The organism is uncultured Oscillibacter sp. (assembly GCF_910584465.1).
In the GTDB taxonomy this organism is placed as follows: Bacteria; Bacillota; Clostridia; order Oscillospirales; family Oscillospiraceae; genus Oscillibacter.
In genome coordinates this window covers 1-55,385 of the sequence record NZ_CAJUBK010000005.1, presented here as the reverse complement: position 1 = coordinate 55,385, position 55,385 = coordinate 1, and the positions used below count along the sequence as shown (strand labels likewise).

The window sequence follows — 55,385 nt, the reverse complement described above, 5'->3', positions numbered from 1 at the left end:
TTTTTCGGATATATCCTGCCCTGCTTCTGCGCGTTCTGGGCCTGCGTGGGCTTCACGCTGATGTTCAACATCCACGGCCTGGGGAAGCTGATCGCGGGCCTGGGCGGCGCGCTGGGCTGGCTGGTGTACCTGCTGGCGGGGAGCACGATCTTCGCCGCCTTCCTGGCGGCGGCGGCCATCGGCGTCTTCGCCGAGGTCATGAGCCGGGTCCGGCACTGTCCGGTGACGGGCTATGTGCTGGTGGCCCTGCTGCCGCTGGTCCCCGGGGGCGGCATCTACTACGCGATGCGGCACTGCGTGGCGGGGGAGACGGAGGCGTTTTTGAACACGCTGCTCCATACCCTGGGCATGGCGGCGGCGCTGGCGGTGGGGGCGATGCTGGCCTCGTCGGTGTTCCGGGCGGTCTTCCCCCGGCTGAAGGCCCTGCCGCCGAAAAAGTGAACGAGAGGATCCAAGATCGATATGGAGGATTTGAAACAACGCTTGTACGACAACGGCTATTCCCGCCAGGAAGAGCTGGGGTTCTGGGACTGCGACCGGGGACAGCGGGTCCGGGTCGCCGCCCTTTTGAGCAAGATGGCGACCTTCGCCGGGTATGACTACGACGCCAGGGGGCTGACCCATGAGGTGCTTTGGGCCGGCCGGGAGGTCTTCCTCCTCTCCAGGGCGGCGGTCAAGATCCACGACTGCCCCAGGGCCCAGGACCTGCTGGACATCACCACCTGGGAGAACGGCGCCAAGGCGGCCCATATGCGGCGGTATTACGAGATGAAGGACCGGGCGGGCCGCGTCCGGGTCTCCGCCAAGACGGACTGGATCTTGGTGGACCCCGTCACCTGGAAGATCCTGCGCCCCGCCTCCTTCACGGCCAAGCCGCTGATGACCTCGGACCGGCCCCTGGACTGCCCGGATCCGCGGAAGATCCTCGTCCCCAAGGAGGGACGGGAGGACCTGGGGACCCGGACGATCCGCTGGTCCGACCTGGACGGCAACGGACACCTCTACAGCGGCAACTACGGCGACATCATCTGGGACGCCCTGCCGGAGGACCTGCAGCCCCAGGCCCCCAGGGAGTTCTACATCAACTACAGCCGGGAGGCCGTCCTGGGGGACGTCCTGCGGCTGGAGGGCCGCCGGAGCGGCGGGGACTACTTCGTGGAGGGCGAGGGGCCCCATGGCCCGTGCTTCACGGCGCTGTGCGTTTTCGAAAAGGGGCCCCGGGAGGACGGCCCTTGACGCGGGGGCTCCGCGGGTATAGAATGAGAGCAGATAGGACGGCGGGACGCCGCCGGATGAGAGGAGACTTTTTATGAAACGCTTCTTGACGATCCTGCTTGCCTCCCTGGCCGTGGCCGGGCTGCTGTGCGTCGGCGTGTCCGCCTCCAGCTTCGACGGCGCGGCGGCGGAGCTGGCCTCCATCGGTGTGCTGAAGGGCTCCGCCGAGGGCTTCCAGCTGGACCAGGTCCCCACTCGGGCCCAGGCCGCCATCATGCTGGTCCGGCTCTTCGGCGCGGAGGACGAGGCCAAAGCCGCCTACGCCGCCGGGGAACTGGAGTGCCCCTTCACCGACGTGGGAGAGGCCGCGGCCCCCAGCGTCGCGTGGCTGGCGGCGAAGGGCCTGGCCGGCGGCACCTCCGCCGACACCTTCGGCGCGTCCAGCCCCTGCACCGCCAAGGCGTATACCATCTTTTTGCTGCGCGCCCTGGGCTATCGGGACGATGCGGATCTCACCGCCGCCGGCGCCCAGGAGTTCGCCATGGGCATCGGCCTGCTGGACACCTCCCTGCTCACCGGGGAGTTCCTCCGGGACGATCTGGTGTCCATGACGTATCAGGCCCTGGGCACGGACTTGAAGGATGGCAGCGCCTACCTCTTGGAGAGCCTGATCGAGAGCGGGGCCGTCGACGCCTCCGCCGCCAAGCCCATCACCGATAAGATCGAGGCGTACCGCGCCCTCCAGGCGTCCGGCGCGGCCATGGCGTCCGGCGTCGACGCGGACATCGACGCCGCGATGGAGATGAGCGTCTCCGTCAGCGAAACGATCGGCGGCAGGGGGATGGACCTGAGCGAGGCCCGGGATGCTTCCGTCCGCGGCAGCATCCGCTCCGTCGTGGACGAGGACATCCGGATGGCGGTCGATCTGACCGTCACGATGGATGGGGAGAGCCGGAGGATGGAGATGTGGATGAAGGACGGCGTGTCCTACGTCCGCTCCGGCGGGGAGGCGTATCGGACGCCGGTGGAGGGCATGGAGTCCCTCCAGGCCCTGCTGGACCAGCCGTCCGGGAAGACCGGCGCGGCCATGCTCCCCTTCATCGCCGGCATCAGCGCCAAGCCCTCCGGGAGCGATACCGTCTATACCCTGACGCTGAACGACGCCTTCGCCGGGCTGCTGGAGGGCGTCCTCCGGACGGCCCTCCAGGAGGCCCCCATCGGGATGGCGGACATGGACCTGGAGACCACGCTGGACGGCACCGCCATCACCTACACCGTGGACAAGGGCGGGGAACTGAAAAGCGCCTCCGTCGACATGGCCTTCAAGGCCGGCATGGAGGCCGGCGCCGGGACCGAGGGGAGCATGACGCTCCGCTACGCCGTGGACATGGAGATGGACATGGATATCAAGGCGTCCGGCAAGGATGTGAAGATCGCCTTCCCCGACTTCTCCGATTTCAAGGAGATCCTCGGAGGCGCGGACGGCCCCACCGGCATCTACGGGACGCTCATTGCCTGAGGGGACGAGACCGTCTGGCGGACTTCCGCCAGACGGTCTCAAAGCGCCGAAAATGCAGCGGGGACCCCATCGGCGGGAAGGAAGAGTGTGCGCGGGAGACCCGGGAAGGGCCCCCTGCGCCATTTGGATTGGCAAGTTTCCAGGACTGTGAAAAGTCCTGGAAACTTGCTCAGGCCGGCGGAACGATCGTTCCGCCGGCCTTTTCATACCTCCGCCTCCTCCGCGGCCAGCTCGTCCCTGGCCTGCTGGAGGACCTTTTTTTCCGCCTTGGTGGTGAGCCGGCCCTCGTCGAACCTGGCGAAGAGGTCCGGGCGGCGGCGCATGGTCCGCTTATAGCTCTCCTTCCGCCGCCAGTCCGCCACCTTCCCGTGGTCCCCGGACAGCAGGACCTCCGGCACGGCCCGGTCATGCCACACGGCGGGGCGGGAATACTGGGGATACTCCAGGAGCCCGTCCCAGTGGGACTCCTCCTGGAAGCACGTCTCGTCCGGCAGGACGCCGGGGACCATACGGCACACCGCGTCCGCCAAGGCCATGGCGGGGATCTCCCCTCCGGTGAGGACGAAGTCCCCCATGGAGATCTCCTCGTCCACGCACTCGTCCAGGAAGCGCTGGTCCACGCCCTCGTAGTGTCCGCAGACCAAGATCAGGTGGTCGTAGCGTGCCTTCAGCTCCTTGGCGACCTCCTGGGTGAAGGTCCGCCCGCAGGGGGAGAGGAAGATGGTCCGCCCAGGCCCGTGGACCTCCGTCACGTGGGCCCAGCAGCGGTACAGCGGGTCCGCCTGCATGACGGCCCCCCGGCCCCCGCCGTAAGGGTAGTCGTCCACCTGCATCTGCTTGTTGGTGGTGTATTCCCGGATCTGGTGGGAACGGATGGCGATATGGCCCCGCTCCTGGGCCCGGCCCAGGATGCTGACGTTCAGCATGGCGTCCACGGAGGCGGGGAACAGGGTCAGGATGTCGATGTTCACTCCGTCAACCCCTCCCAGACCCGGATGTCCATCCGGCCGTTCTCCAGGTCCACGCCCAGGATGAAGGCGTCCTTCACCGCGGGGACCAGGAACTCCTTCACCCCCCGGACGGTGTAGACCTTGCTGGCGGGATAGCGCTCCACCTTGGACAGCACGCCGACGCATTCCCCGGTCTCGCCGTCATAGACGTCCAGGCCGATGAGCTCGTCGTCGAAGTACTCCCCGTCGGGGAGGCGGGCGTCGGAGCGGCGGATGGAGAGCTCTTTGCCCCGGAGGGCCTCGGCGGCGGTGCGGTCGTCCACGCCGTCCAGCTTGAGCAGGGCCATGCCCTTGTGGGGGCGGCAGGCGGCGGGGACGACGGGCCGGCCGTCCAGGTAAAAGGTCTTGAAGCCGGCGAGGAAGTCCGGGCCGCCGTCCAGGGGGAGGGCCCGGAGCTCGCCCCGGATGCCATGGACGCCGACGATGCGGGCCACACGGACAAAATCTAATTTCATGAGGGATGCTCCTTTGCACGTTCCTTGTTAGAAAGGAGTATAGCACGTCCGATACCCGGGGGCAAGCGGGAAAATGTCCGGGAGAGCGGGGGACCGGGCCGAACGGACGGCCCGGGGCGGGGGACCGGCCGGGGCTCCGGCCCGTCCGGCCGGATGGTCAGGGGCCGCCGCCCGCTCCCGGCGGCTCCTCCCGCAAGATCTCCAGGAATTTCTCGGAGGCTTTGGAAAACACCTGATACCGTTTCCAGACCACGCTCATGCGGGCCTTGATCGGGGGCCTGATGGGCCGGAAGCAGAGGGGGCTGTCTCCGGTCACGTTCAAGATCTTGTCCAGGCAGAGCATGTACCCCAATCCGTCCGCCACCATCAGGGAACCGTTGTAGATCAGGCTGTAGGTCGCCACCACGTTCTTGGATATGACCTGGCCGGACAGCGTGCCGGGTTCGGCGGCGCTCCGGCTGGCGATCAGGGGCCGGCCCTCCATGTCCGCCGCCGTCACGTATCCCTTTTCGGCCAAGGGGTCGTCCCGGCGCATCATGATCCCCCAGGTATCATCGGCGGGCAGAGGGATCCGGCCGTATTTCTTGTCATCGATGGGGCCGAACATCAGGCCGAAATCGATCAGGCCCTTGTCCAGCTGCTCCGCCACATCCACGGCGTCGCCGCTGGCGATATGGAAATGGATGAGCGGATACCGCTCCTGGAGCCGCCGGGCGGCCCGCGTCAGGAAATGGACGCCCTCCGTCTCTCCCGCGCCGATGTAGACGTCCCCCATGACCGTGTCTTCCGCGGCGGTCAGTTCACCCACCGTCTTGTCGAACAGGTCCAGGATCTCCCCGGCCCGCCTGCGGAGCAGGACGCCGTGCTCCGTCAGGACGATCCTCCGGCGTCCCCGGATGAAAAGCGTTTTCCCGAGCTCCGCCTCCAGGTCCATCAGCTGGCGGGAGAGCGTGGGCTGGGAGAGGTGCAGGCGTTCCGCCGCACCGGAGATGCTCCCCTCCTTGGCTACGGCAAGGAAGTAGCGCAGGACCCGTATATCCATAGAAAGACCTCCTGTCGGACCTGATAAGAGGATACCAGATCGGACTGCGCCTGTCAACGGCGGCGTCCGGATGGATATCGGTGTCCGCTGTTTCGGGACGTTAGATCGGCAGTCCGCACAGCCGGGGAGGACCCAAAGGGTCCTCCCCGGCTGTGCGGCGTTTTTCGCCCGGGCGGACCGCCGGTCCGCCCGGGCGAAAGGGAGCGGATGCTCTTTTGGACTGCGCCGGCGGTGCGGCCGGGGCGCGGAGGGGGCGGGCCGTGACGGCTCCCGATCTTGGCGGGCGGCATGGCCCGCTCCGCTCACAGCTCCCGCATCAGGTGGAAGCTCTGCATCAGCTGCACCGCGCCATAGCCCCACTGATCGTTGGGATACGTCATGTCGGAGCGGCGCAGGCAGCCCCGGATGAGGTAGGCCCGGATCTGATAGGTCCCCATGGCGGGGTCGTTCCCCTCCCGGATGCCCCACTGGAGCAGCAGGGCGCAGATGCCCGCCAGTACCGCCGCCGCCGCGCTGGTGCCGCTCATCAGGCCGGGGCCGTAAGGATAGATGCCCCGGATCCCCACGCCGGGAGACGCCAGGTCCGGCAGGATCCGCCCGTCCCAGGCGGGGCCCCGGGAGCTTTTGGCGTAGAGGCTTTTCCCCGCGCTGTCATAAGCCCCGCAGCAGATGACCCCCACGGCGGAGGCGGGGCTGGTCACCGTATAGTCCGGCGTGGCGGACAGGAACTCCACCGTGGGCGAGACGAAGCCCGTGATGGGGAGCCACGCCTGGTACTGCCCGTTCAGCAGCACGTCCCCATGGAGCTGGATGACCCACACCCCCGGCGTGGCGCCCAGGATGCGGATGACCGACAGCTGGCCCCCGCTGCCCTCCACGGGGAAATGGTACTCGACCTGCACCCGGGCCGTCTCCATGACCAGCTTCACGTCCGCCGCCAGGACCGACCCGGGCCGGGCGGGCACCCGGCCCACCAGCTCCCCGGTGGGCGAGCGTACCGAGACGGACAGCCGGTCCGCCACCGTGTTCCAGATGGCCAGGTATACGTCCCCGGCGTTGTCCCCCACCTTCAGGTCGATCTGCCCCGGCTTCTCCCCCGGCTCCAGGACGCCTCCGGCGTGGTGCCGGGCCTCCGCCTCGTTCCCGGCCGCGGCGCAGAGGCAGACGCCCTTCTGGATGGACACGTTCCCCAGGTATTCTTCGAAAACGCTGACGCCGTCATGGCTCCCGGCGCTGGTACCCAGTCCGATGCAGATGGCCACGGGGCGGTCCAGCTCCCGGGCCTTGCGGAGGATGTATTCCACGCCCAGCATCACGGCGCTGGACTCATAGGCTTCCTCCTGTTCCTCCGGGACGCAGTACCTCTCCCGGTAGAAGGGCCGGGCCTTCTTCAGCTTCACGGCGATGATCTCCGCGTCGGGGGCCGCGCCGGAGAAGTCCTCCGTCTCCCGCCCGGCGGCCACGGAGGCCAGGAAGGTCCCGTGGCCGTTCTCGTCCCGCTCCGGCACCAGGGCATAGGGGTCCTCGGAGGCCAGGGCCGCGTCGATGTCCGCCTTGCTGTACTCCCGGCCCAGGAGGAAGCCGGAGGGCGGGGTCCCCTCGGCGGTCTGGTCGTAGATGTATTGGATCTTGCTGGTGCCGTCCCCATAGCGGAACACGTCCTGGGTGTAGTCGATGCCGGTGTCCAAAAAGCCCAGCAGCACGCCGCGGCCCTTCAGGTTCAGATAGGGCTGGCGGTGGACCTGGGAGACCCCCGCCGCCTCCAGGGCGGGGCGGTCCATCAGGCCCAGCACCACGGAGACGGAGCTGACGAAGGCCGCCCCCAGGGCCTCCTCCAGCTTGTGGAAATCCTCCGCCTTGACATAGCCCAGGACATAGCGGCCGGAGAGCATCTGCCCCACCACGATGTCGTTGGAGCCGTGGGCGTAGTCGAAAAAGGCGTCGGTGGCCCGGGTGACGAAGTCCACCGTGTCCGGCGCGTGGATGAACTCCAGGGTCTCAGGAGTCAGGTTCATGTTCAAAGCCCCCTTTCCAGCTGGCTCACCAGAGTGTCCATAGAGGCACAGAGGTTCAGCCGCCCATAGCCCCACTGGGCGTTCGGATAGGTCAGGTAGGGGCTGCGCATAGCCCCCTTGCAGAGGATCGCCTTCACCCGCTGGCTGTAGAGGAACGGGTCGTTCCCCTGCACCACGCCCCACTCCATCATCAGCGCCGCCGAGCCGGAGACGAAGGGCGCGGCCATGCTGGTGCCGCTGAAGGTGTCGTACCCCCCTCCGGCTTTGGCGGAGCGGATCCCTTCCGCCGGAGCGGTCAGATCCAGCATCGTCTTCCCCGCGCAGCCTGAGATCCCCCGGCCGGAGAAGGGGCTGGCGGTCCCCGTCTCCGGCCGGAAGCCCCCCACGGAGATGGGGTACAGGGCCGTGGCCGGGAGGGTGATGGTCAGGTCCGGCGCGGGCTGGAGGAAGGCCGTGCGGTCCGTCACCTCCTCCACCGTGGGGAGCCACGCGTTGAACTGCCCGTCGGCGACCTCCTTCGCCTGGCAGTGCAGCCGCCAAAGGCCGTCCAGATCCCCCGGCGGCGCGTCCAGCAGGAACAATACCTCCTGGAAAACGCTGTAATGGGTGGGCACGCCGTAGAACACCGACACCCGGACCGGGCCGAAGCGCAGCCGCCGCCCCCCCTCCGTCAGCGGCCCGGTGGACTGCCCGTTGGGCAGCGTCAGGTCGAAGACCATCTCGTCGGCGAAGTTCTTCCAGAGGGAGAGGTACACCTGCTGGCGCAGGGTGGATATGGTGAATTCCACGTCCAGGGCGCCGTCCTCCTCCATCCGCCCAAAAAAATGATGGGCCCCGGAGCCCTCGTTCCCCGCGGCGCAGACGATCGCGCTCCGCCCCCGCTGGGCCGACTGGTCGATGTAGGACTCGAACAGCGTCTGCCCCCAGTGGGAGCCCCAGTTCGTCCCGTAGCTGAGGTTGATGACGCAGGGCATCCCCAGCGCCTCCGCCTGGTCCAGCAGGAACTTGATGGCCCGCATCACGTCGGTGGTCCGGGCGCTGGCCAGCTTCACCATGGCGATGGACGCCCCGGGGGCCGTGCCGCTGCGCCCGGCGGCGATGGCGGCCACGGCGGTCCCGTGGCCCTTCAGGTCCCCCCTGGGGACCTGCCCGGCGGAGATCTGCTCCCCGGTGTAAAGGGCCCCCTGGCGGAACCCCTCCGGCGGCGCGCCCTGGGCCGCCATATCCCACAGGGCCGTCACCCGGCTGTTCCCGTCCTCCCCCAGGAATTCCGGGTGGTCCGGGTCCAGCCCGGAGTCCACGAAGCCGATCAGCACCCCCTTCCCCGTCAGGCCGTACTCCCGGTGGACCTGAGGGATGCAGGCCGCCTCCATGCTCTGGTAGTCGATGGGGCTGGCCTGGACCGTCCGGGCCTCCAGGCCGCTGAGGGAACGGGCGGGCTCGAAGCAGGTGATCTGCCGGTAGTCCAGCAGGCCCATCGGGTCCTGCTCCCCCAGGTCCATGATGGCGAACTGGGCGTCCAGCAGATCTGTGGGGAAGCCCAGCGCGGGAAGGACACCCGTGTACTTGATGATGTATTCCATACCGTCCTCCTATCCGCTCCGCCGGTGTGCGCACGCTTTCGCGGAGCGGCCATAGACTAATATACGGAAAGGAGGAGCGTCCTTATGAATCCAATCTATCTGGATAAAGGCAGCTTGCAGATCTTTGTCACGGCGGGGGAGACGCCCCGTCCCGTCCCCGGCGCCCGGGTCCGCATCACGGACCCGGCGGGGGGAGCGGTCCTGGAGGAGCTGTACACCGATCCTTCGGGCCAGACGCCCTTCGTCGAGCTGCCCGCGCCGCCCATGGAGCTGTCCGTGGTGGAGGGGACGGCGGACCGGCGTCCCTATGCCGTCTATAACGTCACCGTCTCCGCCGAGGGATATCAGACGCTCCACATCGGCGGCGTGGAGCTGATGCCCGCAGGCCGTGCCATCCAGCGCGCGGCCCTGCCGGGGGCCACCGCCGGGGGCTTCAACGTGCGAAACATCCTGCTGCCTCCCCACGCCCTCTGGGGAGAGCCCTCCTCCAGGCCGCAGGAGGAGGCGGTCAAGCCTCTGCCGGAGCCGGCAGGGCTGGTGGTGCTGCCGGAACCGGTGATCCCGGAGTTCGTGGTGGTCCACGCCGGCCGGCCCGACGACGCCTCCGCGCAGGACTACTGGGTGCCGTTCAAAGATTACATCAAGAACGTGGCGTGCAGCGAGATCTATTCCACCTGGCGGACGGAGGCCATCAAGGCCAATGTGCTGGCGATCATCTCCTTCACCCTGAACCGGGTCTACACGGAATGGTATCGGGGGAAGGGCTATGACTTCACCGTCACCAACTCCACCGCCTTCGACCAGTCCTATTCCCACGGGCGGACCATCTTCGAGGAGATCGGCGTGGTGGTGGACGACCTGTTCACCACCTACATCACCAAGGAGGGCATCTCCCAGCCGCTGTTCACCCAATACTGCGACGGGCGGCGGACGCAGTGCGGCGGCCTGAGCCAATGGGGCTCCCAGGCCCTTGCCGAACAGGGGTGGGAGACCATGGACATCCTGCGCAAGTATTACGGCGGCAGCATCTACCTCAAGAGCGCGGAAAAGGTGGAGGGCGTGCCCCTGTCCTACGGAGGCCAGGTCCTCAGCCCGGGCAGCGAGGGCGAGGACGTGCGGACCATCCAGGAGCAGCTGAACCGCATCGCGGGGAACTTCCCCGCCATCCCGAAGACGCCGGCGGATGGGATCTACGGCCCCTCCACCCAGGCGGCGGTGACGGAGTTCCAGAAGATTTTCCACCTGCCCCAGACCGGCAGCGTGGACTTCGCCGTCTGGTACGAGATATCCAATGTGTTCGTGGCGGTGTCCCAGATGTCCTGAAGGCTTCCGGCCGCAGCGGCCCGGGAGGCCCCGCCCGGGGCCCCTGCGCCCGCCCTCCCCGCCTGCGGGAGCTTAGCGTTTTGACGAAAAAGGGCCCCGCCGCAGCCGGTGCGGTGGGGGCCCTTTGGGGAGAGTGCGTCACGGCTCCTTCTCGAAGCCGTCCTTGAGCAGCGTTTTGTGGATGGTCACCGTCGTCCCCTCGCTGAGGTTCACCACCTCGTAGGGGCCCATGTCCGCCGGGACCACGATGATGTCCAGGTGATGTTGGATGTAGCGGCGGCTGGGATCCTTCAGGGAGCGGACCATGACCCGGTGGCCGTCCACCAGGGAGAGCACATGGAAGCGGCCCTGGGTGTCATCCTCATAGCCCTTGGTGAAGCGGACGTTGCGCAGGGAGAAGTAGAGCAGGTCGTGTTCGCCCACGATGTACTCCTCCCAGCCCTCGCCGGAGCGGAGGGCCCGGGGGCTCTGGACCAGGTTTTCCCGGATCCAGGAGGCGGTGCGTCCCGGCTGGAGCACCCGCTCGCCGTGGTAAGTATGCAGGGGCCGGGGGCTGCCGTCCAGATCCAGGCGCAGATAGTCGTACATCTTGTAGGTGTACGAGCCCACCGTGAGGCTGCCGATCTCCAAGACCACCTGGTTGCGGCCGGAGGCGTGGATGGTGCCCGCCGGGATCATCACCTGCATGCCGGGCTTGGACCCTACGGCGTTGACATACTTTTCGTAGTCCACCGGGACCTTCGTCCGTTCGGACGCCTTCACGGCCTCCACGAAATCCGGGATCTCCACCCCGTCCCGGAAGCCCAGATAGGTCTTGGCCTCCTGGCCGGTGACGACCACGTAATAGCTCTCGTCCTGGCGGTCGAACTCCCCGTTTTCCGCCCGGATGTAGTCCCGGACGGGATGGCACTGGATGGACATGTTGCCGCTGGAATGGAACGTGTCGTCGTAGTTGAAGCGGATGGGGAAGTAATTCCCGAAGTGCTCCACGCTCAGCCGGCCCATGAGGCGCTCCCCCTCCGCCTGCACCAGGGCATAGAAGGGGAACTCGAACTCCGTGCCGTCGATGACGAAGGCGGTGGACACCTCCATGGGGATCATGTCGAAGACCCAGGCGCAGTTCTTCATGCTCTCGGGGAGGCGGCGCAGCTCCTTGACGTAGTAGCCGCCCCACACGCCCTCCAGGTACACCGGGCGGCAGCGGAAGGGGTATTCCAGCCCCCGGCGGAAGATCTGCCGCACCAGCTCCACCGGCAGGAAGCGCATGTCGTCCACGCGGCTGGCCGCGATATAGGAATCGAAGCTGTAGTGGGCGAAGATGCGCATACGGCTGCGCATGGCCAGCTCGAAATCGATGAAGTAGCACCGGCGGGCGGCCTGCTTGAAGACCCACTCGGTCCCCTCCACCCAGCCGAGGTTCTCGTAAAGGCCCGCCTTGACGTTCAAGATGGCCTGCCGGGGGATGACGTCCATCCAGCAGCGGTGCTGGTAGCGCTCCAGGAGCGTGGCGCACAGGGCGCCGTGGCCGCAGACCACCAGCACACCCTCCCCGCTGCGGGGGAACGCGTCCAGTGTTTCCGACAGCTCGGCCAGGGCCGCTTTTTCAAAGAGGTCCTCGTATTCGCCCTCATAGAGCTTCCCGTAAAGCAGGACCGGGTCCTTCTCCCGGTCGCTGGGGAGGTTGTCTGCCAGGAACCCCGCCGTCAGCTCGTCGGCAGGGCGCATGAGGCTCCGCGTGTCCACGAAGCGGACGGACAGGCCCCGGCCGGCGGCGGCGGCCTCCAGCTCCCGGCGGAGGACGTCGAAGGAGGCGGTGGTATAGCCGTCGATGCCGATGGTCCTGGCGCCGGAATCCAGCAGCCGTCCCGCGGCCTCCCGGCTGCCGAAGGCCGCAAGGCCGATGTCGATCCCCTGGGGGTCCAGGACATTGACGGCATGGGGGTCTGCGTAATCGGTCGGGTTGAACATAAAAGACATAGCACAGCACTCCTTATCCTTCACACGTTGCACGTATCTCAGCGGCCGTCGGTCCATGAGCGGCCTCTGCGCCTTGAAAGGGGCCGTCTTCCAGCTGCTGGCAATAAAGAAAGTATAGCAACCTTCCCAGCCGCTGTCAACAAGATTTTGAAAATATTTTCAGATAATTATTTCTAAAACTAAAATAATTGCAGAACGGAGCTTGACGATCCCCGCGGATCGGGCTATGATAGAGTCATGAAAAAAGGGAGGATGTGATCCGTTATGGAGGGTTGTCTGGCAAAGATGCGGGAGCTGCTCCCGTCTCTGCCCATCACTGAGCGGAAGATCGCCCTGGTGGTGCTGGATTCCCCCACCCAGGCCATAAAGATGCAGATCGATGAGCTGGCGTCCCTCAGCGGGGTCAGCGCGGCCTCGGTGGTGCGGCTGTCCAAGCGCCTGGGCTATTCCGGGTTCAAGGAGCTTTGCCGCAGCATCTCCGTGGATCTGGCCCTCCAGCGCTCGGACATCTCCTATGCGGACGTGTACCCCAACTCGGACCTGGAGACGATCGTCCGCACCGCCTGCCACACCGATATGAAGGCCATCGAGAACACCCTGGCCATGACGGACTACGACCAGTTCGCCAAGGCCGTGGACGCCATCGTGGCGGCGCCCCGGGTGGATTTTTACGGCATGGGCAGCTCCGGCATCGTGGCCCAGGACGGCTGCATGAAATTCATGCGCCTGAACAAGCTCTCGACCGCCATCAGCGATCCCCATAACCAGTGCATCAGCGCCTCCACCCTCCGGCCGGGGGACGTGGCCGTGCTGATCTCCTACTCCGGCACCACCTACGACACCCTGGACGCCATGAAGCTGGCCAAGAGGGCCGGGGCCACCACCGTCAGCCTGACGAAATTCGGCCCCAACCTCCTCTCGGACATGGCGGACATCCCGCTGTGGGTGGACAACAGCGAGAGCGTGTTCCGCGTGGGGGCCATGGGGTCCCGGATCGGGCACCTGGTGCTGATCGACATGCTCTTCGCCGCGGTGTACAGCCGCCTCTTCGACGAGGTGCAAAAGCACCTGGATGACAGCCAGCACATCCTCAACCGCAAGCGCCTGCGCATCGAGTGAAGACCGGACCTCCGCCGGCCCGGTCATACGGACGTTCCGCTCAGCCCCTTGGATGGGGCGGAGCGTCTCTTTGACAGCTGATATAAAAATATTTTCATAAATAAAAAAAGTTTGCGAAAATATTTTGAGTTTTTTGTTGACATCTGCCATGAGCCTGTGCTACGATCGAGGAAGGAATTGGGAAATGTGGCGGCTGAGCCCCGCCCGTCCAAAGGGCGGAGGGAGGCCGGCCCGGCGCCTTGCCGCATGGGGCCGGCGCGCGGCCGGCGGGATGTTTCGGATCTTCCGGCCGCCTTTGTGGGATGATGTGATACGATGCCGGTCATCCGCCCCTGCCGGTAGGGGGGGATGGCGGCCTTGCAGGGCCTGCCGGGGCGTGCCCCGGTTTTTGGGAGCTCGTTTTGTACGGATGGATGCAGCGATCCATGGGCCTTCCCGGGGGCCTCCCGTATCGTGCAGGCGGGACCGGGTGGGGGGCCGTGTGTCGGACTGCGAGGGATCGGAGGAGGTCAGAGTATGGAAAAGAGGACCGTCACGCTTGAGAGCGGGGCCCTGCGGGCCACGCTGCGGCTCCCCGGCAGCTATGGCCGCTCCCGCTACGACCATTCCCTGATGGTGGAGCAGGTCTGCCTGGGCAAGGATACCTTCCTCTCCGCGGAGCGGATCGGGGAGGGGGACGGCCTGGGGGGCGTGGGGCTGGCCTTTTGCTTTGAATGGGCGGATACCGCCCGGTATGACGGGACCGCCGTCGCCGACTGCTTCCCTCAGATCGGCGTGGGACTGCTGAAGCGGACGGACACCGCCCCCTTCCTCTTTACCCGGGACTACCCGGTGACGCCCTTCGCGCACACCGTGGAGACCGGCGAGAGCTATGTCGAGGTCCGCGCCCTGCCCCACCTCTGCCAGGGGACTGCCGTGGACCAGATCCGGCGGGTCGCCCTGGCGGGGGACCGGCTGATCGTCTCCTCCCGCTTGGAGAACGTGGGGCCCTCGCCCATCGAGGCCACGGAGTTCTGCCATAATTTTTTCCGGTTCAACGGCCTGGAGATCGACGGGCACTACCGCGTCCGATTCCCCTACACCGTCTCGCCCCGCATCCGGCGGGGGCAGATCCTGCTGGAGCGGGACGCGGTCCGCCCCGGGGCCTTCGACGGGCCCACGGCTTCCACGGCTTACTGGGTCTCCGGCTTCGAGGGCCTTTCCGGCCACTGGATGCAGATCTCCAACGACCGGACCGGGACGGCCGTGCTGGTGGAGGATGCCTTCCCCGTCTGCCGCCTCTACAGCTGGAGCAACCGCTGCGCCCTCTGCCCCGAGACGTTCATACGCCTTTCCCTGGCCCCCGGCGAAGCGCTTTGCTGGGAACGGACCTATCGCTTTTACAAGGACGACCATTGAACAGGAGGAGATCATGGATCGGATGACACCAAAGATCGGCGTGCTGCTCATCGCCACGGGGCGGTTCCGTGCCATGGGCGGCGACACTGCGGAAGGATCCTATGAGCTGCGCAAGCAGCGGGAGGCGGAGGAGTATCTGGAGGGCATCGCCCAGGCGGGCCGGCCGGTCTACTCCGGGAACGTCTACACCCGGGAGGACCTGGAGCGGCAGATGGAGCAGTTCCGGCAGGAAAAGGTGGACTGCGTGTTCGCCCTCTTCCTCTCCTGGACGGAGGACTTCGTCTGGGTCCGCTTCCTGCGGGACATGAGCCCCATCCCCATCCTCTTTGCCGCCCGGACGCGGGAGCGCATCTCCTTTGGCGAGACGTATGCCGAGACGGACTTCGTGGAGTTCCTCTGTGCCGGGGGCCTGGTGGGCTCTCTGGAGGCATCCGGCTCGATCGCCCGCTTCCGCCGCCCCATGATGGAGACTGTGATCGGCACCTTCCGGCAGATCATGGAGCGCCTGAAGCCCTTCGCCGCCGCCTCCGCCCTGCGCAGCGCGCTCCGGCAGACCAGCTTCGGCCTGCTGGCGAGCTATAACGAGATCATGTGGAGCACGTATGTGGATCCCTACCTGCTCTTTGCCCAGGCGGGGCCGGAGCTGCGCTTCTTGTCCGTGGCCACCCTGGCCAGGGAGATCGAGGCCGTGCCCGAGGCCCGGGTGAAGGAGATCCACGACCGGCTCACCCGGAGCTATGAGGTGCTGCCCGACGTGGACGAGGAGAAGTTCCTGGCTTCCATCCGGGCCTCCGCGGCCCTGGAGGACACCGCCCGGAACGCGGGGGTCTCCGCCCTGATCCTCAACGATGTGGACACGGTGCTGCTGACGGAGGTGGGGCTCCGGCCCGGGTTCATCCCCGTCCCCGGCGGGCCGGGGGACATCACCATCGTGCCCGAGGGAGACATCGGCGGCGGGCTGATCACCCACGTGCTGCGCCTGCTGAGCGGCAGGCCCGTGAACTTCATCGAGCCCTTCCACATCGACCTGCCCAACGGCTTTTTCAGCGGCGGCCACGCCGGGCCCAACGACTATACGGACCCCCGGGGCAGTGTGAAGATCGCCCGGGACGTCCGCTTCGCCAGGACCGCCTACAAATACGCCGGGGCCCCCTTCGCCTGGTACACCATCCCGGAGGGGCGCAAGACCATGGCCCACATCTCCCAGTCCGCCGGGGGCGGGTTCAAGCTGGCCTGCGGCCTGGTGGACGCCCTGCCCACGGAGCACCAGATCACCTCTTACACCCACGGCTCCTTCCGGCCGGTGGACACGGACCTGCAGACCTTCTTCGACCGCCTGATCCGCACCGGCGTCACCCAGCATTACGGCGTGGTGGAGGGAGACTACACCGCCCAGCTGCGGGACCTGGCCTCCATCATGGGCATGGAGTTCGTTTACTTGAACGATCGGTGATGGGGGATGGATATGGATACCTGCTTTTTGGCCGTTGACGGCGGCGGCACGTTCCTGAAAGCCGCCTTGTTCTCCGGCATGGAGATGCTGGAGGATACGTTTTTCAAGATCCCGGCCTGCTCCGGCGGGTCCCTGGAGGAGATCCGGGGCGCCTTCCGGTCCCTGGGACAGCGGGCGGCCCAAGAGGCCCGGGCCTCCGGGCGGACCGTCTCCGCCGCCGCCGTGGGGATGCCCGGTCCCTTCGGCTACAAGGGCGGGATCTTGAACATGACCCACAAGTTCACAGCCGCCAGGGGATGGTCCGTCCGCCCCTGGATCCAGGAGGGGCTGGGGGATGTGCCGGTAGCCTTCGGGCACGATTCCACCCTGTTTTTCCGGGGCGGCGCGTATCTGGAGGACCTGAGCGGCTGCCGGGACATCTGCGGCGTCACCCTGGGCACGGGCCTGGGCTTCGCCGCTGTCAAGGACGGGAAGCTCCTGGTGGATGAGGACGGCGGGCCGGGGATCAGCCTCTGGGGGAGGCCCTACCGGGGCTCCATCGCGGAGGACTATGTCTCCCGCCGGGCGGTGATCCGGGAGTACGAGGCCGCCTCCGGCCGGAAGGGCCTGGACGTTTACGACATCTCCCTGCTGGCCCGGGCGGGGGACCCGGCCGCCCTGGGCGCCTTCGCGGCGCTGGGGCGGGATCTGGGGGCGGTGGCCGGCGAGACGATCCGGGAGAACGCCTTCGAGGTCCTCCTGCTGGGCGGGGCCATCTCCAAGTCCGCGGACCTGTTCCTCCCGGCGCTGCAGGAGAGCCTCCGCCGCCTGGACCGGCCCCCTCGGATCCGGACCGTGAAGGACATAGACCGGGCGCCCCTCTACGGCGCCGCCGCCCTGTGCGCGGAGGGGCTGGGATAGGCCGCGGCGCGGACAGTATCGATCATGAGAAAGAAGGGAATGCTGTTGAAAACTGTTGGGAAGATCTTCGACGCGGTGGAGAAGCTGCTGCGCCTGCTCAGCGGGCTGCTGCTGGTGGCGTTCACCATCCTCACGCTGGCGCAGGTCGTGATGCGCTACGTCTTTTCGGCCCCCCTGTCCTGGAGCGAGCAGCTGGCCCGGTACCTGTTCATCTGGATGCTGATGCTGTACATGCCCGTGATCATGCGCCATGGGGACAACCTGGGCTTCGACCTGATCGTGGGGCGGCTGCCCAAGCGGACGGCGGAGCTCCTGGGGCTGCTCTGTGAGCTCTTGATCTGCGGCTTTGCGGGGCTGTACTGCTTTTACAGCGTCCAGCTGTGCGGGAAGTTCGCCAGCAAGACCCTGGTGGGCCTGGGCATCAAGGCCAACTGGGTGTATTCGGCCCAGGTGGTGGGGGCGGGGCTCTTGTGCCTGTTCACCCTGGAGCTTTTGATCGGCCGCGCCTGCGCGGCGTTCCGCAAAGGAGAGGAGGCGGAGGAGCTGTGATGCTGACGATCCTGTTCGGCGCGTTCCTGCTGCTGCTGTTCATAGGGGTGCCGGTCGCCTATGCCATGAGCATCTCCGCCGTGTTCACCCTCTTTTTCGATCCCGCGCTCCCCGGCATCATCATCCCTCAGAAGATGTTCTCCGCCATGGACTCCTTCTCCCTGATGGCCATCCCCTTCTTCATGCTGGCCGGGTCTTTGATGGAGCAGTCCGGCATCACCCGCAAGCTCATCAACTTTGCCCGCAGCCTGGTGGGCCACTTCACCGGCGGCCTGGGCCACGCGACCATCGTCACCGGCATCCTGATGGCCGGGGTCTCCGGCTCCGCCAACGCCGACACCGCCGCCCTGGCCAGCATCCTGGTCCCCGCCCTGCGGGACGAGGGCTATGACGACGGCTATGCCTGCGCCATGGTCTCCGGCTGCGGCGCCCTGGGGCCCGTCATCCCGCCCAGCATCATGATGGTCATCTACTCCGGCGTCACCTCGATCTCCATCGGGGCCCTCTTCATGGCGGGCTTCCTGCCGGGGCTCCTGATCGGCGTGGGCTATATGCTGGTCAACTATCTCTACGCCCGCCGCAGCCGCATCCCCAGGGACCGGCCCGTGGGCTGGCGGCAGCTGCTGGTCGATACGGTCCACGCCATCCCGGCCCTGGTGATGCCCTTCATCATCATCGGCGGCATCCTCAGCGGGGTGGTCACCGCCACGGAATCCGGCGTGCTGGCCTGCCTCTACAGCGTGCTCTACGGCCTGGCCTGCCGGACGCTGGATCTGGAGAAGCTCAAAGGGTGCGTCATGAGCGCGGTCAGCGCCACGGCGAATTCCATGATCATCATCGCCTTCGCCGGGCTGTTCGGGGCCCTGGTCACGAATTACAACATGTCCAAGGTCATCCTGGGGGTCACCACCGCCTTCACCAGCAGCCCCAGCGTGGTGCTGCTCTTCGTCAGCGTGGTGCTGTTCGTGGCGGGGATGTTCATCGATTCCAACGCCGCCATGCTGATGCTCATCCCCATCTTCGCCCCCCTCATCACCCAGTACCAGTTCAGCCCCCTGCACTTCGCCATGGTCTGCATCCTCACGCTGGATATGGGCGGCATGTCCCCGCCCGTGGGCCTTTTGATGTATCTCTCCGCCAATATCACGAACACCCCCCTGGGCAGGGTGGTCAAGAGCATCTGGCAGTTCATCGCGGTCAACTACGCCGTCACCTTCCTCACCATCTTCATCCCCGCCATCGTCACCCTGCTGCCGTCCCTGTTCGGCCTGCTGTAGCGTCGTGCCTCACGGACGAGGGTCCGTAACATAGGATCGATATCGATTATGGAGGAAAGAAACATGAAAAAGAGGTTCACCGCACTGTTCCTGGCACTGGCCATGTGCCTGTCCCTTGCCGCCTGCGGCAGCAAGCCCGCCGATACCTCCGGCACGTCCGGCAGCACGCAGCCGGACGGCGCCGCCCAGTCCCAGCCGCCGGCCGACGCTCCCGCGGGGGCCGAGTACACGGAGATCACCCTCCAGCTGGCCCACTACAACGCCGTGGACCAGCCCATCCACCTCGCTGTGGAGGAATGGGCCGAGATGCTCAAGGAGCGCAGCGGCGGCGCCGTGCAGCTGGACATTTACCCCGCCGCCTCCCTCTACAACCAGACCGACGGCCAGGACGCCATCATCATGGGCACCCTGGACATGTTCATGGCCGACACCTCCGTGATGTCCAACGACGAGCCGGAATACGCCCTGTTCTCCCTGCCCTTCCTGATCGAGGATTACGACGCCGCCGCCCAGATCGTCTACGGCGAGATCGGCCGGGAGATCGACCGGCGGATGCAGGACAACCTGGGCGTGGTGGCCCTGGGCTGGACCTGGAACGGCTTCCGCAACATGTGCACCGCAGATCCCATCACCAGCGTCGCCGACTGCAAGGGCTATAAGCTCCGCTCCCCCGGCGCGGACATCTATCTGGACACCTTCAACACCCTGGGCATGAGCCCCAACGTCATCTCCTGGTCCGAGGCGTACACCGCCATGCAGTCCGGCGTGGTGGACGGCGTGGAATCCGTCCTGGAGGCGTTCTACACCCAGGGCTTCTATGAGCTGGGCAGGAACATCTGCCTCAGCCGCCACATGCTCTCCATCATCGGGCCCACCATCAATGCCGATAAGTGGGACAGCCTCAACGAGGCCACCCAGGAGCTGCTCCTGGACACCTGGGCCGAGTGCCAGGCGGAGCTGAACGACACCGTCATCAGCAACGAGTCCGGCTATCAGCAGAGCCTGGCGGACGCGGGCTGCAACATCACCGAGTTCGGCGATCGTCAGGAGCTCGTGGAGCTGTTCACGGACTACTGGACCAAGAACGCCGAGGCCGGCGGCTATGCCGACCTGCTGGAGGAGGCCATGACCCTGATCGGCGGCTGAGGCTGAGAGAGACGGCCCCGGGAGACGGAGACTCCCGGGGCCCCAGCTTGTCGAAAACGTAGAGGAAACGACATCAACGGGAAGGAAGAGAGCTACGAGAGGGACCCAGGAAGGGTCCCTTTCGTTTTTGATCGATCAGTTTTCAGAACTTTTTTAAAAGTTCTGAAAACTTGCGCAGGCTGTTGAAAAGATTTTTTCAACAGCCTGCGGCCCCGGGAGATGGAGACTCCCGGGGCCCTTTTATGACGTCCCGCCTCCCCGCCGCCCGTCTCCCCCCGCGCCGCCCATGACCGGGGAGCGGCGCCGCCGCCGGGCCCCGGAGGGGAAAATGCGAAAAGCCTCTTGACATGGAGTGGGCTCCACGTGATATGCTGGGTCGTGAGCTGAGGCAAGCGACCAAAAACAGGAGGTATGCAGGATGCGATACCGTACATTGGGAAGGACCGGCCTGCGGGTCGGTGAGATCGGCATGGGCTGCGAGGGGTTTTTGAACAAGTCCCCGGAGCAGGTGGCGGAGATGGTAGATGTGATGGAGGCCGGCGGCGTCAACTGCATCGACCTCTACGCTCCCGACCCGGACTTCCGCTCCGCGCTGGGCCGGGCCCTGCGGGGACGGCGGGAGGAGTTCGTCCTCCAGGCCCATCTGTGCACCGTTTGGAAGGACGGCCAGTATAAGCGGACCCGGGATCCGGCGGAGGTCCGGGAGAGCTTCGAGGACCAGCTCCGGCGGCTGGAGACGGACCATGCGGAGATCGGCATGATCCACTATGTGGACTCCATGGCCGACTGGGAGGCGGTGGCGGGAGGCCCCGTCCTGGAGTACGCCCGGGCGCTGAGGGCGGCGGGGCGCATCGGCTGCATCGGCCTGTCCAGCCACAATCCCAAGGTGGCCCTGGCGGCGGTGCGCACCGGGATCGTCGACGTGCTGATGTTCAGCGTGAACCCCTGCTACGACCTCCAGCCCGCCGGGGAGGACGTGGAGGAGCTCTGGGCCCCCAAGAACTATGAGGCGCCGCTGCTGAACATGGATCCGGACCGGCAGGAGCTGTATGAGACCTGCCAGCGCCTGGGAGTGGGCCTCACGGTGATGAAGGCGTTCGGCGGCGGGGACCTGCTCAGCGAGTACTCCCCGGCGGGGAAGGCCCTGACGGCCTTCCAGTGCCTCCAGTATGCCCTGGACCGCCCCGGCGCGGCGTGCGTCCTGTCCGGCGCGCGGAGCCTGGAGGACCTGAAGCAGAGCATCGCGTTCGAGGACGCTCCGGAGGCCGAGCGGGACTACGCCGCCGCCCTGGCGGCCCTGCCCAAGATCAGCTGGGAGGGCCACTGCATGTACTGCGGCCACTGCGCCCCCTGCCCGAAGGGCATCAGCGTGGCCGATGTGACGAAGTTTTTGAACCTCTCCCTGGCCCAGGGCTCCGTGCCGGAGACCGTGCGGGAGCACTATGCCGCCCTGCCCCACGGGGCCGGGGAGTGTGTGCGGTGCGGGGCCTGTGAGGGGCGGTGCCCCTTCGCCGTGCCCGTCATGGAGAACATGCGCAGGGCGGCGGAGATCTTCGGGAGGTGAGCGGATGGGCCGTGATATCCTGATCCTGGACGGCCAGGGCGGCGGCGTGGGGAGCCAGCTGGTGAAGCTGCTGAAGCCCCGCCTGCCGGAAGGGTGCCGCCTTTTGTGCGTGGGGACCAACGTCATGGCGACCAGCGCCATGCTGAAGGCCGGGGCCCCGCAGGGGGCGACGGGGGAGAACGCCGTGATCTGCAACGCCGCCCGGGCGGATCTGATCCTGGGCCCCATCGGCGCGATCTTGGCCAACGGCATCCTGGGAGAGGTGTCCCCCGCCATGGCCGCCGCGGTCTCCGGGTCCGGGGCGGTGAAGATCCTGATCCCCTCCGCCTCCTGCGGCGTCCACGTCGCCGGGACGGAGGAATGCCGCCTGGAGGAGTATATCCGCCGGGCGGTGGAGCTGGCGGTGAGGGAGCTGGAGCGGTGAGCACGAGTTTCCTCGACGTCGCCCGGGCCCACTGGGGACGCTACCCGGCGATGGAGCCCCAGGACTTCTGCAAGCTGGCCTATCAAAGCGAGTTCGGCCCCGCCCATATGATCCGGAGCCCGGATAAGGTCCTGGCGGCCCTGCTGGCGGAGCGGGAAGAGGCCGGGGCGGAGCCCCTGCCCCCGGAGGATATCGGGAGCGGCCTGTGCCGCCTCCATATCACCCAGGCCCTCTCCACCCTCTGGGAGCTGCCGCTGATCGGGCGGATGTTCACCCGGACCATGGCCCTGACGGAGGACACGGCGGCGGGACTGGCGGAGAAGCTGGAGGCGCTGGCCTCCCTCCCGGTCCCCGGCATGGGGGACCACCTGGAGCGCTGGCGGCGGGAGGGCTGCCCGCCGGTCTCTCACAGCGAGGCGTTCCGGAGCGCCTATCACCCCCATTACCGGGTCCTGCGGATGGACATGGCCCGGTACCTGCCCGCGTTGGTCCCCCTGGAGGCGCTGGCCCGGGCCGCCGGGGCCCGGCGGGAGCGGTCCATACGCATCGCCGTGGACGGCCGCTGCGGCAGCGGGAAGACGGGCTTCGCCGCCCTGGCGTCGGGCCTCCTGGTTTGCTCCTGTGACGTGGTCCACATGGACGACTTCTACCTCCCGCCGGAGCGGCGGGGGGAGGACTGGATGGACGTCCCCGCCGGGAACATGGACCTGGAGCGTTTCCGGGAGGAGGTCCTGGGGGGGACGGCGTACCGCCCCTATGACTGCCGGACGGGCCGTTTGGGGGACCCGGTGGAGCTGGAGGAGCCCCTGCTCATCGTGGAGGGCACCTATTCCCAGCACCCGTCCCTGGCGGACGCCTATGACTATAAGATTTTCCTGACCTGCGGCCGGGAGGAGCAGGGCCGCCGGCTCCGGGCCAGGGAGGGGGACTACTACCCCACCTTCGACCGGGTCTGGCGGACGCTGGAGGAGCGGTATTTCGCCGCCTGCGGCACCGAGGCGGCCGCGGATCGGGTGGTGGACACCACGGGCTTTTTCGATCGAGACGGCCCCAAAAGGGACTTGGCAAAGGCCGGGCGCCTGTGGTATACTCCCATAGGAGAGCGCCGCCAGGAAGGCGGCGCGGCAGGCCGTCGAAAAGCGTGAAGAGCGGACCGGCGGGAAGGGAGGGCGTGTGCGGGAGACCCAGGAAGGGGCTCCTGCACGATCCCAATAAAAAGGTTTCAGGACTTTGAAAAGTCCTGAAAACCTGCCCCGCCGGTCGAAAAAATGTTTTCGGCAGGCGGGGCGCCGCCAGGAAGGCGGCGCGCAGGACGATCCCCGCACTCCGTAAGAAAGCCAGGAAGGCCCCGCCCTCAGAAGATGGGCAGACTTTTGAGAAGGAGTTTTTCCATGAACGAAAAGAGAAGATCCATGCAGGACTTGGCCGTCGCGGCCATGATGCTGGCCCTGGGGTATGTACTGCCCTTTTTCACCGGGAACATCCCCCAGATCGGCAGTATGCTTTTGCCCATGCACCTGCCGGTGCTTTTGTGCGGGCTGCTGTGCGGCTGGAAGTACGGGCTCGCGGTGGGCTTCCTCCTGCCGCTGATGCGCTCGCTCCTGATCGGGACGCCGCCCCCCTTCCCGACGGGCATCGCCATGGCCTTTGAGCTGGCGGCGTACGGATCCATCGCGGGCTCCCTCTACGCCCGCTCCCGCTGGCAGTGCGTGGCGGCGCTGTACCGCTGCCTCATCGCCGCCATGATCGGCGGACGCGTCGTCTGGGCCGCGGTCCGGGTGGTCCTCTCCGGCGTGTCCGGCCAGGCGTTCACCTGGCAGATGTTCCTCTCCGGCGCGCTCCTCACCGCCATCCCCGGCATCCTGCTCCAGCTGGCCTTCATCCCCGTGGTGATGGTGGCCCTGGACCGGACCGGGCTGGTCCGCTTCCGCCGGAGCCAAAAGGCGGCGCAGGCCCTTTGAGTCACCGGGGGGCCCGGAAGACCTGGGACAGAAGGTCCACCGCCTCGTCCAGCCGCTCCACGTCCAGCCCCGCGTAATTCACCACCAGTGTGTGGCGGTAGGCGGGAGAGGGGACGGCGGCGTACTCCGACAAAAACCCAAGACGCACCCCCAGGCCCTCCGCCCTTTGGCGGAGGGCTTCATCGTCCTCCCGCGTGTCCAGGCGCAGGAGGAAGTGGAGCCCCGCGCCCCGGTCCGTGACGGACGCGGCGAAGGGACAGGCGGAGAACGCCGCCAGCACGGACTCCCGGCGGAGACGGTACTTTTTCCGCATCCGGGAGAGGTGCTGCTCGTACCAGTTCCCGGCGGAGGCTCCGTCCCCCCTGCCGCCGCCGGAGAGGAACCGGGCCAGCACCTGCTGCTCCAGGGCCGGGACGGTGGAGGCATAGAACCCCAGCTCCCGGCGGCAGCGCTCCAGCAGCCGGGGCGGCAGGACCATGAAGCCCACCCGCATGGAGGGCGAGATCGTCTGGGAGAAGGTGTTCATGTAGATCACCCGCTCCCGGCCGTCGATGCTCTGGAGCGTGGGGATCGGCCGGCCGGTGAAGCGGAACTCGCTGTCATAATCGTCTTCGATGATGACGCCGTCCACCGCCTCGGCCCAGCGCAGGAGGGCCTGCCGCCGGGCGATGGGGGTGACGATGCCGGTGGGATAGTGATGGGCGGGGGAGAGGTGGGCCGCGTTGGCCCCGGAGGCGTACAGCGGCTCCAGGGCCATGCCCTGGCCGTCCAGGGGGATGGGGCGGCAGGCCGCGCCCCACTTGCCGTAGACCTGCCGGATCTTGGGATAGCCGGGATCCTCCAGGGCGAAGACCGTCTCCCGCCCCAGGAGCTGGGCCAGGAGCAGGTACAGGTACTCCGCTCCCGCCCCCACCACGATCTGCTCCGGGGAGACCGCCATGCCCTTGAAGTCCCGGAGATCCCGTGCGATGGCCTCCCGCAGGGCGGGGAGGCCCTGGTGGGGCGTGGGGGCCAGGTGCCCGCCCTCGGACAGGACCTGCCGGGTCAGCCGGGCCCAGAGGGCCGAGGGGAAGCAGGACGGGTCCGCCTGCCCGCTCTTCAGGTCCAGCCTCCAGCGGGGGGCGGGGGCCTCCGGCGGGATGGGAGCGGGCCCCGGGCCCGCCGGGAGGCGCTGGTCCACCCGGGAGACGAAGAACCCCAGCCGGGGCCGGGCGTCCACATAGCCCTCGGCCTCCAGCTGCTGGTAGGCCCCCTCCACCGTGATGACGGACACCCGCAGATGCTCCGCCAGCGCCCTCTTGGAGGGCAGGCGCTCCCCGGCGGGCAGCACGCCGCGCAGGATGTCGTCCCGCAGACGGCGGTACAGATACTCGTACAGGGACAGGCCGCCCCGTTCCTCCAGGTCGTAAGTCAGCATCCGGGCATCCCTCCTGACCTTATAAAAAAATCGATTCTTGGATATTTCCATCATATCACATCAGGAGTATCATGGCAACAACGAACGAGCAAAGGAGTGCGAAGACATGGAGAAGATCTTGACACAAGAAACGCCCGCCGGGGACCGGGCGGCTCCCAGGACGCTGGCGCTGACCGGGCTGTTCGCGGCCCTGGGCTGCGCGGCGACGATGGTCCTGCAGATCCCGTCCCCCACGGGCGGGTACATGAACCTGGGGGACACGGTGGTCATCCTGGGGGCGTGGCTGCTGGGGCCGGTGTACGGCGCCGTCGCCGGGGGCGTGGGCCCCGCCATGGCGGACCTGCTGTCCGGCTATGTGGTCTACGTCCCCGCCACCCTGGTCATCAAAGCCGTCATGGCCCTCACGGCGGCGCTGGCGTACCGGGCCCTGGGGAAGCGGGGACTCCTCCTCTGCGCGGCGGCGGCGGAGGTCCCGATGGTCCTGGGCTACTGGCTCTTCGACGCGCTGCTGGCCGCCCTCTCCAGCGGCGCGGGGCTGGGGCTGTGCCTGGCGGGCAGCGCGGCGGGGATCCCCAGCAATCTGGTCCAGGCCGCTTTTGGCGCGGCGGCGTCCACACTGCTGGCCCTGGCCCTCCGGCGGAGCGGGTACGTCCGCCGGCGGTTCCCCAGGCTCTGAGCCGCCCGGGAGGACCGCGGCCGGGCGCTTCGGCCCGGAGGATGGGGAGGCCCGAACGGTAGGGGGGGAGCGCCGCGGGAGGGGCCCTCAGCCCGCCGGAAAAGCGGGGATCTCCGTCGAGGAAAAGGAAGGACCTGCACGGGAGGGCCCGGGGAGGCCCTCCCGCACCATCCGGATCGGGAGGGTCTCAGGGCCTTATGAAGCGCGGGGGCCTTCCTGATCCGGCAAAGAGGCTTTTGACAGCCTGACGCCCCGAGGCATATGCCTCGGGGCGTCTCGGTCTGTCATAAAGAGGGGGGAGATCCCAACGGCGGGAAAGGCGGGCGTCACGGGAGGAGCCGGGAGGAAGGCCCTGCCCGATTCAGCCCAGTCCGTCGGGAGCATCCCAGCTGTCCCAGGTGGGGGACGGCCCTGCGCCCTCGCCGACGCCGGAGGTCCGCTTGGCGGTCTCGAAGTAAGCGAGTTCGACACAGATGTAGTTGGGGAAGAAGAGCAGGGACACCAGCAGCCGCCAGACGCCGCAGATCAGGTCCAGCGCCAGGATGGGGAGGCCGAAATAGGTGCTGGGGGCGGGGATCCCGTAGAGCATCTCCATGGTCATGTCCCGGGCCGCCATCTGGGACAGGGCCGCGGTGGGGAAGGAGGCCAGCAGCATCCAGCCGAAGTAACTCAGGTCCAGCACGAAAAGCTGGGACTTGTAGCCGCGGGTCTGCCGCTTGCTCATGTCGATGGCCTCCATGACGCCGATGCCCGGGTTCTCATAGAGGTCGAATTCCGCGAACCGGTAGCGGTACGCGGCGATGATGCCGGGGATGAAGAAGAGCATGGACCAGAGGATGATGAAGAAGCTGGTGACGAGCTCCAGCGCGATGAGCTTCCCCACGAAGGAGAACCCGTCGAAGAGCGTCAGATACTCGGCCCGCTCTCCCCGGCGGACCGCCATGCAGTACATCACGAAGCCCGCCGCCAGGACGGAGGACAACAGCATGGTGAGGATGGAGATGAAGATGCCCAGGAACCCGGAGCCGCCGAAGGCGGAGATGAGCCCCAGGGCCAGGACCAGGGCCATGTAGAGGGCGGTCATGCCCTTGGGGGACACCTGGGCGGACTGCAAAAGCTCCGCCGCCTCCCACTTGCATTTTTGCCGGTCGATCTGTTCGAACATGATAGGACCTCCTGATCGCTTGCGGATATCTTTACGATCAGTGTAGCACGATCCGCCCCGGTTGGCAAGGGCGAAAACGGGCCCATGCCGGCGGGCCCGCCCGCTTCATGCCAGTTCGCCCCGGGGCGCGTCCAGCAGGTCCAGCTCCTGGAAGATCTGGGCCTCCAGGTCCTCATAGGCGTTCGGCCCCCTGGAGCGGCGCATCCGTCCGCCCAGGCGCTCGCCGCCGTCGAAGAGGTGGATGAGGTAGAACCAGACCTCCTTCATCCGCTGGGAGGCCGGGGCGGCTTGGCCATAGGAGTCCTGATAGCCCCGGTACAGGGCGGCGGTGAAGGCCTGCAGCTCCTCCTTCGTGGCGGGGGGCCCGCCCCGGAGCCGCCGGAACAGCGCCGGGTCCGCCACGGCCCCCCGGCCGATCATGACGGCCCCCAGGTCCGGGAACCGGGCCTCCAGCGCCCGGACGTCCTCCACCGAGGTCAGGCCGCCGTTGAAGCAGAGGGGGGCCCTGCTGCGCTCGTATGCCAGCGCGAAGGCGTCCAGATGCACCTGGCCCCGGTATTTCTCGGGGCGGGTCCGGGGATGGACGGTGAGGCAGGCGATGGGATAGCGGCCGAAGATCTCCAGCAGCCGGGGGAACTCCTCCGGCGTGCTGTAGCCCAGCCGGGTCTTCACGGAGACGGGGACGGACGTGCCGGAGAAGACCTCGTCCAGGAAGCGGTCCAAGACGTCCGGGTCCGCCAGCAGGCCGGAGCCCTTCCCCTTGGCGGTGACGGTGCCGGAGGGACAGCCCAGGTTCAGGTTGACCTCCGGGAAGCCCATGTCCGCCAGCGTCTCCGCCGCCCAGACGAAGTCGGCGGCGCGCTTCGCCATGATCTGGGGCACATGGGGGAGGCCGCCGCTCTCCAGCTCCCGCCGGTCCCGGGGCGTGAGGACGTGCTGGTCCGTGGGGGAGATGAAGGGGATGAAACACCGGTCCGCCCCGCCGAAGTGCTCGTTCCACACCCGGCGGAAGACCCGCTTCGTGATGCCGTCCAGGGGGGCGAAGTCGAGGCGGACGGTCATCCCAGCGTCTCCTCCCACTCCTTGGGCCGGAAGCCCGTCAGCACGAAGCCGCCGCCCACCAGGATGGGCCGCTTGACCAGCATCCCGTCCGTGGCCAGCAGGTCCAGCTGGGCGTCCTCGTCCATGGCGGGGAGCTTGTCCTTCAGGCCCAGGGCCTTGTACTGGAGGCCGCTGGTGTTGAAGAAGCGCTTCAGGGGCAGGCCGGAGGCCCGGTGCCAGGCGCGGAGCTCCTCCGCCGAGGGGTTTTCCAGCTTGATGTCCCGGACCTCGCAGTCCAGGCCCCGTTCCTCCAGCCACTTTTTCGCCTTCTGGCAGGTGGAGCATCTCGGATACCAAAGCATGAGCATAAGGGGGTCCCTCCTCTTTTTTCATCCCGTCGTTTCGGGGAACAGGTCCAGCTGGAGGCCCTCGTCCTTGTCCTCGAAGGCCGTCAGCCAGTCCAGCGCGGCCTTGGAGCCGCAGACGATGCCGTGCTCCCGGCAGAAGGCCCGGAGGATGCCCGTCAGGCGGGCCGCGTTGGGGCTGGCGCACTCATAGCGGCCCCCGAAGGCCCGGATGTACCGGGACTTCATGCCGGGGAAATGCCGGTCCAGCTGCCGGTAAAAATACTGCCGGTCCCCGTCCCGGAGGGTGACGCCCATGCCGAAATGGACGATGACCTCCACCCCGGCCTCCAGGCAGTACCCCAGCAGCCCCCGCAGGTTCTCCTCCGTGTCGGTGAGGAAGGGCAAAACGGGGCAGAGCCAGACGCCGGTATGGACGCCCGCCTCCCGCATGGCGCGGAGCATCTCGAAGCGGCGGCGGGTGGTGCAGACATTGGGCTCGAGGAGGCGGCAGAGGTCCTCGTCGAAGGTGGTGAAGGTGGTGCAGACCACGGCCCTGGTCCGCTCCTCGATCTGCGCCAGCAGGTCGATGTCCCGGAGGACCAGGTCCGATTTCGTCAGCACCGCCGCGCCGAAGCCCTGCCGCCGGATGACCTCCAGACAGCGGCGGGTCAGCCGGGTCTCCGCCTCCAGGGGCAGGTAGGGGTCGCACATGGAGCCGGTGGCGATCATGCAGCGCCGCCGCTTCCGCCGCAGGGCGTCCTCCAGCAGCTCCGGGGCGTTCCGCTTCACCGCCACGTCCTCGAAGGCGTGGTCCATCTGGTAGCAGGCGCTGCGGGAGTCGCAGTAGATGCAGCCGTGGGTGCAGCCCCGGTAGACGTTGATGCCGTTCCGGGCGGAGAGGATGGATCTTGCCTGGACGTCGTGCATCACAAAACGAGCAGGTCCTTGGGGGCCTTGGTCAGATCCCGGCAGCCCTCCGGGCCGATCACGATCACGTCCTCGATGCGCACGCCCAGCTTCCCGGGGAGGTAGATGCCCGGCTCCGCCGAGATCACGGCCCCGGCGGGCAGGGGCTTGTCGTTGACGGAAGAGGCGTTGGGGGCCTCGTGGATCTCCACGCCCACGCCGTGGCCGAAGCTGTGGGTGAAATAGTCCCCATAGCCCGCCTCCTCGATGACGGCCCGGGCGGCGGCGTCCACGGCTTTCCCGGCGGTCCCGGCCCGGGCGGCGGCGATGCCCGCCTCCTGCGCGGCCAGGACGGTCCCGTACACCCGCTCCATCTCCTCCGTCACGGATCCCACCGCCACGGTGCGGGTCATGTCGGAGCAGTAGCCGCCCCAGACACACCCGAAGTCCATGGTGACGAACTCGCCGGAGCGGATCTCCTTCTCCGACGGCACGCCGTGGGGCAGGCTCCCGTTGGGCCCGGAGACCACGATGGGGTCGAAGGACATGTCCGACGCGCCGTAGTGGAGCATGAGGTACTGGAGCCGGGCGGCGATCTCCTTCTCCGTCACGCCGGGGCGGATCTCCCGGAGGATGTCCTCCAGCGCCCGCTCGGCGATGCCCTGGGCGGTCTCCATGGCGGCCAGCTCCTCCGCGTCCTTGACCTGGCGGAGGGCGCCCAGGGCGTCGGACATGGGGACCAGCTCGCAGGGGAAGCTGCCCTCGGAGAGGGCCTCCTCCAGCCGCCGGTAGGTCTGGACGGTCATGGCGGCGTCCTCGAAGCCCAGGCGGCGCGCGCCCTTCCAGAACACCAGATCCTGGAGCTGGGCCATCAGCCCGCGGCCGGTCCGGATCTCCCGGAGCTCGATGCCCTTGAGGTGCCGGGCGGCGGCTTCGGTGTAGCGGGCGTCGGTGAGGAAGGCGGCGTCCCGTCTCGTGACGAAGGCCGCGGCGTCCGCGCCGGGGGTGAAGAAGCCGGAGGCGTAAAAGCGGTTGGCCTCCCCGGTGAGGAGGACGGCGTCCAGGCCCTGGGCCTCCAGGGCGGCTTGTACATGCTGGATATGATCCATTCCGGGTCCCTCCGTTCAGATGTCGGTGCTCCCGCGCTCAGGGATCGTGGCGCAGGCTGTAGATCCCAAGGCCCTGGAACACACGTATGATGGCCTCGATCCGCTGGAAGCATTCCGGATCGTCCAGGGTGTCGTCATCCAGGATGGAAAAGATGTCCTCCAGGGCCTGCAGCGCCTTGGTCTCGGACGTGGCGACGATGCTCCTCAACAGCTCTTCCTCCTCCAGGTGTGCCAGGACCACTTCGCCGATGGAGAAGGCCAGCAGATCGTCTTTTGCTGAAAAGTTTTCCATAATATCCTCCCTATGACATTTGGTGAGTGTCAGATGCCTACAGGAAATATCATAAAATGTTTCCGACAGCAAAATGACAATCACTAAAGGTCAGGACTGGTTTCTATGTATAAAAACCGCGCCCCGGACGGGAGGCATAATCTTTGCGGCGGCTTGGTAGCCGCCCTGCGCAAATCCAAGAGGCCGAGACTGTCTCAGCGCGCTTTGGCGGATCTGCTCCAATTGAATGGCCTGGACGTGGATAAGAACGCGGTCCAGCGCATCGAGAGCGGCCAGCGGTTCGTGACGGACATCGAGCTGTCGGCCCTGGCCCAGGCGCTGGAGGTCGACGTGGAAGAACTATTGCAGGCATAGGAGCTCCGGGAGACCGGAGCTCCTGGTTTTGTCATCCGGCGGGATACGGCGGGGCCCCCGGCTCCCAGGGGCGGCAGACCTCCCAGGCGGGGCAGCTCCCCTCCCGCCAGTACTGGGTCTCGAAGACGTAGAGCGTGTCCGGGTCCGCCGGGTCCCGGAGGACCTCCCGCCCCGTCAGGGTGTGGCCGAAGCTGTCGCCCATGCCGTTGCACTCCAGATCGTTTCCCGGCAGGACGTCGTCCCCCACATACTGGAGCGTCCCGATGGAGACGCAGCCCTCCGGCAGCTCCTCCACGGTCTGGCTGCAGCCGATGGGGATTTGGAACAGCCGCCCGTCCCAACAGACCAGGTGATGCCCCAGCTCCTCGCTCTCGAAGCGGACATAGGTGTCCTCAAGCCAGTCGGTGGTGAGGTGGACATAGACCACCAGGGGCCGGTCCGGGTCGGTGAACACGACGCCGGTGACGTCGAACCCCGCCTGGATCTGGAGATCGGCCTCAGGCGCTTCCTTGGAGACGGGGCCCAGCTCCCCGGCGGCCTCGTAGCCCTGGGGGAGATAGGTGGGGAGGACATGGCCGTCCTCCGTCTCCAGAGGGACGCCGGTGCCGTTCAGGCGGGCCCAGTGATAGAGGGCCCCGTCCACCATCAGCACCGGCTCGATGCCGCCGTGGGCCGCGTACCAGGTGCACTCCCCCGTGGGCTCGCTGCACGCCGTGAGGAGCAGCAGACAAAGCAGGGCCGCCGGGGCACACCGCTTCATCATCTTCATCATATCGGTCCTCCTTCTCCGCCGAGGCTTTCACGGACCCGTAGAACAGCGGATGAGGCCGGTCGGGGCGGGACGGCTTTGCCGCCCCGCCGGGAGGGATGCCCTTTGGCTCGCCCCTTGCGGGGCAGCCGCCAAAGATGGCAGAGGGCTGCCCCGCCCCCGCCGGTGCTCCTATCCTTCCGCCTTCTCTGCCGAAGCCTTGACGAACCCATAAAACAGCGGATGAGGCCGGTCGGGGCGGCTCTTGAACTCCGGATGGAACTGCACGCCCACGAACCAGGGGTGGTCCGGCAGCTCCACGATCTCCACCAGGTGCCCGCTGGGGGACAGGCCCGCCAGGACCAGGCCCCGGGCCTCCATCTCGGCGCGGAAATCGTTGTTGAACTCGAAGCGGTGGCGGTGGCGCTCGGAGACCTCGGCGGAGCCGTAGAGGGCGCGGCTCCGGGTGCCCTCCGTCAGCTCGCAGGGATAGCGGCCCAGGCGCATGGTGCCGCCCTTGTCGGTGACGTTCACCTGGTCGGGCATCAGGGCGATGACCGGGTGCTGGGTGGTCTCGGAGAACTCGGAGGAGTGGGCGTCGGCATAGCCCAGCACGTCCCGGGCGAACTCGATGACGGCCATCTGCATCCCCAGGCAGATGCCGAAATAGGGGACGCCCCCCTCCCGGGCGTAGCGGACGGCGCGGATCATGCCCTCGATGCCCCGGTCGCCGAAGCCGCCGGGGACGATGATGCCGGCGCAGCCGCCCAGCTCCTCTTCGATGTTCGCCTCCGTCAGGGTCTCGGAGTTCACCCAATGGATGTCGACGACCACGTCGTTGGCGGTGCCCGCGTGGTTCAGGGACTCCACCACGGAGAGGTAGGCGTCGTGGAGCTGGACGTACTTGCCCACCAGGGCGATGCGGACGTGTTTGCTGGCCCGCTTCTCCCGCTGGACCATGGCGGTCCACTCCCGCAGGTCCGGCTGATGGGTCAGCAGGCCCAGCTTCCGGCAGACCACCTCGTCCAGGCCCTCCTTGGCCATGAGCAGGGGGACCTCATAGAGGGTCTCGGCGGTGGCGTTCTGGATGACGCAGTCGGGATCCACGTTGCAGAAGAGGGCGATCTTCCGCCGGATGTCGGCGGTGATGGGCGTGTCGCAGCGGCAGACCAGGATGTCCGGCTGGATGCCCAGGCCCAGGAGCTCCTTCACGGAGTGCTGGGTGGGCTTGGACTTCAGCTCGCCGGAGCCGGGGACCTCGACGATGAGGGGCACGTGGATGAAGACCACGTCGCCCTGGGGGCGCTCGGCCCGGACCTGGCGGATGGCTTCCAGGAAGGGCTGGGACTCGATGTCGCCCACAGTGCCGCCGATCTCGCAGATGACCACGTCCACGTCGTCCCCGGCCATGGCGTAGATGCGGCTTTTGATCTCGTTGGTGATGTGGGGGATGATCTGGACGGTGGCGCCCAGGTAGTCCCCCCGGCGCTCCCGGTTCAGCACGGACCAGTAGACCTTGCCGGAGGAGATGGAGCTGTTGCCGGAGAGGTCCTCGTCCACGAAGCGCTCGTAGTGGCCCAGATCCAGGTCGGTCTCGGCGCCGTCCTCGGTGACGAAGACCTCGCCGTGCTGATAGGGGCTCATGGTGCCGGGGTCCACGTTGATATAGGGGTCGAATTTCTGGTTCCGCACCCGGACGCCCCGCTGCTTCAGGAGCCGCCCCAGGGACGCCGCGCAGATGCCCTTGCCCAGGCCGGAGACCACACCGCCGGTGACGAATACATATTTGGTTGCCATACCGCTCTCCTTATCTTATCGTACTTCCTCATCCTCAGTCTATCCGGCGGTCCGCCCGCCGGACTGCATATACTCGTTCATCTTACCATCTGCCCCCCGGCTTGTCAACGGCGCAAAGCCGCGGGCCCGTTCACGGTTTGCGTTGATGAACGTCCCAGTTCCTGGTCTTTCGACAAAATGACGAAACGGGCCGCCCTCCGGCATGGAGGACGGCCCGATAGACCGGGATCTCCTACAAAGGTTCGACAGGGAAAAACAGCCTGCTTTTCCCTGTCGCAGGCTCGGTATGATCGCACACCGCCCCTGCGAGTTTCATCCCTTTCCCGGGGATGGTATCCTGTATCACCTCGTCGAATATTTCGATATATCGGTCTGGCTCGACATCCACGACGATATATTTTCGCGCCGACAGGACCCATTTGGTCCATCCTTCAGGCGCGGCCGCATCGATATGAGTTTCAACACCTGCAAGATACAGTCCTCTTGTGAACTGGTGGGTCCATGGGCGAAAAGATCTGCTCTCATCACTCATCGCCCCCCAAAATGCAGCATATGTCCCATCTGGAGCTTTCTTCCCAAGAGCAGCCACCTCATCAAAATGAGCATCAGCTTCTTGCCATAACTGTTGAACGATATTCCTCCCTGCAGTACATAGACCTTCTTTACCGATGACAGCGATCGTTGGCAGATCTATGATCTTTATTTCCATAAGGGATACCTGCCTCCTGTCATCGATCGCATCGGGATCTGCCGCAGCGATCCCATCACGATCGGTCTTCGATTTCGACCTGCGATCCGCCAGATCGCCAGGGCTTCCGGCAAACGGCACGAAAGGCGGGAGGGACAAAACGCGGCCTCCGCCCGATCCCGCCGGATCTCCCTATGGATTTTTAGGGAGATCTGTGATACAATGGCTCCGCTCATGATATGCCCGCCCCTGGAGGCGGAGATCCAACAAGACATGGTCCCGGGCGCCTGGCCGCCTGCGGGCCCGGAAGGAGCCCCATATGATCAAGATCACCACCGACAGCACCTGCGACCTGCCGGAGCGGCTGCTGGAGCGATATGACGTCGGCGTCTTCCCCCTGGGCATCGTCAAGGCGGGGAAGCTCTACCACGACGGCGTGGACATCCGGCCGGCGGACATCGCCGCCCATGTGGACGCCGGCGGGGAGATCACCACCACCAACGCGGTCAACGCCGCGGACTACGAGGACGCCTTCCGGACGCTGATGGGGACGTTCGACGCGGTCATCCACATCAACATCGGCAGCGAGTTCTCCTGCTGCTGCCAGAACGCCAAGCTGGCGGCGGAGGAGGTGCCGGAGGTCTACGTGGTGGACTCCGGCAACCTGACCGTGGGCACGGGCCTGATGGTCCTGGCCGCCGCGGAGGCCGCCCGGGAGGGGAAGTCCGTCACGCAGATCCTGGCCCTGCTGGAGGAGCTGGTCCCCCGGCTGGAGACCAGTTTCGTCCTGGACCGGCTGGACTATATGAAAAAGGGCGGGCGCTGTTCCGCCGTCACCGCCCTGGGGGCGAACCTGCTGAAGCTCCACCCCTGCGTGGAGGTCATCGACGGACGGATGTCCGTCACCAAGAAGTACCGGGGGAACATCACCAAGGCCGTGGCCGAATACATCCGGGAGCGCCTCCGGGACCGGACGGACCTGGACACCCGGCGGGCGTTCCTGGTGGATACCTGTCCGGGGGACGAGCTGGCGGGCATCGCCCGGGAGATCTTGGAGGAGGACGGCCGCTTCGGCGAGATCCTGGAGGCCAAGGCGGGCTGTACGATCTTCTGCCACTGCGGGCCGAACACGCTGGGGCTGGTCCTGCTGCGGAAGTGAACAGGGACGGATGAGAGAGGGGCGGCGGGCCTTTTGGCCCGCCGCCCCCTCAGCTTGTCGAAAAAGAGGAGACTCGATCCGGCGGGAGGGGAGGGGGTGTGCGGGAGACCCGGGAAGGGCCTCCTGCGCCGTTCAATCGTCCCAGTCGATATGCTCGAAGCCGGTGGCCGGGACGATGCCGTGGGACGGGAACTCCGCGCCCTCCAGCACGTAGGTGTAGCGGATATGGTCCCGGACGTCCAGCAGCACCGCCAGGGGCACATCTGCCGTGTTGAAGTCCAGGTAGCCCAGGCTGTCCTCCATGCGGACATAGTAGTGGGTGTCGCCGCCGATGACCGCGCTGCGGATCTCCGCCACGATGCCCTCGGACTCCTGCTGCTCTCCGGCGGCGGGGCCCTGTTCTCCGGCGGCGATCAGTCCCCGGTGGGCCAGGGTCTGGCGGTAGCTGGCCTCGCACTCGGCCACCGTCGAGCCGGTGGACACCACGTCATACTGCTGGACGTTGACCATGGCGAACATCTTCACCAGGCCGTCCGCGCCCTTGAGGGCCATGAAGTACGTGGGCTGGCCCGCGATGTTCAGCAGCAGGGGGAAGGTGGCCGTGTAGCTCATCTGCTGGACCTGGCTCTGGGCGGAGGCCATGGCGGAATACTCCTCGGCGCCGGCGATGGAGTAGAAATGGGTCTCCTTCGTGCGCTGGTTGGAGAGGATGAAGCCGATGTTGGACTCGTCCGAGGTGACGGAGGTGACGCCGGTGTACATATAGACGTCGTCCTCCAGGGCGATATAGTTGTAGCCCTCCGTGGTGACGGTCACGTCCTTCTGCCCGAACATGGAGTTGAGGAAGCCGTTGTGGTACATGCCGTAGAAGTCATACTGCTGGATGATGATGTCGGCGGAGTACAGCCGGTCCACCCAGTTGGGGACCTGCTCGTGGTACTCGCTCTCGCCGGTGACGGCGTTGACCAGCACCGCGCCCTTGACGTCCACACCGCCGAACAGGCCGATGGTCCGCACGATCCGGGAACAGACCCAGTAGGGCGTGCCCTCCTCGTCGATCTCGAAGACCGGCTCGTCGAACATCATGGTGGGATAGTTGAAGCGCAGATGACGGTAAAGGTTCCGCCCGAAGTGCTCCGCCACGGTGTACTTCATGCCCTCCGGCAGGCGGACGACCTCCGCCTCCTGGCTGACCATGTCGATGATGATATAGGCGGGCAGGCCGTCCCCCCGGTTGGTGAACCACTTGATGAGGTCCCCGTAGCGCAGGGAGGTCACCCGGACCGGGCGGCCCTGGTAGTTGATCTGGGTATAGGTGGGCAGGATCTCGAACTGGGACACCATGTCCGCCAGCTCGCCCAGCTTCCGGGTGCCCAGGCGGGAGGCGGAGTCCGCGTCCAGCATGGGGATCTGGTCATAGCTGATCTCCTCCACCTCGGCGGTGAAGTCCCCGGGCTGGATGGAGAGGAGCTTGGAATAGCTCCCGGCCCGGAGGACCACCCAGCTGGAGATGGCCCCCACCGCCAGGGCGGCGATCAGGACGACCGCCGTCAGGAAGGGCAGGGCGCACTGCTTGCGCACGAAGCCGAAGTAGCCCTTGACGCCGCCGTCCGTCTGGAAGCCGGAGGTGAAAACGGCGCAGACGCAGTAGACGGCGCAGAGGAGGAAGATGAAGACGTAGAACTCCTCGGCGTGGAAGTTCAGGGCGGGGAGCTCCAAGTAGAAATAGGCCAGACCGAAGACCAGGGTCACCGCCAGGTTGAGGATCGTGCGGCTGAAGGCATTGCCCACGGCCCGGCGGGGCTTGCGGGCCCTGCGGGGGCGGGGGCTGGGCCCGGACGCGCCGCCCTGGAAGCTCCCGGGGTTGAAGCCGCCTCCAAAGGCGCCGGGGTCGAAGCCGCCGAATTGGAATGTAAACGGCATATAGGGATGGCTCCTTTCTTTCCTCTTTTGGAAATATCATACTCGAAAAGTATGAACAAATCAAGCACACCAAGTTTGCCCCAAAACCGGGAAAACATGAGGCCGGGCATGGAAGCCCGGCCCCGGTCGTGGTATCGTGTCTATCCCGGCTATGTACCCGCGGACATCAGCCGTCGGACGCCTCCCCGCCGTCCTCCGCAGAGGGCTTGGACGGCTCCAGGCCCGTCACGCGCGGCGTGGAAGCCTGCTCGGGGAGCATGGTGGTCCGGCCGTTGAGGCGGCCGCCGTTCTCGATGACGAAGGAGACGGTGGTCACGTCGCCGTTGACGGTGCCGGTGCGCTCCAGCTGGACGTGGTCATGGGAGACCAGGTCGCCCTCCACCTGTCCGGCGATGCGGATCACGTCGGCCTCCACGGGGCCCTTCACCTTGCCGGTGGGCGTCACGATGACATAGCCCTTCAAGTTGATCTCGCCCTCCACCGTGCCCTCGATCTGGACGACGCCTTCGCCGCTGAGCTTGCCGGTGACGATCAGGTCCTTCGCGATCACCGTGTTGCTGCGGGGCTCGGGCAGTTCGGGGATGTCAGCGCCTTCCCGCCGTTCCATGTCCGTCTGCGGTTCCGGAGCAGGGGGAGTTTTCGGCTGTCCTCCAAAAAAAGCCATTACGATCACCTCGTTCGTGAATGTTGAGATCAGTATACCATGATACCTTCCGGATTACAAGGTCTTTCCGCGGCGAATGCGGCGGGGGGCCTCCAAAAAAACAGGATGGATCTTGTAAGGGCGGGGCGGAACGCCGTCGAAACCGTCGGGCGGCGGCGCTCACCGGCGGCGGGCCTCCTTCAGCTTATGGGCCCCGACGGTCAGCATGGGCAGGGCGAAAAGGAAGAGCGCCCCATAGCAGATGGCGCCGTAGCCCTTGTCGATGAGCTCCGTCAGGCCGAAGGTGGAGACGCAGATCCCCAGGGCGGTGACCGCCCCGGTGACGAGGGGGCGGAGCAGCTCGAAGGACCGGGCCTGCCGCGGGCGGGCGGGGCGGTGCGCGGCCGGGCCCGCGGATGGGCCCGGGGCCCGGGCGAGGGCCTGTTCCAGCCGGTCCTCCAGGGCCTTGATGAAGCCGGCGGCGGTCTCGACCAGCGTGCCGAAGAGGACGATCTCGAAGAGGATGTACAGCCAGGGCTGTCCCAGCCGCTGGAAGACGGCCGTCACCGGCGTCTCGGAGGCCAGCGCCGCCGGGAGGCCGCAGCCCATGGCCAGCAGCAGCGCCGCCGCCGGGGCCGCGCCCAAGAGGCCCGCCAGGATGCCGCAGGCCACGGCCTCCCTCCGGGACCGGAGGTCCCGGAGGGTGTAGAGGATCATGGAGACGCAGAGGAGGTTGTAGCAGGCGTACTTGAGGCCGCTGGCCAGCCAGCCGGGAGCGGCCTCGGCCCGGGCCAGCTCGGCGATGATGGCGTCCCCGAAGCGGAGGAAGACGGAGGCCAGGAAGAGGAGGTAGACCGCGTAGAGGAGGTAAGCCCAGAGGGACAGGGCCTTCACGATGGCCTCGGTGCCCCGGAGGACCAGGAGGACCACGCCGCCGGAGAGGAGGGCGACCCCCACCCAGGGCGGCGCGCCGGTGAGGTCGTGGACCATGGCCCCGGCGGTGGCGTTGACCACGCCCAGGACCAAAAGGAGCATCGCGCAGAAGCACAGGTCGTAAAGCCGCCCGGCGGGCCCCAGGAGCCGGCGCATCATGGAGCCGTAATCATAGGTCCGGAAGACCCGGGCGAACTCGAAGGTGACGGAGCACAGCACCGCCCAGGCCGCCGCCGTGCCTCCCAGCGCCAGCAGGCCGCCCAGGAGGCCGTGACGCCCGAAGTAGCAGGCGATCTCCGCGCCGGTGCCGTAGCCGCCGCCGATCAGCACGGACTGGAAGACCAGACCGGGGGTCAGGTATCGGGTCCACTTCTTTTTGGGCATCACGCGCGCCTCCTTGTCCGTTTGTCCATGTATATGGCGGCAGGGGCGGAGGGTATGCATAGGGGACAAAGGCGCGGACATAGGGTTCCGTGAAAGAGGTGATGCGGATGACGATCCATGTGGTGGGCCCGGGAGAGACGGTGGATACGATCGCGGCGGGCTACGGTGTGTCGCCCCGGCGCCTGGCGTCGGACAACGGACTGCCCGAAGATCTGGCGCTGGCGGTGGGGCAGACGCTGGTGGTGCGGTTCCCCCGGGGGATCCATGCCGTGACGGCGGGGGAGACGCTGACCTCCATCGCGGAAGATCACGGCACCACGGTCCGGCAGCTGTGGCGGAACAATTGGGAGCTTGGGGGAGGGGAGGACATCCAAGAGGGCCAGGCGCTGGTGATCTCTTATTTCGACGAGAAGCTGGGGGAGGGCGTGTTCAACGGCTATGCCTATCCCTTCATCTCGCCGGAGCTGCTGGCGGAGCAGCTGCCCTATCTCTCCACCCTGGCCCCCTTCACCTACGGCATCACGGCGGAGGGCGGCCTGCTGCCGCTGGACGACGAAGCGATGCTGGAGGCGGCCTGGGAGCGGGGGACGAGGCCGGTGATGCACCTGTCCACCCTGACGGAGGCGGGGCAGTTCGACACCGGCCGGGCGACGTTCATCCTGACCGACTACGAGGCCCAGGGCCGTCTGGCGGCGGAAGTGCTGCAGACGGTGCTGCGGAAGGGGTACGCGGGGCTGGATGTGGATTTCGAGTATCTGCCGGGGCAGCTGGCGGAAGCCTACGCCGCGTTTTTGGGGCGCCTGCGGCAGCTGCTGGCGGCGCAGGGGAAGTTCCTCTGGGCGGCGCTGGCGCCGAAGACCGATACCCGGCAGAGGGGCTTGCTGTATGAGGGCCATGATTACGCCGCCGTCTCGGCGGCGGTGGATGGGGTGTTGTTGATGACATATGGATGCCGCACTTTGTACACCGTTTTTCATGTTCTTTTTGGATTTGCTGGGTTTTGTCGGAAAACGCCTGATATTTCCGGCATCTTCCGCGAAAGGGTGTATGAACTGCAAATCACCCTTTAGATTTTGTCTCAATGTGTACCAACTGCCGCACTCGTTGTCTCCTCCTCGACACTCCTTGCGAAGTCGAGGAGCTTTTCACGTTCCGGGGAGAACTTGAAATAGATGTGGACGTTGGTTGCGTCCTCTACGGAGACATGATTCAACAGCCGATCCAGCGTTTCTCGGTCCAGCCGGTCTATGCTGCCGTACCGCTCAAAATACGAGACAAACTCGTCATCCTGCCGCCGGGCCTCCTTGAGCTCCGCCATGGCCGTTTGCAGGCGCTTGATCTGCCCCTCCTGCTCCGCAATCTCCCCGTTGTACTTCTCCTTGAAGCGGAGGTATTCGTCCTGGTCCAAGATTCCCTTTTCAAAGTTGTCGTACAGGCGGAATTTTGCGTCCTCCAGCCGTTTCCGCTCCCGCTCGGCGCGGTTGAGTGCAATCAGGTATTCATTGGAAGCACGTCCGTCACTTCTGACCTGCCGGGCCGCATCAATGACCGCCTTCGCGTTCACCAGCTCCTGGATCTGCGCCTGTATCGCCTTCAAAATCGCCGCCTCCAGCGCTGCCTCCCGAATGGATGGGCACTGGCATTTCTCCGGGGAATATATCCGGGTCATACACCGGAACCGGGCGACGCCGTGGGAGACGTTCCGGTTCATTCGCCCCCCACAGTGGGCGCACTTTACAAAGCCGGAGAGCGGGTAGCTGGTTTGCAGGTCCTTGCGTGCCCTGGGATGCCGGGCGTAACGCTCATGCACCGCGGCAAATACCTCGTCCGGTATGATGGCCTCGTGGGTTCCCTCGATCACCGTCCACTCGCTTTCATCCGTGGGGACCATTTTCTTTGTCCGGTATGAGGCGCTTTTGTGCTTGCCCTGGACCAGATTCCCGATGTATACCTCGTCCTTCAAGATGGAGTTCACCGTGGTCAGCGCCCAGGCGTTGCGCTTCACGCCTCCACTGGAGTGCTGGTCAAAGCCCCTGCACCCCTTGCTGGTCTTGTAGACCGAGGGGGGCATGATCTCCAGGGCGTTGAGCTGCTTGACAATGCGGCTGGCAGGCGTTCCTCCGGCGTACCATTGGAAGATCATGCGGACCACCTCGGCGGCCTCCGGGTCGATCACCAGCTTGTGCCGGTCTTGGGGGCTCTTCATATAGCCATAGGGCGCGTAGTTGCCCAGGAACTCCCCCCGCTCCCGCTTCATGGCAAAGGTGGACTTGATCTTGATGGAGAGCTGCCGGATGTAGTCGTCGTTCATGATGTTGGAGAAGGAGACAATGGCACTGCAATACCCGTGGGGGTCCTTCAGGCTGTCTATGTGGTTCAAGACGGAGATGACCCGGATGCCCTTCTGCGGAAAGTATTCCTCCATCAGCCGTCCCAGCTCCGGGTAATTCCGACCCAGGCGGGAATTGTCTTTGAAGATCACACAGTTAATAATTCCCGCCTCAATGTCCCGCATCATGCGCTTATACTCCGGGCGGTCAAAGTTGCCGCCCGGGTAGCCGTCATCAGAGTAAACCTCCACGGAGGCGATCTGCTCTCCCTGGTCTTGCAGATATTTGATGTGCTGTTCGATGATCCGTTTTTGGTTCTGGATACTGTCGCTTTCCAGTTTGTCCCCGTCCTCTTTGCTGAGGCGGACATAGACCGCTATGTACCATTGGACGATGGAACTGTCGCTGTTCTCTTTTTTGTTCCGCACAAAGGTCATAGATGCTCCCTTCTGCTGAAACCTCTCATATTTGCGGAACAATATCTACATCTATATTGTAGCAAATATGAGAAAAAGCGTCAAATAACCGCACTTTTTGACAGGTGTGCAGAAAGGATGGAAACCAGGCAGGATTCCAGGCTTGGACCGTTGTGCGCGTAGTGGATGGTCGTCGTGACCTCTTGCGGCTGTGTCAAGTTTTTTGCCGTTTTTGCCCTTTCCTCCATGGCAGACACCTCCTGCGCAAATGTTTATGTTCCGGTCAAAGCAGATATGCTTGACGGTTTGCGTCTCACGGCGGGATTTAAATTCCGCACTGGGGCGGACGGGAGGAACGTGGAAAGGGTAAGCCGTTCCTCCCGTCCGTGGGGTTGGTCAGTTCATAAAAATGATGACCTGGGTGAGCTTGGCCTCCAGGCGGCGCTTCATGTACTCGTCCACACATCTGTGGGGACAGCCGGTCTCGTCGTAGAACGTCTGGGTGCAGAGCTTGTTTATATATTCCTCGTAGTACCGCAAAACCCATCCTATGGCCTCGCTGTCTCCGGCCTTGGCGCTGTGAATGACAGTCAGCGGTAGAGGCTCCCGGCCCCTGTAATTAGGACTGCTCATTTCTTCCCTCCTTTCGGCGCAATTACCGCCAATTTTGTCCGTAGAACATCCAAGGCTTTTGCCCGGCGGCGCTGGACGGAACTTCGGGACAGGCCGACGATCCGGCTGATTTCCTCATCCGTCATGTCCAGGACACAGCGCAGAATCAAAATACTCTGGTCCTGTCCAGACAGACCGGAGAACGCCTCGGCCACCAGCTCATTGCCAATGCGCAGATCGTATCCGTGGGCGCTGAACACAAAGCTGTCGCTGGGGTAGTCGTCTGCGATACAGAGCTTGTCCATTTCCTCCCACGGAACAGCGTAGAGCGAAAACTCACGCTTCCGCTGGCGGCAAAGACTTCGCATATAGCTCCGGGCCTCATTTCGCGGCGCCGCTCGTCATAGTCGCGGGGGATTTCCATTTACTCACCCCCTTTCGCCGGGGGATAAGGTGGTTTTCTCCCTTTCCGCTACCAAGACACCGCCGCTGCCGTCCGCTGCCCGCAAAACGTCCGCTTTTTGAAAAAAATTTTGGGAGCTGACAAAACGACGTAATTCGACAAAAAATACCCGGAAGGTCTAAGACCCTCCGGGCTGAATGTAAAGTATAGTGGTTATTACCTATACTGTATAGTTTATACTCGTAGGTGCACTGCCCCCTGACAGGGGCAGTAGTTTTTTTGACAAATCAAGTCCTTTATGTCTGCGTTGAATACCAATGTATCTCATGGCGGCTGCCTCCTGTCAGCCGCCGGACTTTATATGTTCAACACGGCGGCTTTGAAATCAAAACCGCCGCATTGGGTAACACATTTTAGGCATGAGAAAAGGACTGCCCAGCAGCGGTTTTTTTCTTTTCTGCCGCTGGGCAGATCAATTTGCGTCTCATGGTGGGATTTATTGTTTAACGTCTGCTGTTGGTCTTACGTCTGCCAGAAATCAGAACATACAGCACAAACCACGCGAAACAATGAAATGCGAGAATACCAATATCTTTTATCGCCGTTCCCATGTTCCCAGCAGACAGGGCCATAATGCCATCAAAAGCAGGCTGGGATGGAACGATGTTACAAATGACCGCCAGCGGCCCGCTCACCCCGATCAAGGCGCATATAATGGGCACCGCGATAAACACAAGCATGATGATCTTGATATAGACCACGCCGATCATCAAGCCCTCGGAGAGCTTGCCGATAAACAGCCCAATCAGCGCCGCCACAAAGGACGACAGAACGATCAGCGCCAGCATCAGTCCGAAATTCTGCCAGGACAATCGGAAACAGATACACGCCGTTACAATAGAGGACAGACTGCCAAAGAGAAATCCCACCACGACTTTCTGAAAAATGTACTGGCTGGGCGTTATGGGCAGTATCTCATTGATAAAAGCCACACCATCTTCTTTTTCGGAAATGATGTTCATGGCGTTGAACGTACAGCCCATGAACATAGCGACGATCAGCACAGCGGGAATAAAAATGCCTTGAAAGTTTTCCAAAATATCGGGCCGCTCCAACACCTGGACTTCTGCCTGTTCAGCATTTTCCCGCTGTTCATAGAGGGCCGGGAGGGTTGCTGCCGCCTGCCAAAAAATGTCCAGCTCGTCCCCGCTGATCGCGGTTTTTATGCTGTCACCGTCCGCTTTTACGCCGATCACATTGGTGGACGGCTCTTTGATGGCGGCGGCCAGTTCTTCCTGTGTCCTATAAGCTGTCACCGGGCCGTACCGCTCCAGCCATGTGATCGTCTGCGGGGGCAGGTCGTTTTCCAGTACGCCAAAGTGCAGTTCTCCCAGGCTGGACAAGTCAATGGAACCCATAAAATTCAATGCCACGGCGATCAGGATGGGCAACAGGAACGTCATCAAGCAGAATTTATCCCGCAAAACACTTTTTAGTTGATATTTTAAGCCTTTCACGCCTCACCCCTCCTTTCCAATCTCCCTGTGGAACGCGAGCCGTACCACCAGGAACAGCAGCACGATCATACCGACAGCGCCGACATAGTAGACAGGAGAAATGTCCGCTCCGAAATAGGCGCTTTTCAGGCCCATATAGACGTGATAGAATGGATGATAGCCGATCCAGTCAAATTTGATTGATGTATTGGCGGATAAAAATACGGGGGTCGCGGCGAAAATGGCGATCACCAGATAGGCCAGCGTAAATTGCCGAAAATCTTTCAGCAGCAGGGCGCAGAGCAAACCCACCAAGGCCATAATCAGCGACAGGATGGCCGTCTGGAGCAAGACAGTGGGCAGTATCGCCGCTCCATCCGCAATCCCCACATTCAGCAGGGTGAGCAGCACAGCAAAGGCCAGATCGGAGAGCAGGAACACCGCCAGCTTGGACAGGAGGAACAAGTCTTTTCGCACCGGGAGAATGGCATGGACACGAATGACTCCCATGCTCTTTTCCTTGAACAGCACAGCGGCGATGCCCAAAAATCCCACAGCGGCCAGCTCAAAAAACAGCAGTTCGCAGGTGATCTCTTTCCTCGCCTTTTGTTCCGGCGTGTTTGTGCCGAGCACCTCCGGGGCGGGGCTGGCCGAAGGTTCCAGCAGGGACAGGGCGTAATCCGCCCGGTGGCGGTCAACGTGTTCCGCTCCTTTGTAGAGTACCACCCGCACCTCCCCGGCGCTGGCGTCCAGCCCCACGCCGTTGGCGTCGGAGAGCAGGGCGGCGTCCATGTCCTCCATAGAGGAAACAATCCGCACCAGGGGCGATTTTTCCGTCTGTGTCCCGGTGGGGTCGTACAGATACACATTATAGGGCGGCATCTGCATGAAGCGGATATAGCCCAGATTCACATAGGCTGTATAAAGGGCAAGAAATCCTATTGCCATCAAGAAAAATTTCCCCGATACCAGCATCCGGCAGTCCTTTTTAAACAGGGCGCAAAATCCTTTTCCCATCAGGACAGCCCCCTCCCCGTGTACTGGATGAACATATCCTCCAAGGTCGGCTCCTGGGAGTGGATGCTGATGATCTCGTCGTGGGCAAAGGGAATGCCCGCCTCCAACTCTGGGGCCTCTATGGTTTTCGACTCCCGCTGTCCCTGGTACAGATAGTCGATGACCACCCGGTGATTGCTGTTTTTCTCTTTCAGACGCTTGGGCGTATCCAGGGCTACCAAATTTCCATTGGAGATAAAGGCCACCCGGTCACACAGCAAATCGGCATCCACCATGTTATGGGTGGTGACAAAAACCGTCGTTCCCTTTTTGCGCTCCTGTTCGATGATTGTTCGGAACAGTACCGCGCCGGAGGGGTCAAGGCCGCTGGTGGGTTCGTCCAGAAACAGCAGCCGGGGGTTGCTCACCAGCGCCCGGGCCATGCTCACCCGCTGGCGCATCCCCTTGGAGTAGGAGGACACCGGCTTTTTCAGAAAGTCCCGTTTGAATTCCAGCGCGTCCAGCAGCTCTCCCACATCCCGCCGCTGCTCCCTGGGATAGAACGAGGCGAAATAGTTCAGATTGTCTACGGCGCTCAAATTGGCGTACAGGTAGGGAAACTCAAACAGGACGCCGATCTTCTGAAAAAATTCCTGGCCGTGGGCGGCGGAAATGTCCTGCCCGAACAGTGAAACCTTACCGCCGTGGCCTTTTAATATCCCGGTGAGTATCTTTTGCGTTGTGGACTTCCCGGAGCCGTTCGGCCCCAGGAAGCCGAAAATCTCCCCGTCCTCCACGGTGAAGTCCAGGCCGTGGAGGGCCTGCTTGTCTTTGCCGTAGGAGAACGTCAGGTTTTTGACCTCGATCACTCGTCGTCACCCCACTTTCCACGCTGGCCTTTCTTCTCCTGCTGGCGCTTGCTCCACCACTTCATGAACTTGACCTTGAACGGGATGGAGACGATCAGCACCGCCACGATCACCAGCCACCAGTACCACGCTAGACCCAAAAACATAAAAAACCCTCCTTATTTGTGATAAGGAGAGTTTAGGGTTGCGGTGTGAAGTTGGTGTGAGGTCGCTGTGAAATCCGTGTGAAATTATTCCGCGCGCCAGCGTTTCAGCGTTGGGAGAAATTCCAAAAGCTGTGCCCGCGCCTCTGCTTCTGTCAGGTGTAACCCTGTGGCCTGATTCCATTCCTCCAGTGCTAGCAAATTCTGTTCCACTTGTTCCTCCATTGTAATGGCTTGGGTAAAGCCCCCGTTTTGATAGCAATAGGCACAGTATTCCCCCGAAGGGCTTCCGTCCCGCTCTGTGCCTCTATCGCCGTCCCGGGATAAGATCATTCCGCAGCTTTGGCATATTTCCGACGGATGCCCCAGCAGCTGATCCATCGGCACATGAAAAGTCTGTGCGATCAATTTCAGCGTATCAATGCGCGGAACCGTCTCTCCGGTTTCCCATCTGGACACGGCCTGCCGTGTAACAAACAACTTTTTCGCAAAGTTATCCTGCGACAATCCCAGGCTCTTGCGGAGTTCTAAAATCGCATCTTTTATTTCCATGTGTATAATCCTCCTCACTATCCATGTTAGCACAAAGGACAACTATCCGCAAGCAACCCGCTGTTGCGTACGTCGCAAAGTCCAAGGATCAGAGGGCAACTGGAATGGAAAACCAGAACCGCACCCCGCCCACTTGGTTTTCCGCGCCGTAAGGCAATTTTTGCATGGACAGGATTTGCGCCACAATAGACAGTCCCAGCCCAGAACCGCTGTATTCCGCGCCGCTGTCCCGATAGAATTTTGTCCATATTTTTGGCAGGTCACTTTCTAGAATGGGCCTGCCCTGATTGAAAATGGAGAAATGCAGCGTCCCACCATCCACTGTCAGTTCCAGCCGCAGAATGCCGCCGGGATACACATTTTTCTTGGCGTTGACGATCAGGTTGTCCAAAACCTGCTCCATACGCCGCCGGTCTGTCCGCACAAAAGCCTTTTGTTCCGGCAGCTCATATTGCGGTTCAAAGTCGGTGTCCGGGGCGGCGATCAAAAGCCGCCCGGCTACCGTTTCCACCAGCTCAACAAAGTCAAACCGGGAAATGTTCAGGCTTGCGGCCCCGCTTTCCAGCGCCGACAAATCCAACAGGGTCACGATCAGGCCGTTCATGCGCTCCACTTCGGAGACGATCACCTGGGCGTATTTCTGTTTTTTTGCCTCGTCCGTTTCATCCTGCAAGCCCTCGGTATAGGCCCGGATAATGCCAAGCGGGGTTTTCATCTCATGGGAAAGGCTGTCCACCAGCTCTTTGCGCTCGGCAAGAAGAAGCCGCTCCTTTTCCACATCCTTTTCAAGCTGGGTGTTTGCATCCTCCAGACGGACAAGGGCCTGTTGCAGATTTTCAGCCATTGTATTCAGGCTGGCGGACAATTCACCAAATTCATCGGTTGAAACAAGGTCACAGGGGGCGGAAAAATCCAGTCCTGCCATTCGCTTTGCGGAGGCGTTCAGCTTGTCAATCGGTTTTGTGATAAAGCGGCCCATAAAAAGGTCGATACCGATAATCAGCACAAAAACAAACCCCAGCCAGATTAGAAAAGAAGCATTTTCACCAACCGGCAGGCCGGTGGAGAGGATGTAGGAGAAGATCAGCGCGACCCCCGCCAGCTTGGAGAGCATCAAAATCTTTTTCCGAACAGTACGGAGGGAAAACAGCTCTTTCATACCGCCACCTCGAATTTATAGCCGGAGCGGATCAGCGTGACGATATGCCTGCCCTCGCCCCCCAGCTTTTGCCGCAGGGTCTTGATGTGGGTGTCCACGGTTCGGGTCGTTCCCTCGAAATCATAGCCCCAAACACGGTTCAAAAGCTGCTCCCGATCGAATATCTGCCCAGGGTTTGCCATCAGAAAGGCGAGCAATTCATACTCCTTGTGGGTCAAAGTGATCTCCTGACCGTCCAGATAGACCTTGTGTGCGTTGGGGTGGAGCATAATCTTCCCGGCGGTGATTGCTCCGGCGGAAGCGGGGGAGGAACGGCGCAGGAGGGCGTTCGCCTTGGCCAGCAGTACCTTGGGGCTGAATGGCTTTGTCATGTAGTCGTCCGCGCCGTAATCATAGCCTTTCAGCTTGTCATCCTCCGCACTTTTGGCGGTGAGCATGATAATGGGCATATCGCTCATTTCCCGCGCCATCTTGCAGACGGAGAAACCGTCCAGATGGGGCATCATCACATCCAGGATCATCAAATCCATAGGATGATTTTTCAGCGTGACAAGGGCATCTATGCCGTCGTCGGCGGTAAAGCAGGTGTGGCCGCCCTTCCGCATATAGTCCGCGATGATGTTCTGCATGGCCTTTTCATCTTCGACAATCAGAATATTCGCCATAAAGTCACCTCCCAGGTGAATATGGCTGTATTATAGTCCCTATGTTGCAGCAATTCAAGTCTGCGGGAGACACAGAGGAGGATTTGCGTCTCACCGTGGGATTTATTTTGCGTAGCTGCCCTACCAGTACCCAAAGGCGGCTTTAGCCGACTTTGAGGGAATGTTCCCCTTGACTACCAAAACCGCCAGCGGGCACTGGCTGTCAAGGTCCGCCCAGTCCGCAGACTGGGCGCTCGCGGCGATTGCGTTAGCAATCGCCGGCCTTGACTGGCGGGGCCTGCTGGCGTATCATATGGAATAAGGGGAACTATTTTTCACAGGTTGCTTATATTTTACTTTAGCAAAGAAGACGATAGCCAAATTGAAATGGTATTTTAAATATTCTACAAACTATGTCGGACCTGAAAATTAGAAAATATTTCTGATTTGAACGATTTATATTGAAAAAATATGATTATACTGGTAGAATATTGATACAAAGAAGAGATTATCAAATGTTTTTAGCTAATGGAAAATATTAGCAACGCTTAACAAGGGCACACAAGCCGTTGCATAAGGCTCGAATTGCAAAAATGTTCAGATTTTCCACTCAAAGGAAACACGGTCGCTGGTGGCCTGAACCTGGGACAAAATAATGTCAGTCACCCGGCGGCGGTCGTCAAAATCAATCGTGTCCCAGTTGTCCAGGTGGGCAGACAGAAACTCAACTTTCTGCGGGGAAATCGTTTCAGCGTTCAGTGCTGCAATTTCCTTGATAAGCCGTTGCCGGTTGGCGTCCAGTTCCTCAATTTTTCCGTTGGCATAGGACAGCAGAACTGCATTAGCCCCGGTCAGGGTATTCAGCAGTTTTTCGATTTCATCCTCCACCTGGGCCAATTCCACATTCAAGGCGGTCAGCTTAGGGTTGACTGTCGTTGCCCTGGCGGTCAGGGTTTGAAATTCGGAGAGCTTTTTTACCATTTCTCCATAGACGAATTGTTCAAACTCCGCTGTCCGAAGCGTCCCGCAGCCCTCACAGCTTTTGTTGTCGGCCCGCTTTGAGCAACGAAGATACTGCGTTCCTGCCGGATTGCCTACGCTCATAAGGGCATACCCGCACCGCCCACACTTGATTTTTCCGGCCAGCCAGGTATTCCGAGCCTTGCGCCCGCCCTGGAATGTGATATTTGCCAGCAGCTTTTTCCTGCACCGCAGCCAGGTATCAGCGGGGACAATGCCCTCGCTGGGGGCCAGCACAAGGATTTGCCCGCGCAGGTCCTTGTTTTTTCGCTCCTGCACGTCCCGGCCCTGGTAGAGATAGCAGCCATTTGTCCCGGCGAAGTCCGCCGCGTCATTGACTACCACCGCACCCTGGCCCTTGAAAAACTCGTACAGTTCCAAGTCAGCCTGGGCGTAAATCGGATTGCGGAGCAGTTGGGAGATAAAGCCCCGTTTCAACTCCTTGCTGTAAATCAGGATATTGTTTTCCGCAAAGTACCGGGCAATATCTCCGAATGACATGGACGGTTCGGCATACATCTCGAACATCAACCGGGCGATGTTTGCCGTGTCGGGGTCTGGGACCATCATTTTTGTACGTATGCCCTGGAGGGTGGTAGGTTCCAGCTTAAAGCCGAACGGGGCCGTGCCGCTCATGTGGAAGCCCCTTTGACACCGGGAGTAGTAGGCGTCCGTCACCCGCTTCTGGATTGTCTCGCGCTCCAGTTGGGCAAACACGATGCAGATGTTTAGCATAGCCCGGCCCATGGGCGTGGAGGTATCAAACTTTTCCGTAGAGGAAACGAACTCCACGTTGTACTCCTGAAATAGCTCCATCATGGTGGCGAAGTCCAGAATGGAGCGGCTGATACGGTCCAACTTGTAAACCACCACCCGGCGGATTAAACCCTGCCTGATGTCAGCTAAAAGCTCCTGGAATTTTGGCCTGTCCGTATTCTTCCCGGAGTAGCCCTTATCTTGATAATCCTTGTGGTTCCCACCCCTTAACTCATATTTGCAAAACTCGATTTGACTTTCAATGCTGATACTGTCCTTGCGGTCTACGGACTGTCTGGCGTAGATAGCGTCGATACGGTTTTCCATGATAGCTCCTTTCCTGTCGGGAAATGGAGCTGTCAACCTTTACAAGTATATTATACCAAAGACAGCCCCAAGGCACAAGGATGTGGGAAAACGCAGAAAGACAGCACCCGGAAAAGTGCTGTCTTTCAACCTTGCCCCACCTCTGGTCACGGTGACCAGAAGCCCAGCGAGGATAACTCCATTTCGATCTATAATTGCGCCGTATTTGCCACGCGCCCCGGCACAGGGGAGCACCCCAGGCCGCCGGCGGCTCCGGCTGTCATAACTCCGCAGAACTGCGAAGCTCCCCCGCAAGTCCATGGGAGGGCGTGAGCAAGTTTCATTATCTCCCGCGCTGTCGTCGCGCCCGGCTTGCCAAGGCCGGGTCAAAGGCTTGCGTTGATCGCTCGGCCCGCTTCCTCCACCTCCTCAAGCGGGCTGTCCTGGCGGCGCGCCTTTCGTCGCTCATCACACGGGTTTTGTGCCTGGAATACTGTGTATTCAGTTGTCCTCAGTGTATAAGCCTCCTTACCTATCAGGCGGGAAAAGGGCCGTTTGTTGCTCCCTACCTGTAAAAATTTTTCAAAATTTCACAGAGATTTTTCAAGCCCCGGCGAATACTGCTGCAAATAGAGCTTTCCACCACATTTTCAGCCCTGGCAATCTCGGACTTTTTCTTGCCCAGAATGTAGTGGGCGTACACTCTCCGGGCCTGGATGGGCGGGAGCTGGTCAAGGGCAGCGTAGAGGATGGAGCGGTTTTCCCCGTCCAGAATGATTTCCTCCGGGGTCAAAGGCGGGAACATCACATCCGGCTCAAAGCCGGGGTCAATGTCCAGGGAGCACTCATTATGCTCCCGCTTGCGGCGTTTGTAGCTGTCACACTGACGGCCCCCGGTGGAGAGAACGACGGCGATTTCGTTGGAGACTTCCAGGGTGATATTTTCGGTCAGGTGGGGATAGTAGCGGTTTAATTTGATGGTTGTCATAAGTAACCTCCATTTCGATGTTGGCGGAAAGGGACAGATCGAAATGGAGGGGTGGGGAGCGGCAGCGGGCCTCTGGACACGGTGACCAGAAGGGCCGGGATACAAAAACGCCCGCATAGCGCAAGGCTATACGGACGTGCCGGGGCGACAGGTTATTACAATTTTCGCAGTTAGGGATAGGGCTACCCGTCAGAGGGGGAGGGCTTTTTTTGACAAGTGCCTATTTACTCGCAATCGCATGACGGCTTCCCCCTATATGCCGCCTAAACACAAAACGGCGGCTCTGATTTCTCAAAGCCGCCGCTCCGGGCGTGACAATACGCTGCTTGTACGACGGCTTTTTTTCTTTTGCCGTCGTGCGGCAGATAGTGTCAGTATGCAGAAATATTACTGTGCGGTTTCACCGCTTTCTCTCTGTTCTTGTTCCTTTTTCAACCGCGCCTTTGCCGCCTCCACGGTTTCGCCATCCCTGGTCAGATAGCGGTCAACAAAGGCGTCCTCGACCTTGGTATAACCGCCGACGACAGCATCTTCCACTTTTGTGTAGCTGCCGACAACCGCACCCTCGATTTTCTCAAATGCGCCTACTACTTTTTTGGCGATTTCCTCATTTGCCTTAACGAATTTAGACTGTGCCATGTGCTTTCATCCTTTCTTTACTGCTCCTCAAGATTGTAAAAACCCCCAGCAGCAATATAAATAAACATACTGCTAATCCGGTAAGACCGTTCATAAGGTCAATATCCGCATTGTCCATTGTGCCAAACGATACCAGCATCGAGCGTTGCAAGGTCAAAATCGATGCGGCCACTTCCGCATATCCGATGGTCCGGATAACAGTGAGAAGTGGGGCGGTGTTCTTACGTTGTTTTATGGCCTTTATAGCTGCGGCTGTGATTTTACAGAATGTGTATGTCGCAATCGAAATCATAACAATCTCATGGTGCTTTACAGCGACATTTTGCGAGAGACTGATATAGACAATGCCAGCAAGAATAAAACTTAACAAGACCAACAACCCGCCGCATAATTTTGCCACAAAATATTCTGTATCTTCGGGTGCTGAAGATTTATGTTTCCGTTCACACAAAACAGCGGAAAGGCGCATAGCGATTAAAATGACGTAGTACGCAAACATTGTTATGAACCATAAGGATTGATTGACTACGCCCAGCGCCACATGATAAAAAGCATACAGAATATTAACCAGCAGACTGATGGCAGCAGAGCATACTGCCCTAAATCGCTGTTCTTGGATAAGCCGTTTTCCAATTTTCGTCCCTTCGATTTTTTGAATGACGGCTTGCTTTGCTTTCACCCTTTCAGGCCCTTTGTCAGGGGAACCAGGCAAAGCAGGACGACGATACCGACCAACCCAATAATGATGCCAACCACCATTTTATCCCAGACCATGCAGAAGCACATACCAACCCCCAGCGCCAATGCGCCAATCACGCCGACTACAATCGCAAGGATTGCCTTTGCGGAAAAATGAATAGGGGCTTTATGCTCCATCTTCCGCCAAATGATTACAGTGACCAATCCCAGCAGAAAACCCACGCCACCGAACACAATTCCCGGCTGGAATGCTCCCCATTCCGGGATAAGCGCCATGCACATACCCAGTGCAAACAACACTCCGCTCACTGTTCCCATGAGCATTGCAACAAAACTGCTTTTCTTCATTTGAGTACCTCCTTTAAGGCAACAGTTGATTGTTTATTGCAAGAATAGTATAATAAAGGCGGAAGGTGAAAACAATCAACAATGTTTGCACAGATGTTGGATTAAAGGGGATTTCCATGAATACAAAAAATAATCGGCGCAAACGAGCGTCCATGCAGAAAATTGAACAGGTTTTGGTGGAGCTGCTTCAAACGAAAGAACTGCACCAAATCAGCGTGTCCGATATATGCAAGAGGGCAAACCTAAATCGCAGTACCTTTTATGCAAACTATGTGGACATATATGGGTTGGCTGACGCGATACGGGAAAAGCTGGAGGCCCAGGTTGCGGAGTTATACAAAGACGAAGTTACACAAGGATTTAACTCTAACAACTATTTGATTTTGTTTCGGCATATAGAGCAAAATCAGCTTTTTTATCGTACCTATTTCAAGTTAGGTTATGATGAAAAACACAAGATTTTAGCGTATGATTACAGGCTTGCGGAAAAGCATTTTGATAACCGTTTTATCGAATACCATATGGAATTTTTCAAAAGTGGGCTTACAAGAATTATTAAGCTGTGGCTGCAAAATGGATGCAGGGAAACACCCGAAGAAATGTTTGAAATCATCAAGAGCGAGTATCGGGGACGGGAGGAACTTTTTGCAGAACAGTCCTAAAATGAATAAGGCGTGTCTGTATATAATTCTCCAATTTTAAGGGAGCGCACTTCTTGGCAAGCAGGGCAAGTGTATAACACTTGCGATTTTCGCCTTGCGAAAATGCTTGTTGGGGTGCCCCCAAACCCGCCGGGAGCTTCTGGTCACCGTGACCAGAAGCTCCCCTGTCTGCGGCCCCGTCGCTAACGCTCCTGGGCCTTATGCGCTTACAGCGTCACTATCTCCGAAAGTCTCTCCAACAGTTCAGAGAGCGGTTCCCATAAATCCGCATAATCTTTTTGCAGGGCCTTGATTTCATTGGGGTAAACTCCTCCTTGGGTATTTGCCCGGATAGCTATCTGATTGAGATTATTTGCACACCGCCTTTGCAGGGAGACGATTTCTTTGACAGGAGCGAGGTCAACATGAAGTACATAGCCGTTAAGAGCCATTTTCCGCATATAGGCCGAAAGGTTGTGGATGCCCACATCTGCCATACGCCCCCGGATTTTTGCCTGTTCATCCTGGGACAGCCAGACACAAACCGATGTACTCCGAATACGTTTCTTTCCTGCAACTACTGTTGACTGACTTTCGGAGCCGTAAGCCACTGATTTTTTGCTGCTCATAGATACCTCCCATAAATTCAAATGTTGACATTATTCCGATAAATCGGGCCTGGGGAATGATACTATACCAGCCCCTATGAAACCAGGGCCGGAAACCCTTGCGGAGCAAGGCTTTGAAATTGCTAATTGTCCACATATCAGCTGTGGAAAGACAGCGGTTTGAGGGGGAAGTGGTTCGACCCTATCCCCCCGCCCTTTCCCTATCCAGGGAAAGGGGGCGGCTCTGG

At 63.0% G+C, this 55,385-nt stretch carries 56 protein-coding genes (1 of these 56 running past the window's edge); 20 read left to right on the top strand and 36 right to left on the bottom strand.

The window, feature by feature from the left end:
• The 3 genes from QZ332_RS02895 to QZ332_RS02885 all read left to right on the top strand — a co-directional run.
• On the top strand, positions 1–441 hold the 3' portion of the coding sequence (locus QZ332_RS02895) for a threonine/serine exporter family protein (protein WP_295762080.1). Its footprint begins 12 nt before the window's first position; 441 of the gene's 453 nt are visible here — the last part of the coding sequence; the start codon falls outside the window, past its left edge; the stop codon is at positions 439–441.
• Positions 442–462: 21 nt separating this feature from the next.
• Complete coding sequence (locus tag QZ332_RS02890; RefSeq protein ID WP_295762076.1) at positions 463–1,236, top strand: acyl-[acyl-carrier-protein] thioesterase; 774 nt, start codon at positions 463–465, stop codon at positions 1,234–1,236.
• A 73-nt stretch (positions 1,237–1,309) separates the two neighbouring features.
• A complete protein-coding gene (locus QZ332_RS02885; RefSeq protein ID WP_295762073.1) occupies positions 1,310–2,734 on the top strand; it encodes an S-layer homology domain-containing protein in 1,425 nt (474 codons plus the stop codon).
• Positions 2,735–2,937: 203 nt separating this feature from the next.
• Here the strand turns inward: QZ332_RS02885 and trmD are convergent, their stop codons facing one another.
• From trmD to QZ332_RS02860, 5 genes are all read right to left on the bottom strand, one after another.
• Positions 2,938–3,705, bottom strand: coding sequence for a tRNA (guanosine(37)-N1)-methyltransferase TrmD (gene trmD / locus QZ332_RS02880; protein ID WP_295762070.1), 768 nt, complete (start codon positions 3,703–3,705; stop codon positions 2,938–2,940).
• Entirely contained in the window at positions 3,702–4,199 is a 498-nt protein-coding gene (gene rimM, locus QZ332_RS02875; RefSeq protein ID WP_295762067.1) for a ribosome maturation factor RimM, read from the bottom strand. The genes trmD and rimM overlap by 4 nt, the downstream gene beginning before the upstream one ends.
• Before the next feature lie 157 nt (positions 4,200–4,356).
• A complete protein-coding gene (locus QZ332_RS02870; RefSeq protein WP_295762064.1) occupies positions 4,357–5,241 on the bottom strand; it encodes a LysR family transcriptional regulator in 885 nt (294 codons plus the stop codon).
• Between the two features lie 302 nt (positions 5,242–5,543).
• The gene (locus QZ332_RS02865) at positions 5,544–7,256 is read right to left on the bottom strand and encodes a S8 family peptidase (protein ID WP_295762061.1); all 1,713 of its coding nucleotides are present in this window, start codon (positions 7,254–7,256) and stop codon (positions 5,544–5,546) included.
• 2 nt (positions 7,257–7,258) lie between these two features.
• Positions 7,259–8,839: a S8 family peptidase gene (locus QZ332_RS02860; RefSeq protein ID WP_295762058.1), complete on the bottom strand. Its 1,581-nt coding sequence runs from the start codon at positions 8,837–8,839 to the stop codon at positions 7,259–7,261.
• Between the two features lie 84 nt (positions 8,840–8,923).
• Between QZ332_RS02860 and QZ332_RS02855 the strand changes: the two genes are divergently transcribed.
• Entirely contained in the window at positions 8,924–10,162 is a 1,239-nt protein-coding gene (locus QZ332_RS02855; RefSeq protein WP_295762055.1) for a peptidoglycan-binding protein, read from the top strand.
• Between the two features lie 138 nt (positions 10,163–10,300).
• On the opposite strand, the gene QZ332_RS02850 is transcribed toward QZ332_RS02855, so the two are convergent.
• Entirely contained in the window at positions 10,301–12,130 is a 1,830-nt protein-coding gene (locus tag QZ332_RS02850; protein WP_295762053.1) for a class I mannose-6-phosphate isomerase, read from the bottom strand.
• Between the two features lie 273 nt (positions 12,131–12,403).
• On the opposite strand from QZ332_RS02850, the gene QZ332_RS02845 reads away from it, so the two are divergent.
• The 11 genes from QZ332_RS02845 to QZ332_RS02795 all read left to right on the top strand — a co-directional run bounded on the left by QZ332_RS02845 (position 12,404) and on the right by QZ332_RS02795 (position 23,930).
• Positions 12,404–13,258 (top strand): MurR/RpiR family transcriptional regulator, encoded by an 855-nt coding sequence (locus QZ332_RS02845; RefSeq protein WP_295762050.1) that lies wholly within the window; start codon positions 12,404–12,406, stop codon positions 13,256–13,258.
• A 516-nt stretch (positions 13,259–13,774) separates the two neighbouring features.
• On the top strand, positions 13,775–14,656 hold the full coding sequence (locus QZ332_RS02840; RefSeq protein ID WP_295762047.1) for a hypothetical protein: 882 nt from the start codon (positions 13,775–13,777) through the stop codon (positions 14,654–14,656).
• Between the two features lie 13 nt (positions 14,657–14,669).
• Positions 14,670–16,109, top strand: coding sequence for a hypothetical protein (locus QZ332_RS02835; protein WP_295762044.1), 1,440 nt, complete (start codon positions 14,670–14,672; stop codon positions 16,107–16,109).
• A 12-nt stretch (positions 16,110–16,121) separates the two neighbouring features.
• The gene (locus QZ332_RS02830; RefSeq protein WP_295762042.1) at positions 16,122–17,009 is read left to right on the top strand and encodes an ROK family protein; all 888 of its coding nucleotides are present in this window, start codon (positions 16,122–16,124) and stop codon (positions 17,007–17,009) included.
• A 24-nt stretch (positions 17,010–17,033) separates the two neighbouring features.
• Positions 17,034–17,558: a TRAP transporter small permease gene (locus QZ332_RS02825; protein ID WP_295762040.1), complete on the top strand. Its 525-nt coding sequence runs from the start codon at positions 17,034–17,036 to the stop codon at positions 17,556–17,558.
• Positions 17,558–18,835 (top strand): TRAP transporter large permease, encoded by a 1,278-nt coding sequence (locus QZ332_RS02820; RefSeq protein WP_295762125.1) that lies wholly within the window; start codon positions 17,558–17,560, stop codon positions 18,833–18,835. Before QZ332_RS02825 ends, QZ332_RS02820 begins: the two co-directional genes overlap by 1 nt.
• 63 nt (positions 18,836–18,898) lie before the next feature.
• On the top strand, positions 18,899–19,981 hold the full coding sequence (locus QZ332_RS02815; protein WP_295762038.1) for a TRAP transporter substrate-binding protein: 1,083 nt from the start codon (positions 18,899–18,901) through the stop codon (positions 19,979–19,981).
• A 418-nt stretch (positions 19,982–20,399) separates the two neighbouring features.
• Entirely contained in the window at positions 20,400–21,545 is a 1,146-nt protein-coding gene (locus QZ332_RS02810) for an aldo/keto reductase (protein WP_295762036.1), read from the top strand.
• A 4-nt stretch (positions 21,546–21,549) separates the two neighbouring features.
• The gene (locus QZ332_RS02805; protein WP_295762034.1) at positions 21,550–21,969 is read left to right on the top strand and encodes a DUF3842 family protein; all 420 of its coding nucleotides are present in this window, start codon (positions 21,550–21,552) and stop codon (positions 21,967–21,969) included.
• Positions 21,966–23,114, top strand: a complete 1,149-nt coding sequence (locus tag QZ332_RS02800) for a uridine kinase (RefSeq protein ID WP_295762032.1) — start codon at positions 21,966–21,968, stop codon at positions 23,112–23,114. Before QZ332_RS02805 ends, QZ332_RS02800 begins: the two co-directional genes overlap by 4 nt.
• A 246-nt stretch (positions 23,115–23,360) precedes the next feature.
• Positions 23,361–23,930, top strand: a complete 570-nt coding sequence (locus QZ332_RS02795) for an ECF transporter S component (RefSeq protein WP_295762030.1) — start codon at positions 23,361–23,363, stop codon at positions 23,928–23,930.
• 1 nt (position 23,931) lies between these two features.
• Here QZ332_RS02795 and QZ332_RS02790 read toward each other — a convergent pair whose 3' ends face one another.
• A complete protein-coding gene (locus QZ332_RS02790) occupies positions 23,932–25,347 on the bottom strand; it encodes a PLP-dependent aminotransferase family protein (protein ID WP_295762028.1) in 1,416 nt (471 codons plus the stop codon).
• A gap of 106 nt (positions 25,348–25,453) precedes the next feature.
• Between QZ332_RS02790 and QZ332_RS02785 the strand changes: the two genes are divergently transcribed.
• Entirely contained in the window at positions 25,454–26,023 is a 570-nt protein-coding gene (locus tag QZ332_RS02785) for an ECF transporter S component (RefSeq protein ID WP_295762026.1), read from the top strand.
• Positions 26,024–26,384: 361 nt separating this feature from the next.
• On the opposite strand, the gene QZ332_RS02780 is transcribed toward QZ332_RS02785, so the two are convergent.
• From QZ332_RS02780 to QZ332_RS02755, 6 genes are all read right to left on the bottom strand, one after another.
• Positions 26,385–27,188, bottom strand: coding sequence for a DUF975 family protein (locus QZ332_RS02780; protein WP_295762024.1), 804 nt, complete (start codon positions 27,186–27,188; stop codon positions 26,385–26,387).
• A 105-nt stretch (positions 27,189–27,293) separates the two neighbouring features.
• Positions 27,294–28,250 carry a tRNA-dihydrouridine synthase gene (locus QZ332_RS02775; protein ID WP_295762022.1) on the bottom strand — a complete coding sequence of 319 codons (957 nt, stop codon included), beginning with the start codon at positions 28,248–28,250 and terminating at the stop codon, positions 27,294–27,296.
• Complete coding sequence (locus QZ332_RS02770) at positions 28,247–28,597, bottom strand: arsenate reductase family protein (RefSeq protein ID WP_295762020.1); 351 nt, start codon at positions 28,595–28,597, stop codon at positions 28,247–28,249. The genes QZ332_RS02775 and QZ332_RS02770 overlap by 4 nt, the downstream gene beginning before the upstream one ends.
• 21 nt (positions 28,598–28,618) lie before the next feature.
• The gene (locus QZ332_RS02765) at positions 28,619–29,503 is read right to left on the bottom strand and encodes a radical SAM protein (protein ID WP_295762018.1); all 885 of its coding nucleotides are present in this window, start codon (positions 29,501–29,503) and stop codon (positions 28,619–28,621) included.
• The gene (locus QZ332_RS02760) at positions 29,503–30,591 is read right to left on the bottom strand and encodes a Xaa-Pro peptidase family protein (RefSeq protein WP_295762015.1); all 1,089 of its coding nucleotides are present in this window, start codon (positions 30,589–30,591) and stop codon (positions 29,503–29,505) included. The genes QZ332_RS02765 and QZ332_RS02760 overlap by 1 nt, the downstream gene beginning before the upstream one ends.
• A gap of 37 nt (positions 30,592–30,628) precedes the next feature.
• Positions 30,629–30,883: a hypothetical protein gene (locus QZ332_RS02755; RefSeq protein WP_295762013.1), complete on the bottom strand. Its 255-nt coding sequence runs from the start codon at positions 30,881–30,883 to the stop codon at positions 30,629–30,631.
• A 105-nt stretch (positions 30,884–30,988) separates the two neighbouring features.
• Between QZ332_RS02755 and QZ332_RS02750 the strand changes: the two genes are divergently transcribed.
• Entirely contained in the window at positions 30,989–31,237 is a 249-nt protein-coding gene (locus QZ332_RS02750; RefSeq protein ID WP_295762011.1) for a helix-turn-helix domain-containing protein, read from the top strand.
• Between the two features lie 31 nt (positions 31,238–31,268).
• Here QZ332_RS02750 and QZ332_RS02745 read toward each other — a convergent pair whose 3' ends face one another.
• From QZ332_RS02745 to QZ332_RS02735, 3 genes are all read right to left on the bottom strand, one after another.
• Positions 31,269–32,009 carry a hypothetical protein gene (locus tag QZ332_RS02745; protein ID WP_295762009.1) on the bottom strand — a complete coding sequence of 247 codons (741 nt, stop codon included), beginning with the start codon at positions 32,007–32,009 and terminating at the stop codon, positions 31,269–31,271.
• 168 nt (positions 32,010–32,177) lie between these two features.
• Positions 32,178–33,782, bottom strand: coding sequence for a CTP synthase (locus QZ332_RS02740; RefSeq protein ID WP_295762006.1), 1,605 nt, complete (start codon positions 33,780–33,782; stop codon positions 32,178–32,180).
• Between the two features lie 232 nt (positions 33,783–34,014).
• Entirely contained in the window at positions 34,015–34,491 is a 477-nt protein-coding gene (locus QZ332_RS02735; RefSeq protein ID WP_295762004.1) for a GyrI-like domain-containing protein, read from the bottom strand.
• A 298-nt stretch (positions 34,492–34,789) separates the two neighbouring features.
• On the opposite strand from QZ332_RS02735, the gene QZ332_RS02730 reads away from it, so the two are divergent.
• Positions 34,790–35,629: a DegV family protein gene (locus QZ332_RS02730; protein ID WP_295762002.1), complete on the top strand. Its 840-nt coding sequence runs from the start codon at positions 34,790–34,792 to the stop codon at positions 35,627–35,629.
• A gap of 132 nt (positions 35,630–35,761) precedes the next feature.
• Here the strand turns inward: QZ332_RS02730 and QZ332_RS02725 are convergent, their stop codons facing one another.
• From QZ332_RS02725 to QZ332_RS02715, 3 genes are all read right to left on the bottom strand, one after another.
• Positions 35,762–37,552, bottom strand: a complete 1,791-nt coding sequence (locus tag QZ332_RS02725) for a CvpA family protein (RefSeq protein WP_295762000.1) — start codon at positions 37,550–37,552, stop codon at positions 35,762–35,764.
• A 166-nt stretch (positions 37,553–37,718) separates the two neighbouring features.
• Positions 37,719–38,159: a polymer-forming cytoskeletal protein gene (locus QZ332_RS02720; protein WP_295761998.1), complete on the bottom strand. Its 441-nt coding sequence runs from the start codon at positions 38,157–38,159 to the stop codon at positions 37,719–37,721.
• 216 nt (positions 38,160–38,375) lie between these two features.
• Positions 38,376–39,512: a hypothetical protein gene (locus QZ332_RS02715; protein WP_295761997.1), complete on the bottom strand. Its 1,137-nt coding sequence runs from the start codon at positions 39,510–39,512 to the stop codon at positions 38,376–38,378.
• 107 nt (positions 39,513–39,619) lie between these two features.
• On the opposite strand from QZ332_RS02715, the gene QZ332_RS02710 reads away from it, so the two are divergent.
• Entirely contained in the window at positions 39,620–40,582 is a 963-nt protein-coding gene (locus QZ332_RS02710) for a LysM peptidoglycan-binding domain-containing protein (protein WP_295761995.1), read from the top strand.
• Positions 40,583–40,590: 8 nt separating this feature from the next.
• Here the strand turns inward: QZ332_RS02710 and QZ332_RS02705 are convergent, their stop codons facing one another.
• The 16 genes from QZ332_RS02705 to QZ332_RS02630 form a co-directional block, all read right to left on the bottom strand.
• Positions 40,591–42,279, bottom strand: coding sequence for a recombinase family protein (locus tag QZ332_RS02705; protein WP_295761993.1), 1,689 nt, complete (start codon positions 42,277–42,279; stop codon positions 40,591–40,593).
• A gap of 80 nt (positions 42,280–42,359) precedes the next feature.
• Positions 42,360–42,506 carry a hypothetical protein gene (locus QZ332_RS02700; RefSeq protein ID WP_295761991.1) on the bottom strand — a complete coding sequence of 49 codons (147 nt, stop codon included), beginning with the start codon at positions 42,504–42,506 and terminating at the stop codon, positions 42,360–42,362.
• Positions 42,507–42,654: 148 nt separating this feature from the next.
• On the bottom strand, positions 42,655–42,891 hold the full coding sequence (locus QZ332_RS02695; protein WP_295761988.1) for a helix-turn-helix domain-containing protein: 237 nt from the start codon (positions 42,889–42,891) through the stop codon (positions 42,655–42,657).
• Positions 42,888–43,175 (bottom strand): sigma factor-like helix-turn-helix DNA-binding protein, encoded by a 288-nt coding sequence (locus QZ332_RS02690; protein ID WP_295761987.1) that lies wholly within the window; start codon positions 43,173–43,175, stop codon positions 42,888–42,890. Before QZ332_RS02690 ends, QZ332_RS02695 begins: the two co-directional genes overlap by 4 nt.
• 601 nt (positions 43,176–43,776) lie before the next feature.
• The gene (locus QZ332_RS02685) at positions 43,777–44,790 is read right to left on the bottom strand and encodes an ABC transporter permease (RefSeq protein ID WP_295761985.1); all 1,014 of its coding nucleotides are present in this window, start codon (positions 44,788–44,790) and stop codon (positions 43,777–43,779) included.
• Positions 44,791–44,793: 3 nt separating this feature from the next.
• Positions 44,794–45,786: an ABC transporter permease gene (locus QZ332_RS02680; RefSeq protein WP_295761983.1), complete on the bottom strand. Its 993-nt coding sequence runs from the start codon at positions 45,784–45,786 to the stop codon at positions 44,794–44,796.
• Positions 45,786–46,634 carry an ABC transporter ATP-binding protein gene (locus QZ332_RS02675; RefSeq protein ID WP_295761981.1) on the bottom strand — a complete coding sequence of 283 codons (849 nt, stop codon included), beginning with the start codon at positions 46,632–46,634 and terminating at the stop codon, positions 45,786–45,788. The genes QZ332_RS02680 and QZ332_RS02675 overlap by 1 nt, the downstream gene beginning before the upstream one ends.
• Positions 46,631–46,780, bottom strand: a complete 150-nt coding sequence (locus QZ332_RS02670; protein WP_295761980.1) for a hypothetical protein — start codon at positions 46,778–46,780, stop codon at positions 46,631–46,633. Before QZ332_RS02670 ends, QZ332_RS02675 begins: the two co-directional genes overlap by 4 nt.
• An 84-nt stretch (positions 46,781–46,864) precedes the next feature.
• Positions 46,865–47,329 (bottom strand): zinc ribbon domain-containing protein, encoded by a 465-nt coding sequence (locus tag QZ332_RS02665; protein WP_295761978.1) that lies wholly within the window; start codon positions 47,327–47,329, stop codon positions 46,865–46,867.
• Between the two features lie 88 nt (positions 47,330–47,417).
• Positions 47,418–48,488, bottom strand: coding sequence for a cell wall metabolism sensor histidine kinase WalK (locus QZ332_RS02660; RefSeq protein WP_295761976.1), 1,071 nt, complete (start codon positions 48,486–48,488; stop codon positions 47,418–47,420).
• The gene (locus tag QZ332_RS02655) at positions 48,485–49,153 is read right to left on the bottom strand and encodes a response regulator transcription factor (RefSeq protein WP_295761974.1); all 669 of its coding nucleotides are present in this window, start codon (positions 49,151–49,153) and stop codon (positions 48,485–48,487) included. The genes QZ332_RS02660 and QZ332_RS02655 overlap by 4 nt, the downstream gene beginning before the upstream one ends.
• Before the next feature lie 576 nt (positions 49,154–49,729).
• Entirely contained in the window at positions 49,730–51,235 is a 1,506-nt protein-coding gene (locus QZ332_RS02650; RefSeq protein ID WP_295761972.1) for a recombinase family protein, read from the bottom strand.
• Between the two features lie 544 nt (positions 51,236–51,779).
• Positions 51,780–52,202: an RNA polymerase sigma factor gene (locus QZ332_RS02645; RefSeq protein WP_295761970.1), complete on the bottom strand. Its 423-nt coding sequence runs from the start codon at positions 52,200–52,202 to the stop codon at positions 51,780–51,782.
• 387 nt (positions 52,203–52,589) lie between these two features.
• Entirely contained in the window at positions 52,590–52,841 is a 252-nt protein-coding gene (locus tag QZ332_RS02640) for a hypothetical protein (protein WP_295761968.1), read from the bottom strand.
• Complete coding sequence (locus tag QZ332_RS02635; RefSeq protein WP_295761966.1) at positions 52,828–53,520, bottom strand: hypothetical protein; 693 nt, start codon at positions 53,518–53,520, stop codon at positions 52,828–52,830. The genes QZ332_RS02640 and QZ332_RS02635 overlap by 14 nt, the downstream gene beginning before the upstream one ends.
• Positions 53,517–53,888: a hypothetical protein gene (locus QZ332_RS02630; protein ID WP_295761964.1), complete on the bottom strand. Its 372-nt coding sequence runs from the start codon at positions 53,886–53,888 to the stop codon at positions 53,517–53,519. The genes QZ332_RS02635 and QZ332_RS02630 overlap by 4 nt, the downstream gene beginning before the upstream one ends.
• A 65-nt stretch (positions 53,889–53,953) precedes the next feature.
• On the opposite strand from QZ332_RS02630, the gene QZ332_RS02625 reads away from it, so the two are divergent.
• Positions 53,954–54,550, top strand: a complete 597-nt coding sequence (locus QZ332_RS02625) for a TetR/AcrR family transcriptional regulator (RefSeq protein WP_367116645.1) — start codon at positions 53,954–53,956, stop codon at positions 54,548–54,550.
• 206 nt (positions 54,551–54,756) lie between these two features.
• On the opposite strand, the gene mobC is transcribed toward QZ332_RS02625, so the two are convergent.
• Positions 54,757–55,158, bottom strand: a complete 402-nt coding sequence (mobC, locus tag QZ332_RS02620; protein WP_295761962.1) for a plasmid mobilization protein — start codon at positions 55,156–55,158, stop codon at positions 54,757–54,759.
• Positions 55,159–55,385 lie beyond the last annotated feature (227 nt).

Excerpts from the sequence above, each read along its gene's own strand:
- QZ332_RS02890 (WP_295762076.1), top strand. The coding sequence starts at position 463 with ATGGAGGATTTGAAACAACGCTTGTACGACAACGGCTATTCCCGCCAG.
- QZ332_RS02790 (WP_295762028.1), bottom strand. The coding sequence starts at position 25,347 with ATGCTGACTTACGACCTGGAGGAACGGGGCGGCCTGTCCCTGTACGAG.
- QZ332_RS02740 (WP_295762006.1), bottom strand. The coding sequence starts at position 33,782 with ATGGCAACCAAATATGTATTCGTCACCGGCGGTGTGGTCTCCGGCCTG.
- QZ332_RS02755 (WP_295762013.1), bottom strand. The coding sequence starts at position 30,883 with ATGGAAAACTTTTCAGCAAAAGACGATCTGCTGGCCTTCTCCATCGGC.
- QZ332_RS02650 (WP_295761972.1), bottom strand. The coding sequence starts at position 51,235 with ATGGAAAACCGTATCGACGCTATCTACGCCAGACAGTCCGTAGACCGC.
- QZ332_RS02770 (WP_295762020.1), bottom strand. The coding sequence starts at position 28,597 with ATGCTCATGCTTTGGTATCCGAGATGCTCCACCTGCCAGAAGGCGAAA.
- QZ332_RS02730 (WP_295762002.1), top strand. The coding sequence starts at position 34,790 with ATGATCAAGATCACCACCGACAGCACCTGCGACCTGCCGGAGCGGCTG.
- QZ332_RS02860 (WP_295762058.1), bottom strand. The coding sequence starts at position 8,839 with ATGGAATACATCATCAAGTACACGGGTGTCCTTCCCGCGCTGGGCTTC.
- QZ332_RS02670 (WP_295761980.1), bottom strand. The coding sequence starts at position 46,780 with ATGTTTTTGGGTCTAGCGTGGTACTGGTGGCTGGTGATCGTGGCGGTG.
- QZ332_RS02715 (WP_295761997.1), bottom strand. The coding sequence starts at position 39,512 with ATGCCCAAAAAGAAGTGGACCCGATACCTGACCCCCGGTCTGGTCTTC.
- QZ332_RS02795 (WP_295762030.1), top strand. The coding sequence starts at position 23,361 with ATGAACGAAAAGAGAAGATCCATGCAGGACTTGGCCGTCGCGGCCATG.
- QZ332_RS02690 (WP_295761987.1), bottom strand. The coding sequence starts at position 43,175 with ATGGACAAGCTCTGTATCGCAGACGACTACCCCAGCGACAGCTTTGTG.
- rimM (WP_295762067.1), bottom strand. The coding sequence starts at position 4,199 with ATGAAATTAGATTTTGTCCGTGTGGCCCGCATCGTCGGCGTCCATGGC.
- QZ332_RS02765 (WP_295762018.1), bottom strand. The coding sequence starts at position 29,503 with ATGCACGACGTCCAGGCAAGATCCATCCTCTCCGCCCGGAACGGCATC.
- QZ332_RS02855 (WP_295762055.1), top strand. The coding sequence starts at position 8,924 with ATGAATCCAATCTATCTGGATAAAGGCAGCTTGCAGATCTTTGTCACG.
- QZ332_RS02735 (WP_295762004.1), bottom strand. The coding sequence starts at position 34,491 with ATGGAAATAAAGATCATAGATCTGCCAACGATCGCTGTCATCGGTAAA.
- QZ332_RS02725 (WP_295762000.1), bottom strand. The coding sequence starts at position 37,552 with ATGCCGTTTACATTCCAATTCGGCGGCTTCGACCCCGGCGCCTTTGGA.
- QZ332_RS02820 (WP_295762125.1), top strand. The coding sequence starts at position 17,558 with ATGCTGACGATCCTGTTCGGCGCGTTCCTGCTGCTGCTGTTCATAGGG.
- QZ332_RS02760 (WP_295762015.1), bottom strand. The coding sequence starts at position 30,591 with ATGGATCATATCCAGCATGTACAAGCCGCCCTGGAGGCCCAGGGCCTG.
- QZ332_RS02775 (WP_295762022.1), bottom strand. The coding sequence starts at position 28,250 with ATGACCGTCCGCCTCGACTTCGCCCCCCTGGACGGCATCACGAAGCGG.
- mobC (WP_295761962.1), bottom strand. The coding sequence starts at position 55,158 with ATGAGCAGCAAAAAATCAGTGGCTTACGGCTCCGAAAGTCAGTCAACA.
- QZ332_RS02825 (WP_295762040.1), top strand. The coding sequence starts at position 17,034 with ATGAGAAAGAAGGGAATGCTGTTGAAAACTGTTGGGAAGATCTTCGAC.
- QZ332_RS02640 (WP_295761968.1), bottom strand. The coding sequence starts at position 52,841 with ATGGCACAGTCTAAATTCGTTAAGGCAAATGAGGAAATCGCCAAAAAA.
- QZ332_RS02630 (WP_295761964.1), bottom strand. The coding sequence starts at position 53,888 with ATGAAGAAAAGCAGTTTTGTTGCAATGCTCATGGGAACAGTGAGCGGA.
- QZ332_RS02680 (WP_295761983.1), bottom strand. The coding sequence starts at position 45,786 with ATGGGAAAAGGATTTTGCGCCCTGTTTAAAAAGGACTGCCGGATGCTG.
- QZ332_RS02780 (WP_295762024.1), bottom strand. The coding sequence starts at position 27,188 with ATGTTCGAACAGATCGACCGGCAAAAATGCAAGTGGGAGGCGGCGGAG.
- QZ332_RS02840 (WP_295762047.1), top strand. The coding sequence starts at position 13,775 with ATGGAAAAGAGGACCGTCACGCTTGAGAGCGGGGCCCTGCGGGCCACG.
- QZ332_RS02805 (WP_295762034.1), top strand. The coding sequence starts at position 21,550 with ATGGGCCGTGATATCCTGATCCTGGACGGCCAGGGCGGCGGCGTGGGG.
- QZ332_RS02785 (WP_295762026.1), top strand. The coding sequence starts at position 25,454 with ATGGAGAAGATCTTGACACAAGAAACGCCCGCCGGGGACCGGGCGGCT.
- QZ332_RS02865 (WP_295762061.1), bottom strand. The coding sequence starts at position 7,256 with ATGAACCTGACTCCTGAGACCCTGGAGTTCATCCACGCGCCGGACACG.
- QZ332_RS02835 (WP_295762044.1), top strand. The coding sequence starts at position 14,670 with ATGGATCGGATGACACCAAAGATCGGCGTGCTGCTCATCGCCACGGGG.
- QZ332_RS02750 (WP_295762011.1), top strand. The coding sequence starts at position 30,989 with ATGTATAAAAACCGCGCCCCGGACGGGAGGCATAATCTTTGCGGCGGC.
- QZ332_RS02695 (WP_295761988.1), bottom strand. The coding sequence starts at position 42,891 with ATGAGCAGTCCTAATTACAGGGGCCGGGAGCCTCTACCGCTGACTGTC.
- QZ332_RS02720 (WP_295761998.1), bottom strand. The coding sequence starts at position 38,159 with ATGGAACGGCGGGAAGGCGCTGACATCCCCGAACTGCCCGAGCCCCGC.
- QZ332_RS02810 (WP_295762036.1), top strand. The coding sequence starts at position 20,400 with ATGCGATACCGTACATTGGGAAGGACCGGCCTGCGGGTCGGTGAGATC.
- QZ332_RS02655 (WP_295761974.1), bottom strand. The coding sequence starts at position 49,153 with ATGGCGAATATTCTGATTGTCGAAGATGAAAAGGCCATGCAGAACATC.
- QZ332_RS02705 (WP_295761993.1), bottom strand. The coding sequence starts at position 42,279 with ATGACCTTTGTGCGGAACAAAAAAGAGAACAGCGACAGTTCCATCGTC.
- QZ332_RS02845 (WP_295762050.1), top strand. The coding sequence starts at position 12,404 with ATGGAGGGTTGTCTGGCAAAGATGCGGGAGCTGCTCCCGTCTCTGCCC.
- QZ332_RS02745 (WP_295762009.1), bottom strand. The coding sequence starts at position 32,009 with ATGATGAAGATGATGAAGCGGTGTGCCCCGGCGGCCCTGCTTTGTCTG.
- QZ332_RS02710 (WP_295761995.1), top strand. The coding sequence starts at position 39,620 with ATGACGATCCATGTGGTGGGCCCGGGAGAGACGGTGGATACGATCGCG.
- QZ332_RS02870 (WP_295762064.1), bottom strand. The coding sequence starts at position 5,241 with ATGGATATACGGGTCCTGCGCTACTTCCTTGCCGTAGCCAAGGAGGGG.
- QZ332_RS02885 (WP_295762073.1), top strand. The coding sequence starts at position 1,310 with ATGAAACGCTTCTTGACGATCCTGCTTGCCTCCCTGGCCGTGGCCGGG.
- QZ332_RS02850 (WP_295762053.1), bottom strand. The coding sequence starts at position 12,130 with ATGTTCAACCCGACCGATTACGCAGACCCCCATGCCGTCAATGTCCTG.
- QZ332_RS02830 (WP_295762042.1), top strand. The coding sequence starts at position 16,122 with ATGGATACCTGCTTTTTGGCCGTTGACGGCGGCGGCACGTTCCTGAAA.
- QZ332_RS02660 (WP_295761976.1), bottom strand. The coding sequence starts at position 48,488 with ATGAAAGAGCTGTTTTCCCTCCGTACTGTTCGGAAAAAGATTTTGATG.
- QZ332_RS02815 (WP_295762038.1), top strand. The coding sequence starts at position 18,899 with ATGAAAAAGAGGTTCACCGCACTGTTCCTGGCACTGGCCATGTGCCTG.
- QZ332_RS02700 (WP_295761991.1), bottom strand. The coding sequence starts at position 42,506 with ATGGAGGAAAGGGCAAAAACGGCAAAAAACTTGACACAGCCGCAAGAG.
- QZ332_RS02645 (WP_295761970.1), bottom strand. The coding sequence starts at position 52,202 with ATGACAACCATCAAATTAAACCGCTACTATCCCCACCTGACCGAAAAT.
- QZ332_RS02665 (WP_295761978.1), bottom strand. The coding sequence starts at position 47,329 with ATGGAAATAAAAGATGCGATTTTAGAACTCCGCAAGAGCCTGGGATTG.